General features: G+C 66.4%; 49 protein-coding genes (2 of these 49 cut by a window edge). 42 read left to right on the forward strand and 7 right to left on the reverse strand.

Annotated features, from left to right (window positions below):
• The 31 genes from BT264_RS10115 to BT264_RS39150 form a co-directional block, all read left to right on the forward strand.
• On the forward strand, nt 1-445 hold the 3' portion of the coding sequence (locus BT264_RS10115) for a thiol:disulfide interchange protein DsbA/DsbL (protein WP_072437338.1). The gene continues 194 nt to the left of window position 1, outside the view; 445 of the gene's 639 nt are visible here — the last part of the coding sequence; the start codon falls outside the window, past its left edge; it ends in the stop codon at nt 443-445.
• 19 nt (nt 446-464) lie between these two features.
• The gene (locus BT264_RS10120; RefSeq protein WP_072437339.1) at nt 465-1,238 is read left to right on the forward strand and encodes an SDR family oxidoreductase; all 774 of its coding nucleotides are present in this window, start codon (nt 465-467) and stop codon (nt 1,236-1,238) included.
• Nucleotides 1,239-1,595: 357 nt separating this feature from the next.
• Nucleotides 1,596-3,191, forward strand: coding sequence for an ABC transporter substrate-binding protein (locus BT264_RS10125; protein ID WP_072437341.1), 1,596 nt, complete (start codon nt 1,596-1,598; stop codon nt 3,189-3,191).
• 267 nt (nt 3,192-3,458) lie between these two features.
• The gene (locus BT264_RS10130) at nt 3,459-3,725 is read left to right on the forward strand and encodes a flagellar biosynthetic protein FliQ (protein WP_072437344.1); all 267 of its coding nucleotides are present in this window, start codon (nt 3,459-3,461) and stop codon (nt 3,723-3,725) included.
• Nucleotides 3,726-3,728: 3 nt separating this feature from the next.
• Nucleotides 3,729-4,487, forward strand: coding sequence for a flagellar biosynthetic protein FliR (locus BT264_RS10135; RefSeq protein WP_072437346.1), 759 nt, complete (start codon nt 3,729-3,731; stop codon nt 4,485-4,487).
• Nucleotides 4,487-5,551 carry an EscU/YscU/HrcU family type III secretion system export apparatus switch protein gene (locus BT264_RS10140; protein ID WP_072437349.1) on the forward strand — a complete coding sequence of 355 codons (1,065 nt, stop codon included), beginning with the start codon at nt 4,487-4,489 and terminating at the stop codon, nt 5,549-5,551. The genes BT264_RS10135 and BT264_RS10140 overlap by 1 nt, the downstream gene beginning before the upstream one ends.
• Nucleotides 5,548-7,650, forward strand: a complete 2,103-nt coding sequence (locus BT264_RS10145; protein ID WP_072437351.1) for a flagellar biosynthesis protein FlhA — start codon at nt 5,548-5,550, stop codon at nt 7,648-7,650. Before BT264_RS10140 ends, BT264_RS10145 begins: the two co-directional genes overlap by 4 nt.
• A gap of 27 nt (nt 7,651-7,677) precedes the next feature.
• The gene (locus BT264_RS10150; protein ID WP_072437353.1) at nt 7,678-8,382 is read left to right on the forward strand and encodes a flagellar hook-basal body protein; all 705 of its coding nucleotides are present in this window, start codon (nt 7,678-7,680) and stop codon (nt 8,380-8,382) included.
• 1 nt (nt 8,383) lies between these two features.
• The gene (locus BT264_RS10155; RefSeq protein WP_072437356.1) at nt 8,384-9,148 is read left to right on the forward strand and encodes a flagellar hook-basal body protein; all 765 of its coding nucleotides are present in this window, start codon (nt 8,384-8,386) and stop codon (nt 9,146-9,148) included.
• The gene (locus tag BT264_RS10160) at nt 9,145-9,777 is read left to right on the forward strand and encodes a flagellar basal body L-ring protein FlgH (RefSeq protein ID WP_072437358.1); all 633 of its coding nucleotides are present in this window, start codon (nt 9,145-9,147) and stop codon (nt 9,775-9,777) included. Before BT264_RS10155 ends, BT264_RS10160 begins: the two co-directional genes overlap by 4 nt.
• On the forward strand, nt 9,771-10,919 hold the full coding sequence (locus BT264_RS10165) for a flagellar basal body P-ring protein FlgI (protein ID WP_072437360.1): 1,149 nt from the start codon (nt 9,771-9,773) through the stop codon (nt 10,917-10,919). The genes BT264_RS10160 and BT264_RS10165 overlap by 7 nt, the downstream gene beginning before the upstream one ends.
• A gap of 14 nt (nt 10,920-10,933) precedes the next feature.
• Nucleotides 10,934-11,287 carry a flagellar basal body rod protein FlgB gene (locus BT264_RS10170; protein WP_072437362.1) on the forward strand — a complete coding sequence of 118 codons (354 nt, stop codon included), beginning with the start codon at nt 10,934-10,936 and terminating at the stop codon, nt 11,285-11,287.
• 2 nt (nt 11,288-11,289) lie between these two features.
• Complete coding sequence (locus tag BT264_RS10175; protein WP_072437364.1) at nt 11,290-11,739, forward strand: flagellar basal body rod protein FlgC; 450 nt, start codon at nt 11,290-11,292, stop codon at nt 11,737-11,739.
• Nucleotides 11,736-12,026 (forward strand): flagellar hook-basal body complex protein FliE, encoded by a 291-nt coding sequence (locus BT264_RS10180; RefSeq protein WP_072437366.1) that lies wholly within the window; start codon nt 11,736-11,738, stop codon nt 12,024-12,026. Before BT264_RS10175 ends, BT264_RS10180 begins: the two co-directional genes overlap by 4 nt.
• A 1-nt stretch (nt 12,027) precedes the next feature.
• A complete protein-coding gene (fliF, locus tag BT264_RS10185; protein ID WP_072437368.1) occupies nt 12,028-13,515 on the forward strand; it encodes a flagellar basal-body MS-ring/collar protein FliF in 1,488 nt (495 codons plus the stop codon).
• Nucleotides 13,502-14,014 (forward strand): hypothetical protein, encoded by a 513-nt coding sequence (locus BT264_RS10190; protein WP_072437370.1) that lies wholly within the window; start codon nt 13,502-13,504, stop codon nt 14,012-14,014. Before fliF ends, BT264_RS10190 begins: the two co-directional genes overlap by 14 nt.
• Nucleotides 14,011-14,706 carry a FliH/SctL family protein gene (locus tag BT264_RS10195; protein WP_072437372.1) on the forward strand — a complete coding sequence of 232 codons (696 nt, stop codon included), beginning with the start codon at nt 14,011-14,013 and terminating at the stop codon, nt 14,704-14,706. The genes BT264_RS10190 and BT264_RS10195 overlap by 4 nt, the downstream gene beginning before the upstream one ends.
• Nucleotides 14,684-16,015, forward strand: coding sequence for a FliI/YscN family ATPase (locus BT264_RS10200; RefSeq protein ID WP_072437374.1), 1,332 nt, complete (start codon nt 14,684-14,686; stop codon nt 16,013-16,015). The genes BT264_RS10195 and BT264_RS10200 overlap by 23 nt, the downstream gene beginning before the upstream one ends.
• Complete coding sequence (locus BT264_RS10205; RefSeq protein WP_143155691.1) at nt 16,012-16,461, forward strand: hypothetical protein; 450 nt, start codon at nt 16,012-16,014, stop codon at nt 16,459-16,461. The genes BT264_RS10200 and BT264_RS10205 overlap by 4 nt, the downstream gene beginning before the upstream one ends.
• A 539-nt stretch (nt 16,462-17,000) precedes the next feature.
• A complete protein-coding gene (locus tag BT264_RS39575; RefSeq protein WP_177318351.1) occupies nt 17,001-17,177 on the forward strand; it encodes a hypothetical protein in 177 nt (58 codons plus the stop codon).
• A complete protein-coding gene (locus BT264_RS10210) occupies nt 17,167-17,574 on the forward strand; it encodes a flagellar hook assembly protein FlgD (protein WP_072437378.1) in 408 nt (135 codons plus the stop codon). Before BT264_RS39575 ends, BT264_RS10210 begins: the two co-directional genes overlap by 11 nt.
• 10 nt (nt 17,575-17,584) lie before the next feature.
• Nucleotides 17,585-18,751 (forward strand): flagellar hook protein FlgE, encoded by a 1,167-nt coding sequence (locus BT264_RS10215; protein WP_072437381.1) that lies wholly within the window; start codon nt 17,585-17,587, stop codon nt 18,749-18,751.
• Nucleotides 18,748-19,566, forward strand: a complete 819-nt coding sequence (locus BT264_RS10220) for a FliM/FliN family flagellar motor switch protein (RefSeq protein WP_072437383.1) — start codon at nt 18,748-18,750, stop codon at nt 19,564-19,566. The genes BT264_RS10215 and BT264_RS10220 overlap by 4 nt, the downstream gene beginning before the upstream one ends.
• Nucleotides 19,563-19,901, forward strand: coding sequence for a flagellar motor switch protein FliN (gene fliN, locus BT264_RS10225; RefSeq protein ID WP_256260607.1), 339 nt, complete (start codon nt 19,563-19,565; stop codon nt 19,899-19,901). Before BT264_RS10220 ends, fliN begins: the two co-directional genes overlap by 4 nt.
• Before the next feature lie 36 nt (nt 19,902-19,937).
• Nucleotides 19,938-20,300 carry a flagellar biosynthetic protein FliO gene (locus BT264_RS10230; protein ID WP_256260608.1) on the forward strand — a complete coding sequence of 121 codons (363 nt, stop codon included), beginning with the start codon at nt 19,938-19,940 and terminating at the stop codon, nt 20,298-20,300.
• Entirely contained in the window at nt 20,297-21,079 is a 783-nt protein-coding gene (gene fliP, locus BT264_RS10235; protein WP_256260609.1) for a flagellar type III secretion system pore protein FliP, read from the forward strand. Before BT264_RS10230 ends, fliP begins: the two co-directional genes overlap by 4 nt.
• 77 nt (nt 21,080-21,156) lie before the next feature.
• Complete coding sequence (locus BT264_RS10240; protein WP_256260610.1) at nt 21,157-21,864, forward strand: sigma-70 family RNA polymerase sigma factor; 708 nt, start codon at nt 21,157-21,159, stop codon at nt 21,862-21,864.
• Entirely contained in the window at nt 21,861-22,445 is a 585-nt protein-coding gene (locus BT264_RS10245; RefSeq protein ID WP_256260611.1) for a tetratricopeptide repeat protein, read from the forward strand. The genes BT264_RS10240 and BT264_RS10245 overlap by 4 nt, the downstream gene beginning before the upstream one ends.
• A gap of 17 nt (nt 22,446-22,462) precedes the next feature.
• Nucleotides 22,463-22,855, forward strand: a complete 393-nt coding sequence (locus tag BT264_RS10250) for a hypothetical protein (RefSeq protein ID WP_072437387.1) — start codon at nt 22,463-22,465, stop codon at nt 22,853-22,855.
• A gap of 533 nt (nt 22,856-23,388) precedes the next feature.
• Nucleotides 23,389-24,426, forward strand: coding sequence for an IS481 family transposase (locus BT264_RS10260; protein ID WP_060968564.1), 1,038 nt, complete (start codon nt 23,389-23,391; stop codon nt 24,424-24,426).
• 145 nt (nt 24,427-24,571) lie between these two features.
• On the forward strand, nt 24,572-24,715 hold the full coding sequence (locus tag BT264_RS39150) for a hypothetical protein (RefSeq protein WP_177318353.1): 144 nt from the start codon (nt 24,572-24,574) through the stop codon (nt 24,713-24,715).
• A 59-nt stretch (nt 24,716-24,774) separates the two neighbouring features.
• Here the strand turns inward: BT264_RS39150 and BT264_RS38040 are convergent, their stop codons facing one another.
• Together BT264_RS38040 and BT264_RS10270 are read right to left on the reverse strand one after the other, a co-directional pair.
• Nucleotides 24,775-25,203, reverse strand: coding sequence for a hypothetical protein (locus tag BT264_RS38040; RefSeq protein ID WP_143155692.1), 429 nt, complete (start codon nt 25,201-25,203; stop codon nt 24,775-24,777).
• Entirely contained in the window at nt 25,193-39,469 is a 14,277-nt protein-coding gene (locus BT264_RS10270; protein WP_083533974.1) for a LysM peptidoglycan-binding domain-containing protein, read from the reverse strand. Before BT264_RS10270 ends, BT264_RS38040 begins: the two co-directional genes overlap by 11 nt.
• 454 nt (nt 39,470-39,923) lie before the next feature.
• Between BT264_RS10270 and BT264_RS10275 the strand changes: the two genes are divergently transcribed.
• Together BT264_RS10275 and BT264_RS10280 are read left to right on the forward strand one after the other, a co-directional pair.
• Nucleotides 39,924-41,072: a tetratricopeptide repeat protein gene (locus tag BT264_RS10275; protein ID WP_083533977.1), complete on the forward strand. Its 1,149-nt coding sequence runs from the start codon at nt 39,924-39,926 to the stop codon at nt 41,070-41,072.
• 206 nt (nt 41,073-41,278) lie between these two features.
• Entirely contained in the window at nt 41,279-43,021 is a 1,743-nt protein-coding gene (locus BT264_RS10280) for an ABC-F family ATP-binding cassette domain-containing protein (RefSeq protein WP_072467034.1), read from the forward strand.
• A gap of 12 nt (nt 43,022-43,033) precedes the next feature.
• Here the strand turns inward: BT264_RS10280 and BT264_RS10285 are convergent, their stop codons facing one another.
• The 3 genes from BT264_RS10285 to BT264_RS10295 form a co-directional block, all read right to left on the reverse strand.
• Nucleotides 43,034-43,279: a DUF6429 family protein gene (locus BT264_RS10285; RefSeq protein ID WP_072437397.1), complete on the reverse strand. Its 246-nt coding sequence runs from the start codon at nt 43,277-43,279 to the stop codon at nt 43,034-43,036.
• 32 nt (nt 43,280-43,311) lie between these two features.
• The gene (locus BT264_RS10290) at nt 43,312-45,105 is read right to left on the reverse strand and encodes an SWIM zinc finger family protein (protein WP_072437399.1); all 1,794 of its coding nucleotides are present in this window, start codon (nt 45,103-45,105) and stop codon (nt 43,312-43,314) included.
• 75 nt (nt 45,106-45,180) lie between these two features.
• The gene (locus BT264_RS10295) at nt 45,181-46,257 is read right to left on the reverse strand and encodes an MBL fold metallo-hydrolase (protein WP_072437401.1); all 1,077 of its coding nucleotides are present in this window, start codon (nt 46,255-46,257) and stop codon (nt 45,181-45,183) included.
• A gap of 303 nt (nt 46,258-46,560) precedes the next feature.
• Here BT264_RS10295 and aceK point away from each other — a divergent pair, with 303 nt between their 5' ends.
• The 9 genes from aceK to bioB all read left to right on the forward strand — a co-directional run bounded on the left by aceK (nt 46,561) and on the right by bioB (nt 56,630).
• Nucleotides 46,561-48,378, forward strand: coding sequence for a bifunctional isocitrate dehydrogenase kinase/phosphatase (gene aceK / locus BT264_RS10305; RefSeq protein WP_072437403.1), 1,818 nt, complete (start codon nt 46,561-46,563; stop codon nt 48,376-48,378).
• A 56-nt stretch (nt 48,379-48,434) separates the two neighbouring features.
• The gene (gene can, locus BT264_RS10310) at nt 48,435-49,202 is read left to right on the forward strand and encodes a carbonate dehydratase (protein WP_034179177.1); all 768 of its coding nucleotides are present in this window, start codon (nt 48,435-48,437) and stop codon (nt 49,200-49,202) included.
• A 90-nt stretch (nt 49,203-49,292) separates the two neighbouring features.
• The gene (locus BT264_RS10315) at nt 49,293-49,970 is read left to right on the forward strand and encodes an SDR family oxidoreductase (RefSeq protein WP_072437405.1); all 678 of its coding nucleotides are present in this window, start codon (nt 49,293-49,295) and stop codon (nt 49,968-49,970) included.
• 39 nt (nt 49,971-50,009) lie between these two features.
• Entirely contained in the window at nt 50,010-50,447 is a 438-nt protein-coding gene (locus BT264_RS10320; RefSeq protein WP_034179179.1) for a YchJ family protein, read from the forward strand.
• A gap of 107 nt (nt 50,448-50,554) precedes the next feature.
• Entirely contained in the window at nt 50,555-51,829 is a 1,275-nt protein-coding gene (locus BT264_RS10325; RefSeq protein WP_072437407.1) for a dienelactone hydrolase family protein, read from the forward strand.
• Nucleotides 51,830-52,319: 490 nt separating this feature from the next.
• On the forward strand, nt 52,320-53,663 hold the full coding sequence (gene bioA / locus BT264_RS10335; protein ID WP_072437411.1) for an adenosylmethionine--8-amino-7-oxononanoate transaminase: 1,344 nt from the start codon (nt 52,320-52,322) through the stop codon (nt 53,661-53,663).
• A complete protein-coding gene (gene bioF / locus BT264_RS10340; RefSeq protein ID WP_072437413.1) occupies nt 53,663-54,853 on the forward strand; it encodes an 8-amino-7-oxononanoate synthase in 1,191 nt (396 codons plus the stop codon). The genes bioA and bioF overlap by 1 nt, the downstream gene beginning before the upstream one ends.
• The gene (bioD, locus tag BT264_RS10345) at nt 54,850-55,569 is read left to right on the forward strand and encodes a dethiobiotin synthase (protein WP_072437415.1); all 720 of its coding nucleotides are present in this window, start codon (nt 54,850-54,852) and stop codon (nt 55,567-55,569) included. Before bioF ends, bioD begins: the two co-directional genes overlap by 4 nt.
• A gap of 41 nt (nt 55,570-55,610) precedes the next feature.
• Nucleotides 55,611-56,630: a biotin synthase BioB gene (gene bioB / locus BT264_RS10350; protein ID WP_034179184.1), complete on the forward strand. Its 1,020-nt coding sequence runs from the start codon at nt 55,611-55,613 to the stop codon at nt 56,628-56,630.
• A gap of 141 nt (nt 56,631-56,771) precedes the next feature.
• Here the strand turns inward: bioB and BT264_RS10355 are convergent, their stop codons facing one another.
• Nucleotides 56,772-57,497, reverse strand: coding sequence for a copper homeostasis protein CutC (locus BT264_RS10355; protein ID WP_072437417.1), 726 nt, complete (start codon nt 57,495-57,497; stop codon nt 56,772-56,774).
• A gap of 83 nt (nt 57,498-57,580) precedes the next feature.
• On the reverse strand, nt 57,581-57,671 hold the 3' end of the coding sequence (locus BT264_RS10360; RefSeq protein ID WP_072437419.1) for a hypothetical protein. It continues 314 nt past the right edge of the window; only the last 91 of its 405 coding nucleotides appear in the window; the start codon falls outside the window, past its right edge; the stop codon is at nt 57,581-57,583.

The raw sequence follows: 57,671 nt of genomic DNA on the forward strand, positions 1-57,671 counted from the left end.
GCCGACGATCGAGGCCTGGGTGAAGAAGCAGGGCAACAACATCGACTTCAAGCGCGTGCCGGTCGCATTCCGCGACGATTTCATCCCGCACTCGAAGCTGTTCTATGCGGTGTCCGCGCTCGGCATCTCCGAGAAGGTCACGCCGGCGATCTTCAACGCGATCCACAAGCAGAAGAACTACCTGCTGACGCCGCAGGCGCAGGCCGACTTCCTGGCCACGCAGGGCGTCGACAAGAAGCAGTTCATGGACGCGTACAACTCGTTCAGCGTGCAGGGCCAGGTGAAGCAGTCGGCCGAGCTGCTGAAGAACTATGCGATCGACGGCGTGCCGACGGTCGTCGTCCAGGGCAAGTACAAGACGGGCCCCGCTTACGCGAACAGCATCCCGGGTACCGCCCAGGTGCTCGACTTCCTCGTGAAGCAGGTTCAGGACAAGAAGCTCTGACCCCCGCCCGCGCGCCGGCATGACTACTCCGCTGAAGGTCTTCATCACCGGCGCGTCGAGCGGCCTCGGCCTCGCGATGGCCGAGGAATACGCCCGCCAGGGCGCCACGCTCGCGCTCGTCGCGCGACGCACCGAGGCGCTCGATGCGTTCGCGCGGCGTTTCCCCAAGCTGTCCATCTCCGTCTATTCCGCCGACGTGCGCGATGCCGACGCGCTCGCGACGGCCGCCGCGTCGTTCATCGCGACGCACGGCTGCCCGGACGTCGTGATCGCGAACGCGGGCATCAGCCAGGGCGCCGTCACGGGCCAGGGCGATCTCGCGACGTTCCGCAACGTGATGGACATCAACTACTACGGGATGGTCGCGACGTTCGAGCCGTTCGTCGGCCCGATGACGGCTGCGCGCCACGGCACGCTGGTTGGCGTCGCGAGCGTCGCCGGCGTGCGCGGCCTGCCCGGCTCCGGCGCGTACAGCGCGTCGAAATCGGCCGCGATCAAGTATCTCGAATCGCTGCGCGTCGAGCTGCGCCCGGCCGGTGTCGGCGTCGTGACGATCGCGCCCGGCTACATCCGCACGCCGATGACCGCGCACAACCCGTACCGGATGCCGTTCCTGATGGACGCCGACCGCTTCGCCGCGCGCGCGGCGAAAGCGATCGCACGGCAGCACGCGTTCCGCGTGATTCCGTGGCAGATGGGCGTCGTCGCGAAGGTGCTGCACGTGCTGCCGCGCTGGCTGTACGACCGCCTGTTCGAGAAGGCGCCGCGCAAGCCGAAGGCCGGCGCGCACTGACGAGTCGGCGGTCCGGCCCGCGCGACACGCGCCGGGCCGCATCGCCGCATCGAAGCTTCGATTTCGCGGCACTTCCCGCGGCGTCCGCACAGATCCGCCGCGTTCCCCGACGCGCCGATCTCCCCCTCTCCGCCGCCCGGCTCTCCCGCCGCCTCCGCAGCACCTTCCGCCGCATCAACACCCGTTCCGTCGCGAACGCAGCCGTTTTTCGGTCAATTCGCCGCGTTCCGGCGCCTTTTTTCACGCGCCGCGCGCTTTGCCGGTATGCTGTTCGCCAGCCGCGCCGGCCCCGCCCGCTTCCGGGCCGCGCCCGCATCCCGTCACCCAGCAAAAAACACAAGCCACGTGGGAGATCCTATGCACGTCAAGCTGTTCGCCGCGGCCGCGGTCGCCGCAGCACTCGCCGCCCCCGGCCTCGCCGCCGCCAAGCCGCTCACCGTCTGCACCGAATCGAGCCCGGACGGCTTCGACGTCGTGCAGTACAACTCGCTCGTCACGACCAACGCATCGGCCGACGTGATCTTCAACACGCTCGTGTCGTACGACGAAGCCGCGAAAAAGGTCGTGCCCGCGCTCGCCGACAAATGGGACGCGAGCGCCGACGGCCTCACCTACACGTTCCACCTGCGCCCGAACGTCGCGTTCCAGACCACCGACTATTTCAAGCCGGGCCGTGCGCTCGACGCGGACGACGTCGTGTTCACGTTCACGCGGATGCTCGACGATGCGAACCCGTGGCACAAGGTGGCCGGCGCGAGCGGCTTCCCGCACGCACAGTCGATGGGCCTCGTGAAGCTCGTGAAGTCGGTCACGAAGGTCGACGACAGCACCGTGAAATTCGTGCTGAACGAACCGAACGCGACGTTCGTGCCGATCCTGACGATGGGCTTCGCGTCGATCTATTCGGCCGAATACGCGGACCAGCTGCTGAAGGCCGGCAAGCAGGCCGACCTGAACGCGAAGCCGGTCGGCACGGGCCCGTTCGTGCTGAAGAGCTATACGAAGGACGCGCTGATCCGCTACGACGCGAACCCGACGTACTGGGGCGCGAAGCCGAAGGTCGACCGGCTGATCTACGCGATCACGCCCGACCCGTCGGTGCGCCTGCAGAAGGTGAAGGCCGGCGAATGCCAGATCGCGCTGTCGCCGAAGCCGCAGGACGTGCTCGCCGCGAAGGGCGAAAGCGCGCTGAAGGTCGTGCAGACGCCCGCGTTCATGACCGCGTTCGTCGCGCTGAACACGCAGAAGAAGCCACTCGACAACGACAAGGTGCGCGAGGCGCTGAACCTCGCGTTCGATCGCGCGACCTACCTGAAGGTCGTGTTCGACAACACCGCGACGGCCGCGAACAACCCGTATCCGCCGAACACGTGGAGCTACGCGAAGGACGTCGCGCCGTATGCGTACGATCCCGCGAAGGCGAAGCAGCTGCTCGCGCAGGCCGGCTTCCCGAACGGCTTCTCGACGACGATCTGGACGCGCCCGACCGGCAGCGTGCTGAACCCGAACCCGAAGGTCGGCGCGGAGCTGCTGCAGGCCGACCTCGCGAAGATCGGCGTGAAGGCCGACGTGAAGGTGATCGAATGGGGCGAGCTGATCAAGCAGGCGAAGCTCGGCCAGCATGACATGCTGTTCATGGGCTGGGCCGGCGACAACGGCGATCCGGACAACTACCTGTCGCCGTTGTTCAGCTGCAATGCAGTGAAGTCGGGCATTAACTTCGCGCGCTTCTGCGACGCGCAGCTCGACAAGCTGATCGTCGACGGCAAGTCGACCGCCGACCAGGCCAAGCGCGCGAAGCTGTATGAAGCCGCGCAGAAGATCATCCACGACCAGGCGCTGTGGATCCCGCTCGGCTACCCGACCGCTGCGGCGCTCACGCGCACGAACGTGAGCGGTTATCGTGTGAGTCCGTTCGGACGGCAGAACTTCGCGGCGGTGTCGGTGCAGTAATTCGGCGCGATCATCGCTTCCTCATTTTGAAATCGAGCCCGGCGTGTTAAACGCCGGGCTTTTTTTATCTTGCTCGACTCAATTCGGTTTAATCGAATTGATTCGAGTTACGTTTCCAGCGAGATTCAATAAAAAACTAGCAAAAATAGAGTCGATTTAGTAATCGTCATATATCAAGCTGGCCAGTCGGTCTATACACTCTGCTGCTTCGGAAACATCGCAACACTAACTAATAACCGAAGACTTATTCAGCAACGGAGACGGCCGATGTCAGAAAGCCAAGTATTGCAGCTACTCGAGCAGCTCGTCTGGAACAGCATCCTGATCGCCGGCCCCGTGCTCGCCGCGACGCTGATTGCAGGTCTGCTCGTCAGCATCTTTCAGGTCGTCACCCAATTGCAGGAGATGAGCCTGAGCTACGTGCCGAAGCTCATCGTCGCCGGCGTTGTGATCGTGACGCTCGCCCCATGGATGCTCGGTCGCCTGACAGGTTTCACCACCACATTGTTCACCGGCATCGCCGATCTCCGCTGAGCGATGACAGCCGAATCCTTCGTCGGCTGGTCGACGGCCGCACTACTACTGTCGCTGCGCATCGGGCCGTTGCTCGTGCTCGCGCCGCCGTTCTCCCGGCTTCGCATCCCGGCACGAATTCGTATCTGCCTCGCACTTGCGCTGGCCGGCGCATTCGCCACGCCGCTCCCCGCCGTTCTTCGCGACGATCATGCGGCGCTCGTCGAATGCGCCATCTCCGAACTCGCATTGGGATTCGCACTCGCATTTCCGTTTCAGGTGGCATTCGCCGCGCTATCGCTCGCCGGACGCGCGCTCGACGTGCAGGCGGGCTTCGGCCTCGCCATGGTCATCGATCCCGGTTCGCGCGAACGCGCGCCGCTGTTCGGCACGCTCCTCACGCTCGGCGCCGGCGCGATCTTCTTCGCGAGCGGCGCGCATCTCGAACTGCTGCGGCTCATCGCCGCCTCAATCGACCGGATGCCGCCCGGCACCGCGCGCTTCATCGCATCGCCGCACGCATTCATCGGCTATTTCGCCGCCGCGATGGGAATCGGCATCGGTGCCGTCGCTGCCGCCATGCTCGCGCTGTTCCTGATCGACCTGTCGATCGCGTTCCTGTCGCGCACCCTCCCGCAAATGAATGCGTTGATGCTGGGTCTGCAAGTAAAGGCGATCGCGGCGATCGCCGTCACGGCGCTGTCGATCGGCCTGCTGGCGCCCGTCGCGCTGCGGCTGCTGCGCGCGGCGCTCGAATTCGCTCTTGCCCTGGGGGGGAATTGATGGCCGACGAGGAACAGGAAAAATCCGAGCAGGCGACGCGCCACAAGCTCACGCGGGCTCGAAAGAAAGGACTCCTGCCGCGCAGCCAGGAGCTTGGCATCGTACTCGCCGTCGCGGGTTGCGCCGGCTATCTGTGGCTGTCCGGCGAACGCATGGCAGCCCGATTTGCCGCACTCGCTACGCGCATGTTGAACGACGCCCCCGGCATCGCGGCCGACGGACGCGCGATCGAGCACTGGTTCGGCGCATCGCTGCCGGAATGGGTGGCGATCGTCGCACCGCTGATCGCCGCCGCGGTAGGCGGCGCGCTCGTCGCCGCGCTCGCGCAGGCAGGCTTCCTGTTCGCGCCCGACGCACTGAAGGCCGACTTCTCGCGACTGAATCCGGCGGCCGGCATCAAGCGTCTGTTTTCGATGCACATCGTCATCGACGCCGCGAAAGCCTGCGTCAAGCTGGTCGTTTACTGCGCGCTCGCCTGGCGGTGCATCGCCGATGCGGTACGCGCCGCGACGCACGCCGGGCTGACCGTGCCCGGCCTGGCCCGCGCGCTCGGCTCGGCCGGGTCCGCGCTCGCCGTGCAATTGCTGATCGCTGCTGCGCTCTTCGCGGTTCTCGATCAGGCGATCGTTCGGCGACGGTTCGCGAAACAGATGCGGATGAGCCGGCACGAGGTCAGACAGGAGTTCAAGCAGCACGAAGGCGATCCGCGCATCAAGCAGCGCCGCAAGCAGTTGCAGCGCGAGTTGCTGCAACGCTCCCGCAGCCTGCGCGGCATGCGTGGCGCGGACGTGCTCGTAACCAACCCGACGCATTACGCAGTCGGCCTCCGCTACGCGCCGGCCGAGATGGCCGCACCGACAGTCGTGTCGAAAGGCGCGGGCGAATTCGCACTGCGCCTCAAAAAACTCGCGTTCGTCCATCGCGTACAGATCGTCGAGGCGCCGGCACTCGCGCGTCAGCTGTTTCGCCGCGGCGCGCTCGAACGCGAAATCCCGTCCCAGCTGTTCTCCGCGACGGCCGCCGTCTATCTGCGCGTCCATCGCATGCAGGAGCATGCCCAATGACCTGGCTCAGGCACCGGCTGCGTGGCCAGTCCGATCTCGCGCTCGTTTTCGCTGCGAGCGCGATCCTGCTGATTCTGTTCGCGCCGATTCCCGCCGCCGCGCTCGATCTGCTAATCATCATCAACTTCGCGTTCGCCTTCACGATTCTCCTGCTGACCTTCTACGTCACCCGCCCCGTCGAATTCTCGACGTTTCCGTCGCTGCTGCTGATCGCGACGCTGTTCCGCCTGTCGCTCAACGTCGCGGCGACGCGCCTCATCCTGTCCGGCGCCAATGCCGGCCAGGTGATCGGCGCAATCGGTGAATTCGCGGTGCAGGGCAACTACGTGATCGGCCTGATCGTGTTCTTCATCCTGGTCGTCGTCCAGTACGTGGTGGTCACCAATGGCGCGCAGCGCGTCTCCGAGGTCGCCGCCCGCTTCGTGCTCGATGCGATGCCCGGCCAGCAGATGAGCATCGACGCCGATCTCAACATGGGCCTCATCGACCAGAACGAAGCGAAGCGCCGCCGCAAGACGCTCGAGCGCGAAGCGGGCTTCTACGGCTCGATGGATGGCGCGAGCAAGTTCGTCAAGGGCGACGCGATCGCCGGCATCGTCATCCTATTGATCGACATTCTCGGCGGATGGGCGGTCGGCGTCGCCCAGATGGGCATGCCGTTCCCCGAGGCCGTCCGCACGTTTACGTTGCTTACGATCGGCGACGGTATCGTCACGCAGGTGCCCGCGCTGATCATCTCCGTCGCGACCGGAATCATCGTCACCCGTTCGTCCGCCGACAGCGCGCTAAGCCACGAGGCGCTGCGCCAGCTCGCGCGCTTCCCGAAGATCCAACTGCTCGTCGCGGCGGCGCTGACGGGGCTCGTTGCACTGCCGGGCATGCCGAAGTGGCCTGCAGCGCTACTCGCGCTCGCCGCGTTCGGCGTCTGGGCCGGCACGCGCGAGCGGCCCGCAGCGGCGGAAGAAGACGGCACGCCGCCCTCAACGCTCCCGCATGCCGACAGCCCGGCAGCGCTACCCGCCGTCGAGGTTGTGTTCGGCGCGGCGCTGACGGCTGCCTGGCAGCCGATGCAGGCAGAATTTGCCGAGCGCATCGCGACATTTCGCGACCAGTACGCGGACGACAGCGGCTTCGTCGCACCTGTCGTCGTGTTCCGCGATTCGGCACATCTGCCCCCCGACGAATATGAAGTGCGGCTGTTCGGCACCCGCTTCGGACAAGCCACGACGTATCCGGGTCGTACGCTCGCGATTCATCCCGTCGGCGCCACCGGCACGCTGCCCGGCACCCCCACGCGTGATCCTGCGTTCGGCCTGCCGGCCATCTGGATCGACGACGGGCTGCAGGAGCGCGCCAAAGCGCTCGGCCACACCTGCGTCGATCCCATCACCGCGCTCATGACGCACGTCACGGAGCTCGTCAAGGCTCACGCGGCGCGCCTGTTCGGGCGACCGGAAACGATCGCGCTGCTCGACGGCGTGCGCGAACGCCAGCCCGGCCTCGTCGACGAGATCGTGCCGAACGTGCTGGCCGTCGGCGACGTGCAGCAGGTGTTGCAGGGACTGCTCGCCGAACAGGTTCCGATCCGCGACATCGACCTGATCGTGCAGACGCTCGCCGACGTCGGGCGTCGCGAGAAAGACCCGGCGCTGCTCGTCGAAGCGGTGCGGCAGCGCCTCGGTCACGCAATCTGCCAGCGCGCGCAGGGCGATCGCGACGCGCTCGCGGTCCTGACGCTCGATCCGGCGCTTGAAGCCGAGATCGCGCGCAATCTTGCAGGCGCCGACGGTCACGGCGCGCATGTGCTCGATCCGCGGATCGCCGAGCCCTTCCTGGGCCGCCTGCTCGCGCAGGTGGAATCGATGATGCGCCAGGGGCACACGCCCGCGCTGCTGTGCCGGCCCGATATCCGACGCTCGCTCAAGACCTTCTCCCGTCGCGTCGCGCCGCGACTCGTCGTGCTGTCGGTCAACGAAGTTCCGGACATCATCGCGCTACGCGCGTTCGCGACCGTCGGCATCGATCCGCCGTCCGCTTCGCCACCTTCTTCGCCCGCCAGTTCGCCGCAGTCTTCGCCAACCCCGTCTCTTGCCATTTAAACGCAGCACCGCTCCCGAGGAATTCCCATGGATGACCTGATGACGTTGTCGACGCACCTGATCTCGCTCGAAACGCGGCGCCTGGAGACGACCATACGCAATCTAGCGAACGTGGCGACACCCGGCTACCGACGCGAAGTCGCCTTTCAGGACGTGCTGGCGAACGACGCGTCGAACGCCGTCGGCGCGCCGCCGCCCCGCCATGTCACCGACTTTTCGGCTGGCCGGCTCGTCCATACCGCCGACCCGTTCGACCTCGCGATTGCGGGCGACGGCTTCTTCGAGGTGGCGACTGACGCCGGCCTCGCTTACACGCGTGCCGGCACGTTCCGGCGTGCGCCAGATGGCCGCATGGTCACGCGCGCAGGCGGCTGGCCGCTGCAGGGCACGGATGGTGATGTCGTCGTAAGCGCGGACGGCTGGCGCGTCGATCCGGACGGCACCGTGATCGATCACGGCGTTTCGACCTCGACGATCCGCGTCGTGGCCTTCGATGAACCGTCTCGCCTGCGGCGTATCGCCGACGGCCTGTACGCGCCTGACAGCGCGCACGGCACACCGATCGCCACGGCGCGGCTCGCCCAGGGGTTCGTCGAAACCTCGAACGTCAATGCCGCCGACGACATGGTGCGGCTCGTCGAGGCGATGCGCCGCGTCGAGACCGGACAAAAGCTCGTGCATGCCTATGACGACCTGATGGGCACCGTATTGCAACGCCTCGGAGGCATGTGAAATGAATAATGTGTTCTACATCGGCGCGACAGGTCTCGTCGCCCAGCAAACCGCCGTCGACACAACGGCCAACAATATCGCCAACCTGAATACCCCCGCGTTCAAGCGCGGCGCGGTCGATTTCTCGACGCTGCTGGCCTCGAGCGGCCGGTTACCGTCCCGGCCGGGCGCCGACGGCGCAGACGGCGCGGGCGTGTCCGCGTCGATGCGTCCAGTGTTCTCGCCGGGCACGCTGCGGCAAACGGACGATGCCTGGGACGTCGCGATCCGCGGCAACGGCTTCATCGAACTCGACGCGGGCCAGGGCGACTCGGTGCTATGGCGCGGCGGCCGGCTGCGCGTCGGCGACGACGGCTATCTGCGCGCGTCGAACGGCGTCCCGCTGAAAGCAGCAATCTCGGTGCCACGAGACGCCGAGCGTCTGGAGATCACGCCGGACGGACAAGTGCTCGCCGTCATCCCGAACCAGGCCGCACCGCTCGAGATCGGCCGGGTCGAGCTCGTGCAGCCCGCCGATCCGCGCGCATTGCAGGCGCTCGGCGATGGAACCTACCGGCTCGCCGACAACGGCATGGCCGTCATCCGCGCACGTCCCGGCGAAGACAACACGGGCACGCTCGCGCAGCGTTTCAGCGAGGCATCGAACGTCGCGCTCGCGGACGAACTCGCCGGCTTGATGCTCTACCAGCGCGCGTACGCCGCGAGCGCAAAACTCGTGCAAGTCGGCGATGAACTGATGGCCATCGCAAACGGACTGAAGCGATGAGCCGGCTCACGAACGGCCGCCGCGCGCGCACGGCGGCGGCGCGTCCATACTGCCTCGCCGCGGCTGCGACGATCGCCTGCAGCACGTTGATGACGGCGCCGTCCGCCCGCGCCGACGCACTCTACCAACCGGACAACTTCCGGCCGCTGATCGCCGATCGCCGAGCGAGCGCAATCGGCGACATCGTCACAGTCCTCGTCTACGAGCAGTCGAGCGCGAGCCAGACGGCCGACACGTCGACGCGCGCAGGCTTCTCGCTCAACGGCAGCGTCTCGACGCTCTACGCCGGCAACAACCGCGCGCAGGTCGGCGCGGGCGACGACTACGGCGGACGCGGGCAAATCCAGCGCACCGGACGTCTGCTCGCACAGCTGAGCGCCACCGTCGTCGACGTGCTGCCGGGCGGCGACCTCGTCGTCGCGGGCGAGCAGCGCATCGACGTTAACGGCGAGAAAACCGGCATCCGTCTGAACGGACGCGTGCGCGCGATCGACATCGGCCCCGGCAACACCGTGCTGTCAACCCGGCTCGCCGATGCCCGTATCGATTACACCGGCGACGGTTTCATCACCGACCGCACGCGGCCCGGCCTCATTCCACGCTTTCTCGCATGGCTCGGCCTATGGTGACCCGCCTCTTCCTGTCGCTGCGCCACGCGAAGTTGCTCATCGCATTCGTGCTCGTCGTCGCCTGTGCGCCGCCGGCCACAGCCGGCACGAGTGCGGAGGTGCGACTCAAGGACATCGGCCGCTTCCTCGGCTGGCGCGACAACATGCTGGTCGGCTACGGCATCGTGACCGGCCTCGCCGGCTCCGGCGATTCGCCGCGCAACCAGGCAACCCGTCAGGCGCTTGCGAATCTGCTGTCGCAGTTCGACCTCGTCGTCGGCCACGAGCAGATCCAGAGCCGCAACGTCGCGATGGCGATGGTCACGGCCGCGCTGCCGCCCGCCGCCCACCCTGGCGACACAATCGACGTCAACGTCACGTCGATAGGGGATGCACGCAGCCTTGCGGGCGGCACGCTGATCATGACGCCGTTGCGCGGGCCAGACCGGCAGATCTATGCGCTTGCGCAAGGCCCCGTGTCGGTCGGCGGCTACCGGTACGACGCGAACGGCAACCTGAAGCTGAAGAACCACCCGACGGTCGGCATCGTGCCGCGCGGCGGCACGGTCGAAGTCGCCGTGCGCGCCGCGCTCGCCGCGCAGGACGGCACGCTGCGCTTCGTGCTCGGCGAGCCCGATCCCGTCACCGCGCAACGAATCGCACAGCGTGTCAACGGCACGCTCGGGACGCAGGTCGCGCGCGCGATCGGCGCGGACGCCGTCGAGATCGACGCGCCAGCCGATCCCGCAGCGCTCACCGCGTTCGTCGCCCGCATCGAAGCGCTGTCGGTTGCGCCGGACCAGCGCTCGCGGGTCGTCGTCAACGAGCGCACCGGCACGGTGGTCGCCGGCGGAGACACGCGAATCGCGCCCGTCACGATCTCGCACGGCGACATCCGGGTATCGGTCACGACCGAGTACTCGGCATCGCAGCCGAACTTCGTCGCGCTGACCGGACGCGACGTGCGCAGCCTCGTGATCGCCAATAGCGAACTGTCGGTCGACGAAGCGGGCCAGACCGTCGCCATATCGTTCCCGCGCGGCACCGTCGGCGACCTGGTCCACGCGCTTTCGAAAGCGCGCATCGGCACGCGCGATGTCATCGCGATCCTGCAGGCCGTCAAGGCGGCAGGCGCACTGTATGCGGAACTCGTCATTCAATAAAGGAGGAACAAGCGATGTCGATGGAATGGGTCGCCGCGATCGCCGGCAAGGCGATGGACGGCTTGTACGCGCGCTCGGCTGCGATCGCGCACAACGTCGCGAACGCGAATTCGGCCGGCTTTTCGCCGTTGCGGGTGACGTTCGAAGACGCGCTGTCGGCCGCCGCAGCCACGCGGCCGGGCGATACGGACACGGTGCGACGCGAGCGCGTCGAGGCCGTCCGGCCGCAAACGCTCGTGTCGCCGGACACGGTTCGGCTCGATCGCGAAATCGCCGACGCGTCGCAGACGTCGGCGCGCTACGCGCTGCTCGCGAACGTGGCCGCCCGCACGATGCAGCTCAGGCAGCTCGCGGTGCGTGGAGGCTGACCATGTCGGACACGATCTTCGCGATCGCGCGTTCGGGGCTCGACGTCGAACGTCAGCGTCTCGAACTCATCGCCCGGAATTTCGCCAACGCAGGCATCGCCCTCGACCCCGCGGCCGAGCCGTATCGGCCGTTGCGGCTCGTGTCGGCGTCGAACGTCGCGCCGGCCTTCCCCGATGCGCTGCGGCACGCATCCAACACCGTGCCTGCCGACCGGCTCGCCGGCACGCGCGCGCTCGGTGTCGAGACACTCGACATACCGCCGCGCGTGGTGCGCGACCCCGCGCATCCACACGCCGACGCGCAAGGCCTGGTTCGCTATCCGGGTCTCGATCATGCCGCCGAGATGGCGCTGCTGGTCCAGACCCTGCGCACCTACGAAGCGAACGTCGTGATGTTCAACGCCGCGCGCTCGATGTATCTGCGTGCGCTCGACATCGGAGGGCAGTCATGACGCCCGTCGACGCCATCGCCGAATACATGGCGGAGCCGCCGCTCGCAGGACCCTACCCGCTCGCAACGGACCGCTTCGAAACGCTGCTGATGGACGGGGTGCGGAACGTCGACCGCGCGCTGCGCACCGCCGAGGCGGCCGGTGCAGCGTTCGCGCTCGGCGACGATCGGCCGCCGCACCAAGTCATGCTCGCGCTCGAGGACGCGCGGCTCAAGCTGCAATTCGCGCTCAACGTGCGCGCGCGGCTCGTCGAGGGCTACCAGGAACTGATGCGGATGCAACTGTGACATGAATCGACCGATCTCGCGCCTCGGCGCCTATTTCGCGACCGGCTCGCGTACGTGTCAATTCGCGCTCGCCGGCACACTCACCACCGTGGTCGGTTGCGCCGGACTCGCCGCCTGGTTCGCGTTACGCCCGTCGTATCAGATCCTGGCGCGCGACCTGAAGCCGCAGGACGCCGCTGCAGTCGCCGCACAGCTCGACAAGGAAAAGATACCGTTTCGCTACGACGAGCAAACGGCCGCCATTCTCGTACCGGCTGGCGATGCGCGCGCGGCCCGCGTCAAGCTGACGGGCGCGGACCTGCGCCTGCAGGGCGTCGTCGGCTTCGAGCTCTTCAACCAGAGCGACTTCGGCCTGACGGAGTTCGCGCAGAAGGTGAATTACCAGCGCGCGCTGCAGGGCGAACTAGCACGCACGATCGCGACACTCGACGCGATCGAGCTCGCACGCGTGCACCTGAGCCTGCCGGAAGCTTCGCTGTTTCGCCGCGACCGCAACCGGCCCAAGGCATCGGTCGCGCTGTTCGTTCGCGACGGCCACGTACTCGAACCGGACGTCGTCAAGGGAATCCAGCGACTGGTCGCGGCGGCCGTGCCCGAAATGTCGGCCGCGGACGTCTCGGTGCTGGACCAGCGCGGCGCATCCGCCGATGCGCGCGGCGCCGACATCGACGATCCGAAGTTCGCGCTGAAAACCGCCGTCGAGCAGCGTTACGAGCGCAAAATTCTCGCGCAGATCGCCCCCATCGTCGGCGCGAACCGCGCGGCGGTCAGCGTCGACGCGACGCTCGATTTCGATCAGATCCGCACGACCCGCGAATCCGGCCTCACGCAGTCGTCTTCCGGCCCGGACGGCACGCCAGGCCTGCCGGTTCATCGCGTGCCCGCCGGGCCGCCGGCAACCAGCCTGCCGCCGCTGCCCACCACGCCGCCGGCACCGGAGACCGCCCGCTCAGAACGAAGCGTCGAGCAGATCGTCCGGAGCCCCGGTGCGATACGCAAACTGTCGGTCGGCATCGTGCTCGGCAGCGCGATGCCGGCCGAGGGCGTCGCCCGCCTGCGCGACGTCGTCGCCGCGTCGATCGGTCTCGATCCCGCACGCGGCGATACGCTGGCGACGTTCGTGCGCGAAGCCGCGGCGGGACCGGCAGACAAGCGCCCCGAGCCGATCGCGTCCCCGCCCCCACCCGCGTCCATATCGACTTCGCGCGATGAAAGCCGCCCGATCGTCGAACCCGCTAACGCGCAGCGACGCGCCGAACCGCTCTGGCGACATATCGTCGAGATCGGTAGCGCGCCGCCGGGCGCGCTGCTCGCAGCAGTAGCGGGAGTCTGCGTCGCGGCGGCCTGGGCAACTCGCCGCAGACTTCGTAGGCGGCACGCGCAACCACGACAGTTGAACGACGCACAGCGCGCCGAATACGCGACACGCCTGCGGCTATTGCTCGCCGAGGCTGGCGAAACGCCCGGAGATCCGCATGACGCCCGTTGACCAGGCGCGCCGGCTGCGTCGTACGGTGGCGGAACTCGCCCGCTGCAGGATCGAGGACGTCGAGTCGGTCTGGACCATGTTGTCCGTCGCTGAGCGCGAACGACTGCGGCCGCTGCTCGCCGAGGCATCGCGCGCGATCACGGGGCACGCTGTGCCGCTAGCAACCGCGCCTGACGATGCAGAGGCCCGGATGCGCGCGGACCGGCTCACGGATGCGCTCGCCGTACTGCCGGTCGAACTGTCGGCACGCATTGCGGCCGGGCTCGGCGATCTAGAACGAGACGGCGTGTTCATCCGATTGACCGAAGCGCGCCGGCAAGCGCTCGCCGGGCATGCCGCGAAACACGCCGGATTCCGTCTCTCGCCACGCGCGGCCGATGCGCTGCGCGACGCCGCACTGGCGGCCGCCGCGACCGATCGAGCCGCACCGTCGGCACCGGTCCCGGGACTGTCCCCCCTGCGCGTCCGGCTTCGAAATTGGCTGGGGAGACACCGATGAGCACCCTGCTGAAAGCGCATCGCGTGCGGCTCGAAAACGGGCACAAGCGGCTGGCTGCGGAAGCCGCGCATGCGCCACGACCGGCGTCGGACGCGCCGCTCGCCTCGCCGGACCCGCGCGCGGCCGAAATCGCCGAGCTGACCGCACGGGTCGCCGAACTCGAAGCGGCGTGCGCCGCGCTCGAAAGCGCACAGCAAGCGGCGTACCTGAAAGGTATCGACGAAGGCGGCCGCGCGGCTGATGCCCGTGCGAAGCGCGACGACGACGCGCGCATCGATGTGCTGTCGCGCGGCTTGCAGGATGCGCACTCCGAGTTACAGGTGCGGTTCGCATCGCTCGAAAGCCTTGCCCTCGACGTCGCCCGGGCCGCGCTGGAGCAAATGTTCGGTGCGATCGAATGCTATCCGACCCTGATCGCGCAAACGATCCGGCACCACGTCGCACACATGCGAGCGGGCACGGTATTGACTGTCGATGTGTCGCGCGCCGACTTTCCCGACGACGACGCATTGCTGCCGATCGCCACGGCAGCGCCCGATTCGGTCGTCACCGCGCATCCGCACCTGCCGGCCGGCGCGTGCCGGCTCGGCCTCACGCCCGGCCGCGCCGAGCTCGATCTCCCCCGCCAATGCGGCCGCCTGCTGGCCGCCCTCGACCCGTTACGCAGCGATGACGATCCGAACGCCGCCTGAACACGCGTACGTCGCGGCGATCCGCGCAACCGATCCCGTGCGACGCACCGGCGCCGTCACGCGCGTGATGCCGACGTTCGTCGAGGCAGACGGCCCGGACGCGCCGCTCGGCTCGCTGTGCGCGATAGGCGGCGAACGCGCGGAGCCGACGCTCGCCGAGATCGTCAACGTCGAACGCACGCGCGTCACGCTCGCGCCGTACTCGAGCGCCGCCGCGATCCGGATCGGCGACGAAGTCCATGCGCTGCAGACGGGCGCGACACTCCCAGTCGGCGACGCCTGGCTGGGCCGCGTCGTCGATCCGCTCGGACGCCCGCTCGACGGCGACGGGCCGCTCGGTCATTGCACGGAGTCCTGGCCGCTCGCCGGCGTCGCGACGCCACCGCTCGCGCGGCAGTCCCCCGAGCAGCCGCTCGAGACTGGCGTACGCGCGCTCGACGCGCTGTTGACACTCGGCGTCGGTCAGCGCGTCGGCCTGTTCGCGGGCAGCGGCGTCGGCAAGACGACGCTGCTCGGCTCACTCACGCGCGGCGTCCGCGCCGACGTCCGCGTGCTGTGCCTCGTCGGCGAACGCGGCCGCGAAGCCGAGGAATGCTGGAACCGGACGCTGTCCGCAGCCGAGCGCGCGCGCTCGACACTTGTCGTCGCGACGTCCGACCAGTCCGCCGCGCTGCGGGCGCGCAGCGTGCCGGCAGCGCTATCGATCGCCGAATATTTCCGGTCGCAAGGCGCGCACGTCCTGCTGATGATCGACTCCATTACCCGCTATGCGCTCGCGCTGCGCGAAACCGGCCTCGCCGCCGGCGAGCCGCCGACCATGCGCGCATACACGCCGGGCGTGTTCGCCGCGCTGCCAAAAATCGTCGAACGCTGCGGCGCGCTGAAGGACGGCGGCGCGATCACCGCGCTGATGACCGTGCTGACCGAAAGCGACGAGATCGACGATCCGATGGCGGAGACGATGCGCGCGCTGCTCGACGGCCATATCGTGCTCAGCCGCGAACTCGCGGAGCGGGGACATTTCCCGCCGATTCAAGTGCCGAAAAGCGTGAGCCGCGTCAGCCGGTACGTCGCGAGCGACGCGGAACGCGCGCTGGCCGCCGACGCGATCGCTCAGCTTGCGCTGTACGAAACGTCGAAGCCCCTCGTCGAATCCGGGCTCTACACGGTCGGCAGTCATCCCGCGCTCGATCGCACACTGCGTCTGCGCCCCGCGTTGCTCGCGTTCCTGCAGCAGGCCCCTGATCGCCCGACCGAACGGAAGCAAGCCATCGCGATGCTCGCATCCCTGTTGGAGACCGCCGCATGAAATCCACTGCCCCGTTGACCGCGGCGACACGAATCGCCCATCTCCGCGCGCTGCAATTGTCGCGCGAGCGCGCCGAGGCCAAGCGGCTTGCCCACGCGCGCGAGGCTGCGCAGGCACGCGAACGCGAAGCCGCGAACCTGATGGCGGCCATCGCGCGGGAGAGTCGATCCGGCCCCGCCAGCGCCGTCCTGCCGATTGATCTGTTGCGCAATCGCGCCGGCGCGATCGACACGGCGCACCGTACTTGGCTGACGGTCGCCGAACAAGCGCGCTCCGCCACATCGCAAGTCGATGCGCACCGTCCGACACTCGAGCGGCACCATCAATGCGCGGATGCAGCCGACCGGCTCGTCGCGCAGGCGCGCATCGCCGAGCGACGCGCGCGCGACAAGGCGGACGACGCGCGGCTCGATGACTGGCTGTCGACCTGTCGGAGGCGTCCGTGAGCGTTGCGCCGACCGCCACCGGACACTCGCACGACGACGTCCCGGCCGAGACCGCGGCAGCGCCGCGCCGGGACGGCGCGCCGTCGGCATTTGCGCAGACGTTACGCCGGCTCGAACGAGACATGTGGCGGGGGGCGGCAGCCGGCCCCGCGCCTCGGGCGCAGACGTCGCGCCCGCTCGCTCCGCTGTGCTGGTCATCGTCGGTGGCACCGTCGGTTGGTCATACCGCCGATTCTTCACCGGTAATTCGAGCGCCGTTCGAAACGACCGCCCCACAACCGGGTACCTGGCACCGTACACACGCGCAACTCGGCTCTGTGGTCTCCGATCGCCCGACACACACGCCGAGCCGCCCACTCCCGCCCGCAGGAGATGACTCGCCGCCCGACACCTTGGCGCGCCCGTTGTCCGCGACGTCGACAGCCGCCTTCTACCGGGCAAGGCCGGCTCCTGGTCCGCAGCCGGCGCACGTTGCAAACCAGCGTGCGCGCGCTTCGGAACATGGCGCAGCCGCACCGCCTTGCACGCTCAGCGTGCTGATGGGCGAGACCGGCATATCGGTCGCGATCCGCGCGGCAGGTATCGACGACGCGACGCTCGCACGCCGAACGTTCACCGAACTGCGCCGACTCGGCCTGCCTGACTTGCGGCTCTTCATCAACGGCAGGCTTTTCATCGCAACGAACCCACTCCCAGGAGGAACACATGGCGATTGACTCCCTCGGCCCCGTGCCCGGCGGCGGCACACAAACCGATCCAACCGGGCTCGACCTGCAGTCGTTGCTGCGGATCATCGTGACCCAGCTCACCTATCAGGATCCGCTCAAGCCGGTCGACAACTACGAATTCGTGTCGCAGCTCGCCCAGTTCACGTCGCTCGAGCAAAGCCGCCAGATTGCCTCGAAGATCGACGATCTGCTGTCCGTGCAATCAGCCACGCAGACGCTTGGCCTGCTCGGACGCAAGGTCGACGTGCGCGGCGACACGGGCACGATCTCCGGCATCGTCAAGGGCCTGTCGTTCAAGGACGGCGAATCGAAGCTGACGATCGAGTCCGAAGCGGGACAGTTTCTCGCCGACGCGACGGTTTCACAGATTCTGACGATCCGTTGAGGAGGCGCCGATGCTCGACAGTCTCTACATCGGCATGAGCGGTCTCACGGCCTACTCCAAGGGCCTGCAGACCGTCGGCAACAACGTCGCGAACCTGAACACGCCGGGCTTCAAGTCGTCGACGCCGTGTTTTCAGGATCTCTACGACGGCCGGGCGACCGCGCGAGAGGCGACGCGCTCCGGCAGCGGCGTCGCATACGCGCAGGCTGCGCTGAACTTTCGGCAGGGCGAACTGCGCAGCAGCACGGGACAGCTCGATCTTGCAATCGACGGCGACGGCCTGCTCGCGCTCCGCGACGGCGACACGATCCGCTACGCACGAACCGGTCGATTCCGGATCGACGACGACGGTCTCGTGACCGAGCGGTCGAACGGGTTGAAACTCACCACACTCGACCCTGCCGGCACGATCTCGCCCATCTCGCTCGCGGACCGGCTGCTCGACCCGCCGCGCGCGACGCAAGTCGTCCGGTTCACCGACAACCTGTCGCCCGGTTCGACCAACTTCGCCGTCTCCGGCGTCGATCTCTACGACGCGAACGGGGCGAAACACACGTTGAACGTGTCATTCGCGCCGGACACGACCGTGATGCAGGGGCGCTGGAAAGTCACCGTTACCGATAGCAACGGCACGCCGCTGCAGATCGGCACGCTGCAGTTCCACGGCGGCATTCCCGAACCGGGCCAGGACAAGATCGAAGTCACACTGCCGTCGTCGGGGCTCACGGTCAAGCTGGATTTTTCCACGGGGGTAACCGCGTTCTCGTCGGGTGCCACCTCGACGCTGCGCGTAGCGAAGCAGGACGGCTATGCAGCCGGCACGCTCGCATCGATGAGCATCGACGACGACGGGCAGCTCGCGCTGCGCTACTCGAACGGGCAGACCGCCACAGCCGGCGCAGTCGCACTTGCTCGGTTTGCCGACCCGCAGCGCCTCGTGCAGAAGAACGACGGCCTGTTCGACGCGACGCACCTGCCGCCGCCGCGCCATGCGAAGAGCGGCGATCCGCTTGTCGGCCGGCTGCGGGCCGGCGCGACCGAAGCGTCCAACGTCGACCTGTCCGGCGAGTTCGGCCAGCTCATCCTCATCCAGCGTGGTTTCCAGGCCGCGTCGCAAGTGGTGAGCACGTCGAACGAGATGATCATGCAGTTGTTCCAGATGCGGGGGCAGGGATGACGGATGCGATCTCGCGCTGGCGGCCGCTCGCCGAGCACGATCTCGCCGAGGCCCGGTCGCTGTCGGAACATGCCGTGGCACCCTGGCTGCGGGCATGGTGCGACGATGCGCTCCAAGTGGACAGCGTCGAGCGGATCGCCCCCATGCAGCCGCCGCCGTGGCCACCGGCCAGCCGTGTCTGGGCCTGCGGGCCGCATGTCCGATGGGCAGTTCAGCCACTCACACTCGATCGACTCGTACGCCGTGCGCTCGACCTGCCCGATGGGTTCGCCGCAACAGGATCCGATACCTGCGCCGACGTGCTGCGCGCGTTCGAACAATCGATGATCGATTCGATGGCCGACACGCTGCGTACCGTCGTTGGCGAAAGCGCCCCCGATACGCGACTTCTGTCGCCACTCGATACGACGGCGACAAGCGAACTGCGCTATGGCGGCATTCACGTCCGGCTCGCGCTCGGCCCCGCCGGCGCGTGGCTGTCGATCGTCTACGCCGCGCCGTTCTGGTGGGCCAGACAGGCGTCCGGCGCCATCCCAGCCACTCCGCCTGACGTGCTGACACCGCGTGCCGCAGCCCTCGAAGCGACCCGGACGCGCGTTCATGCACGAATCGGCTGTGCGGCGCTGCCCATCGCGCAATTGCTCGACCTCGCACCCGGCGACGTCATCGTCATCGCCGAACGACTCGATCCTTCGATCTCGCTCGAGGCGGGAGACGCCGGCGGGTCAGCGCTCGGCATTGGTCGCCTCGGCCGCGTCGGCGAACAACTTTCCGTTCAACTGCATTCGCTCGCAGAACCCAAGGAACATCCATGACATTTCACGCCACCTCAGCGCTTCCCGCCGTCATGCGCATCGAGCTTCCCGAACAGGAAGCGCCTGCCAAATCCGATACCGAGTGCCTGACCGTTCATCCCGGCCTCGACCTTGTCCACGATGTCACCGTCTCCCTCGACATTCATCTCGGCTCGTCGGATCTCTCCATCAAGGATCTGATGGCGTTGCAGCCGGGCTCCGTCGTCACGCTCGATCGACGGATCGACGACTGCGTCGAAGTTCGCCTCAACGGGCGGACCGTTGCGCGTGCCGAGATCGTCGCGGTCGACGACCAGTTCGGTATCCGGATCTCCGATGTCATCCGGGAGCGTTGAATGACGGGGTTCGCCTTGACAGCAGGATCGCTTCCGATGCCGACCGCTACCGCATCCGGTACCGCGGCCGCTACACCTTCGTCATCCACGATCGCGCTTGGACCAATGCTTGCCAACGGCATCGACCTGTATAGGATCGGCGGCGCGCTCCTCCTTTGCATCATGCTCGGCGTCGCCGCGATTTTACTGCTGCGTCGATACGGGTTCGGCCGAGCCGACGGGGTCGGAATGCCAACCGGCAGGAAATGTCTGACGATCGTCGACACGGTGCGGCTGGCGCCCCGCGTCACGCTTCACGTCGTCGAATACGACGAACGACACGTACTGCTCGCCCTCGATGCAAGCGGAATCACGTTGCTCGATGCGCACTCGCGCCCAGCGCCGGAGACGACGTCGTGACGCCGCGCCTCTCGTCCGGCGTAACTATTCTGCTCACGTTGTCACGAGGACTGCGTCTGCTGCTTGTCTGCGCACTGCTCTGCGGATTGACCGCGCATGCAGCCGAAGCGATTGCCGCGCCTTCCGGCACACCCTTCGTGCTCGATCGCGAGGGGACATCCGAGGCCGTACGTATCGCGGTATTGCTGACACTACTGAGCATCGGTCCGGCACTGGTCGTTTCGATGACCGCGTTCATCCGTATCGTCATTGTGCTGTCGATGATCCGGCATGCATTCGGAATGCCCGAAACGCCGCCGACGCCCGTGCTGATCAGCCTCGCGCTGTTCCTGACCGCGTTCGTGATGATGCCCACGTTCGAAACGCTCAACCACGACGCGCTGCAACCCTTCATGGCCGGCCGCCTCGACATCGACCGGGCGCTCGAAACCGGCGCGGCGCCGCTGCGCGATTTCATGCTGCGGCAGGTGCGCGACGACGAACTGCGGCTGATGTACGAGCTGTCGCGCAAGCCGCTGCCCGATACGGCCAGCGACGTCGGGCTGCTGCAGCTTACGCCTGCGTTCATCCTGAACGAACTGCGCGTCGCGTTCCAGATCGGCTTCGTCGTACTGCTGCCGTTCCTGCTGATCGATCTCGTGGTGTCGGCCGTGCTGCTCTCGCTCGGCATGCTGATGGTGCCGCCCGCGACCATCTCGCTGCCGCTCAAGATCCTGCTGTTCGTGCTGATCGATGGCTGGGGCCTCGTGCTGCGCGGGGTACTGGGAGGATTCCGATGACGCAGGCAAGCGCGAGCAACCAGGATCCGCGAACGGCCGACGGCGGCAATGAACGGCCCGAAGCGGAGCTGTGGCGCATGTGGGCCGCCGATCGTTGCGCCTGCAATCGCGAAGCCGTGTTTGCGCATTACTTGCCCTATGCGCGCGCCATCGCGGCGCGGCTGTACGCGGGACGGCATCGCGATGACGTCGAGTTCCGGGATTTCATCCAGCTCGCGTGCATCGGTCTGCTCGAATCGATCGACCGCTTCGATCCGGCGCGCGGCGTGGCATTCGAAACGTTCTGTACGACGCGCGTGAAGGGCGCGATCCTGACCGGGGTCGAGAAACTGACCGATGGCCAGGAGCAGATCTCGTTCTCGCGGCGTGTGCGACGGGAGCGGGTCGCATCGCTCCAGACCGACGACGAGCCGGCAGCGCGCGACACGTTCCAGGCACTCGGCGCGCTGGCGGCCGGGCTGGCGCTCGGCTTCATGCTCGACGGCACGGGGCTCGTCGCACCGCCAAACGACGCCGCGCACCCTGATGACCTGAGGCTGCCCGGGGCAGCCTATCGCGGCATTGCGTGGCGCCAGACGAAAGACCGGTTGGTCGACGCGGTCGGGCGTCTTCCAGAACGGACCAGAAAAATCATTCAGTACCACTATTTTCACGGCCTTGGATTTGAGCAGATCGCCGATATCCTTGGCCTCAGCAAGGGCAGGATTTCGCAGCTGCATCACGCCGCGCTCGCGGACCTGCGCAAACGGCTCGGCGAGCCGGAACACCTGCATGTGATCGGATGAAGGAGATCTCGATGAATCGCAACCATGATGACGTCACGCTGTGCGATGACGATACGATGGGCGACATTGCCCGTCTGATGAGCGGCCCCGACGACGAGGCGCTCGTGCAACTCGACGCCGCGCTGGTGCACTGGCCGGGGGACCATCGTCTATGGTTCCTCCGTGGATCGATCTATGCCGGACAGCAACGCCGCAACGAAGCGCGCGCCGACTTCTCGCAGACCATCGCGCTCGTGCCGGATTTCGACATCGCGCGCTTCATGCTCGGGATGATCGAATTGCTCGACGGGCAAGTTTCCGAGGCGACGGCCATCTGGGCGACGCTCGACGAAAGGCTGTCGCAACACGATGCGCTGTGGTTGTTCAAGACAGGACTGCTGGCGCTGTGCGACGACCGATTCGATGCCGCGCTGGACTGGTTGAAACGCGGGCTCACGGTAAACCATCGCTATGCGGGTATCGACGGATACATCGAGACGATCGTCGCGCACCTCGAGACGCTGATGCGAAAGGCCGACGACGAAGCGACGAGCGGGCACCTTCTGTTGTCCGGCTATCTCGCGTCACGGACACGTCATTGACGACCATCGGAGTGCTCATGGATCCTGTTTCGACAATCAACCAAGTTTTGTCGTTGCTGCGCCAGCAAATCGTCGACCGGACGCGGCGTCCGGCAAGTCGGCCGCCAGGCCCGAAAGGCGTACGAGACGGCAACCAAGTCGACGCACGCGCGGCGGGGGCGGACTTGCGTACGTTATTACAGAAGAGGATCAGTGCGCTGCACGCCGCCGGCATCGACGACGCCACGCGATTGTCGCGAGCGGTGATCGACGTCGCGCTGCGGTACGAATTCGGCCCGAGGCTCGCCAATGAGCCCGAGTTTCAGGAGATGGTGGAATGGGCGTGCAAGGGGGTCATGGAGGACAGGAGCGCGTCGGCACTGATGGGTGACGTGGTGCGCGAAATCGGGCGGGGGGCTGGAGAACGGTGAAGCCCACCTGCGTGTTTTCTAGCTGGTAGCGCCCGGCGCATTGCTCGGGGCCGAGCCACACACCGCGATCACCCCGCCAGGTCGTGTCCGGGACACGACGCGATTTGCGTGGATCGACATGCCGCGGCCGTCGCAGTGGTGCAGATAGGAAAAGACTCCGCCTCCGATGAAGTGCAATGTGTGGGACGTCGTTTCATGCACATGCGCGATCTCGTGTCGAAGGATCAGCGAGAGGTCGTCGATCTGTACCCGGCGGATTTCCGGAACGGTCGCGTTGATTTCGCCTGATTCGGAGACGAGGTATCTGTCGCCTTCGGGTCCCTCGATGAGGTGACTGCCGTCGGGAAAATCGGTGCGCGTGCTGCCGGGGATGTTGACGGACGAGCTGATCGGCGAGATGGCCGGTCGGGTGTCTTCAGGTGCGGTGGACTAGACTAAATCTGACAGTGGTTGGTTTTTCATGCTGGCGCGCATTGGCGCGGAGGGCGTAGCCCGTAGCGGCAATGCGCGCCGCGAACAGCAAGGAGTCCGCCATGACTCAGGAGCAGAAGGTAATTCGTGCCAAGGTCGGCATACTCGAGCTGGCCCGGCAACTCGGCAACGTCAGCCAGGCCTGTCGCGTGATGGGTTACTCGCGCGACAGCTTCTACCGATTTAAGGAACTGTACGATCGAGGCGGTGAAGCTGCGCTGCAGGAGATTTCCCACCACCGGCCGCTGCTCAAGAACCGCGTGGATCCGCAGGTCGAGGCCGCCGTTGTCGAACTGGCCCTCGAATTGCCAGCCTACGGTCAGGTGCGTATCGCCAACGAGGTCCTCAAACGGCATGCTCTTTCTGTCTCGCCCCAAGGCGTCCGTAGCATCTGGTTGCGCCACGATCTGGAGACCATGCCGAAGCGCTTGAAGGCCTTGGAAGCCAAGTCCGCCCAGGAGGGGTTGGTGCTGACCGAGGCGCAGCTTGTCGCGCTCGAACGCGCCAAGCACGAGAAGGAAGTGCACGGCGAATTCGAGTCCGAATGCCCGGGCTACTGCGGCGCGCAGGATACGTTCTACGTCGGCAGCCTCAAGGGCGTCGGCCGTGTCTACCAGCAAACTTTCGTCGATACCTACTCGAAGGTTGCTTTCGCCAAGCTCTATGATCGCAAGACACCTTTGCCGGCGGCGGACCTGCTCAACGATCGCGTTGTCCCGTTCTTCGACAGCTTCGGCATTCCGCTGCTACGCGTGCTGACAGACCGCGGCACCGAATACTGCGGCAACCCCGAACATCACGAATACGAGCTGTATCTGGCCTTGGAGGACATCGACCATACCCGAACCAAGGCCAAGTCGCCGCAAACCAACGGGATCGTCGAACGGCTGCACAAGACCATGCTCAACGAGTTCTATCGCATCGTCTTCCGAAAGAAGATCTACGACTCGATCGCTACGCTGCAGACGGACCTTGATGCGTGGCTCGACCAGTACAACAATGAACGAGAGCATCAGGGGCGCTGGTGTTATGGCAAGACGCCGATGCGTACTTTCCTCGATTCGCTCGAACTAGCCAAGGAGAAACTCATCCCCCATTGATGGCTCGTTCTTTGTAGGCCCGACTACCTGTCAGATCGAGTCCCGGCTAATACACTTCAGGCGGCGGTTTCTGGTTGTCGTCTTTCATAACCTTCGAGTCGGACAAATCCACGTTTCCCCTGCTGGGTCTCATTTGAAGTTTGCAATGCCGAGGCATGATCCGCCGCGACATTGCGCCCTGATTCTGGAATTCCGCCAACCTGACTGGCTGCGCCTCGCGATCGACGGAATCCGCGTCATGCACTTCGACGACGATGAGCGCCGGCGCGTCGCCAAACAGCTCTTCTGACGCATCAAACGCACAAACAACGACGCCCGCTTAAGCGGGCGTTTGTGCTACGAACTCGTCTAATGTTTCGCCGTTGGAAGACCGTCAAACTGACCGCTGAAGTCCACGAACGGCTGTTCGTTGATCGAAGAAGTGTACGTCAATGGGAACAGTGATTCGAATGTCTGGCCAGACTCACTCGACTGCACCTGGAGGAACGCATTCAGTTGCTTAGCCGAGAGATCAGGTAGATTCATGTTGACATGAAATACACGGTCTCCGCCAAACAAACCGAAGGAGAAGACCCGCTCAATACCCACAACATAGCCAGCGAACAATCGGCCGTCTGGCGTTCTGAAGTTCGCACGAATAGACAACGCTCGCTCCGATTCAGGAAGTTGGTCAGCGCTCGTTACCGGATGATAGAGATCATCTTCATCGTCGTAACGCCAAATCGGCCAAGCCGCGAAGTCTTGCGGAGCAAGAACCTCTTTTGCATCAGTACCCAAGCTGAACCCCCTTAATCAATCCCGAATCCCTAAGCAGCAGTTGAGCCGGTGTTCGCGCAGAACTCGGAGCAATAACGATATTCTTCCCGACTCCTCCAATCGGATCAAATCGATCGAAGAAACGTGCAGCCACGGCCGGGTTATCTAAAGTCACAATCTGGATCGGAACGTCCCTCACCCCTGCTAAGTTGAACGCAACAAGACGACGATTGTCGATTGAGAATGGAAGGCCCTCGTGCATCACAACCTGAAGCGGATTGCCGACTTGGTCTGCGGTAACCTTACCGGACCGAAGGTCTGAAACTAGGCTGTCAATAGTACCGCCCTTCGAGAAGAATGGACTGGCGTCCGACTGCGTAAACCGAATCTTCGCCGGATCTGCACGATAGAAACCGGGAGTAACATCGCCAAATGACAGATCAACCAAGCCAGCTCTGCCTGTCCCGGATGACCCTGTTTCTACGACATTCAGCTGCATGCCGCTACGCGTCATGTAGCGGCTCATCGCGCGGTTAATCGTCGGCCCGAAGGTCTCAACTGCCGCAGGCGCGGCCAAGCCGATCCCTCTCAGCGCTGCTCCGGCCATCGGTGCCGCTCCGGCCGCCATGCCCAACTCAGTCAGTGCGGCTCCACCGTAGCTACCATCCGACACCTGCTGCGCAAAGGCACTGCGCCAACCGCCCGTCGCCCCGCTCGCTGCGGAGTACACATCTCGATATTGATTGCCAAGTTCGATCAGCGGATCGGCGATGAACTCGCCCACCGCCCGTACGCCCGCTCCAATCTTTTCCGACAACGGAGCAGGCGTCTCGAACAGGTTGCGCGTCTCACCCGCAAGTCCACGCCAGAAGCCACCGTCAGTTTGCGCGAGCCTGATGCCAGCACCCGTTTCGCTCATCGCCGACCGAAACGCCGCATCGTTCAGATTCAACCGGGTATCGTCCGACCAAGCCGCAAACGCACCGTCGTAACCCGTTCCGTACAGTGCGCCGAGACCGCTTGTCGAACCCGATGCCGTCACATTTATTGCATCAAGTGGCAGTGCACCGGGCCCAGCAAACTGAGCCCCTGTATACGGATTCGGCGTATTGCTGTACGCCTCAATTGCACCGGTCAGCGCACCCAGGAATCGAGCGTCATCGGGGTGCATCGGCGTCGCGTTGCTTTTTCCAACCGATGCACCTTGGATCTGGTCCACCACCATATTGCCAATAGTAGACGCGATCGCATCCATCGTGATCGCCCCAACATTTTGCCCCAAGCTTCCACCACGCACCACCGTACTCACCGCCCCGGCCGCCATCCCGGTGCCCACTCCACGCACCGCCATGTTGAACTTGTCCGCCCGCAGCGCCGGCGGCGCAATCCCTTCCCACGTATCTCCGTATTGCAGTTGACCAATCGCCTGATTCGCCGCGTACCCCACTCCCGACGCAATCGCGCTCGCCGCCACGCCCTTCCAGTCGAAACGATCCTGCAACCCGGTCGCCAGACCAATGCCCTGCGTCGCCACCGAGCGCGCGGCACCCTGCGCTGCGGCCGTGCCGAACGACCCGGCCGGCATCGCGCTCGTCCCCCCTCCGGCAATCGCCCCACCCATCGCCCCCAGCGCCACGCCCTTCCAGTCCAACCCCTGCTGGGCCCCACCCGCGATCATCACGCCCTGGCTCGCCATCGAACCCGCCGTACCTGCCACCGCCCCCGCGCCCACCGCCGCGGCCGTCGACGCAGCACCGCCGGTCAATCCCACCGAGCCCGCCAGCGAAGCCATATATGGCGATGTCGTTCCATACGTCACCACCGATACGACCACCGCCACCACGATCGCGATCACCGGCAGGAACCCGCCGCACCCGCCTCCCCGACTCGGCGGTGGCGGTGGGTCCGGCAGCGTCGGCTGCGTATCCCCAATCGCCTGGCCCGGGTCGTACGGTTTGAACGTGCTCGCCGTGTTGTGCACGTTCGTCACCTTGTTCGGCACCGTCAGCGCCTGCCCTGCCTTCAGCTCGTCCGTGCTCTTCAACCCGTTCGCGTCCGCCAGCACGTACCACAGCGTCTCGTCCCCCCACAGCGCCGACGCGATCGACTTCAGCGTCTCCCCTTCGCGCACCGTCCACGTCCCGGGGCTCGCCCCCGGATACGTTCCGTCGATGCGCATGTAGTTCTCGTCGAAGTCCGCCACGCTCACCGGCGTCGTCACCCGGTACTGGCTCTCCTTGCCCTTGCCCAGCTTCCCCGCCAGTTCCTGCACGTAGTCGACCTTCTCGACTCCGTCATTGCCGACGTTCCCCACCCGGTGGCCATTCAGGTAGTAGTAGTTGTGCTTGCGGTCCCCTTGCGCACCCGTGATCGCCCCGTGCGGGGCAATCGACACCCCCACCAGTTCGTCACGCCGCTGCACCTGCCCGCGCAGATCCGTCCAGTAGCTGAACGCGCGCGCCTTGCCCCGTTGGCCGCCCCCGTCGTCGTACACCGACTTCAGGTTCCCGTTCACGTCGTAGTTGTAGTAGCTCGATGCCGGCTTCCACCCCGGCGCATTCGGGTTCGAGCCTTGCGACACCGCCGTCTTCTGCTTCGCCCCGTCCCACCACTCGTAGCTGTACGCCGTCGTCACGGTCGTGCCGTCGCCCTTGTCCGGACGCCGCTCCGTGCGCTCCAGCGTGCCGTCCGACATCCGCATATAGCGTGTCGTCGCCCCTTCCAGCACGTCCCGTTCGCTCGTCTGCAGCCCGTCCGCGTCATACTGCCGCGTGACCTGCTCCGTCCGCTTCGAGCGGTCCGCCGTGTATGCCGTGTAGCCCGTCACCCGGCCCAGCAGGTCGTTCTCCCGCTCGCGCACCACCACACCGTTGACCGACTGGTTCGTCAGGTACCCGTTCGCGTCGTACTCGTAGCGCTCAGTTCGGCCATCCGACGCGTACACCGCCAGCACACGCTCGCCCGCCGCGTTGTAGCCAAGTTGCACGCCGTCCCCGCCCTTCGCGCCCGCGACGATCCGACCGTCCGACAGCACGCCCATCGTCACCGTGAAGCGGTTCAATGCGTCGTATTCGTACCAGTAGTCCTGTGTCTTCTTGTGGTAGCCGACGAGGTCCGTGTAATCCGCCGTCATCCGCCGGCGGTTGCCCACCGCGTCGTATTCGTAGCGCACCTGGTACGCGTTGTCCCGAATCGCCGTGACTCGGTTCGCCGCGTCGTATTCGACGTACGATTGCGCAAACACGTACGCGCCGGAGATCGAGCGGAAGAATTCCGCCGTCCGGTTGCCGTCGCCGTCGTATTCGTACAGCGACTCGGTCTGCGTGCCCCGGTCACGGATCGCTCGCACCAGTCCGTGCGAGTAATACTCGTAGCTCACGTCCTGCCCGCTCGTGCCACGTTGGCGCGTCAGCAGCCCCGCCAGGTTGTACGTGTAGTCGAATACCCGTCCGCCGAGATCCGTGTGCTTCATCAGCCGACCGAACAGATCCGTCTCGTCGATCATCGTCCGGCCGTTCGCGTCGGTCGTCGTCTTCATCCAGCCGCCGCTCGTGCCGCCGCCCGCCGTGCCGATCGCCGACGCCCAGCGATAGTCGTACTGCATCGATCGGCCTGCAGCGCTTACCGTCCGGATGACCCTGCCTTCAGTGTCATAGTAGGTTCGCTCACGCCCGCTCAGTGCATCGATGTGCGCGATCCGATTGCCGGCTGCATCGTATTCGTAGCGATCGACACTGCGCCGCCCCGCGTTCGCACCGTTCGCCAGTACCGGGCGATCGATCCGGATCAGACGATCGCCCGCATCGTAGGTGAAATCTGTGCGGCGGTTCAGCTCGTCGTACTGGACACGCAGGTTGCCCTGCGCGTCGTACGCAAAGCGCTTGTCGTGGCCAAGCACATCCCACGACCGCGCGACCGCCGGCTGCGCCAATCCGTAATTCCATTGGTGCGTCGACAGATTGCCGTTCGCGTCCTTGATGCCGACGAGGTTGCCTGTCAGGTCATAATGGAACCGCGTTTCCGGCGCGACACGGACCTTCGAGCCATCCGCCAGCGTGACGCTGATCTCCGGTTCACGCTTCAGCGTCAGCCGGCCCATCGTGTTGTAGGACGAATAAGTCCAGTTGCCGCGCCCATCGCGCTCCGCTGACACCTCGCGGAACGCGTTGTGCGACTGCATCCGGTCGATCGTCATGTCCTTCGCGGTTTCTTCGATCACGCCGACGATATCGACGTTCGTAATCGGATTGTTGCGCGTACCGGTCAAAAAGTAGCTCTGTCGCTCGGTCAGAACATCACCGCTGGCGTCCTTCGCCAGGTAGCGATACTCGAATTCCGTACGCGTTGGCAGTGCCGACGCATCGAACAAGAAACGCCCCCGTGAATCTCGCGTGATCGTCAATTCAGTAAACGGACGATCGTATGCATGGTCCTTCTCGGTGGATTGACGGTAGTACAGCGTGATCGTGTTGGCGTTTGTCAATGGTTTGCCGTCCGTACCGACCGGCGTGAACTCGAAAATGGTCGGGCGCGCGCTGCCCGTCAACGTGACCTGTGAATTGCCCAACGTTCCAACGGTGATGTCGCCGGCCCCCATCGCCAGTGGCACGCCAGCCGCATCGTAGGCGGTGTATTTGATCGCGTAACCGTACGACTGGCCCGGCTGCGGCATCAAGCCGCCCGCCAGAACGTCCCAAGTGAACTCTCCGTTGCCCAATCGGGTGACGTGCGAATAGTGCGTCGCACCGTCCTGCACCCAGGACACCACGATGTAGTCGGTGTCGGCAGGCTGCGCATGGAACACAACCGTCGATTTCAGATCGGCGGCGTAGTTAGTGGAGAGCGACGGTGAGCCGTTACCGCCCTGCAAACCTATCGAACACAGCACTGCATCGAGTTTCTGGCCTGCTGCGTTGTACAGATCGAATACCACATCCCAGTTTCCTGGTGCGTATCTCGACAGATCGATCGCGAATGCGCCGGTAGCCGGATCGCGCAAGATCGTCCGCTCCTCGTTCCACGTCACGGCATCTTGCGGGCGCACTTTCACGACGACATGATCGGCCAGATGCAGCGCGGAATCGCGCGCCGAATACAGACTTAGGGTATGTGGCGAAGTCCAGATATAGCTTCCTGACGCATCCGCCAGGAAGCCCGCTCGGCTGCTTTCTCGATCGCCAGGGATCGGCATAGAAGCAACCGTGGAATTTCCGCCACGAGCGATGTGTGCGCTAAAACCGTCACGGCGCAGCAGCGTGTTTGGCTCACGTCCGTCGCTGCCGTCCGACACAGCCATAAAGATCATCTCGTAGTCGCCATCGGGCAAACCGCCGACGTCGATCGTATACGACCCGGGTTCGCTGTTGGAATCCTTGCCCAACATCCGAAACGCGTCGCTCGCCCCTGCAGGGCGGTAGTACAGCATGGCTCGGGCACCCAGCGGCAGACTGTGATTGGCCAGCGTCAACCGGTTAGATACCGATTGCAGTTCCAGCGAAGAGTCGAGAGCATCCTGTTTAGCCAATTTGGTATGGACGTTGCCATTGACAGTCCACGCCTCGAATAAAACTGCGCTCTTCTCCACTGTCCCGATCAGGCGACGCTCGGCAGCACCGCTTTGCGGCTTGACGTAGATCTCGATCGAGTAATCGAATTGCAATGGCTTCGCTGCAAAGTCACCGCTCGCGTTGGCGACCGCAGGGTAACTCTTGATCGGAATAGAGATACTGCCGGATTGGTTGACTTCCGTGTAAATCGTTTGAGTCTTCTGGACGTTATAAGGAAGGTGCTCCGTTCCCCATGTGTGGTGCGTTCCTAACTGCTCGCCTTGTCCGTGATAGCTCGCAACTATCTCGTATTGATACGCGCCGTACACCCCCTTCAGATCCGGAAGATCGATGTTGAGGCTATGTATCTGGACATAGACCGACGCGGTATCCCAAGTCACGCCGGCCTTGACCGTTGCACTGCCGGACGTAGTCAAGCTCAATTCGGCCGGTTCTGTATAGACTGGGCCAGGCACGGGCCGATTCTGCTTCTCGATCCATCCCCCAAGACTCAACTGCGTATTCGCAAACACCCCCCCATCGATCGGAATATCCACCGGACTGAAACTCACCCTTGGCGCCCCGCCCGACGTCTTCGGCTGCCGCACCTGGATCACCTGATTGCGCGCGTCATACCGCGTATATGTCTGCATCATGTCCGCGCGCTTGAGCAACCCGACGAGATCGTCGCCGGTCTCGATCGCATGGCGGCGCAAATCGGTCTCCATCGATTCAACCTTCAGCGTCGCGTTGCCGTTACGGTCGTGCAAGAACAGCCGCGACACGCCGTCGCCGAAGTTCGTGCGCACGACCCATCCGGCGTTGTTGTAGTCCGCGTACTCCTGCCACTCGCCTTTCGGCCCGCCGCCGCCCGTGCGGCGCCCGACGACTTCGCCAAACGCGTTGTAGCACTGTTCCCTCAGCACGCCGCCCGCCAACACGGTGCCACCGCCCGGATCGCGCGAACGCGTGATTCGCGATATCTCGCGATGCGCGGCGTCGTAGCCGATCGCAGTCTCATCCAGTTGCTTTCGCCCGTCCGCATCCGCACGCAGAAAGCTGACCAGCACCGTATTGCCGGCCGCATCGTAGCCGAATCGCGTTACTACCCCGAGCGCGTTGGTCTTCGACGCAAGCCGCCCGCCTGCGCCGTACACGTAGGTCGTCACCTGATCCGCGTCGCCGTGCTTCGTCTCCTTGACGACCTGGTTCAGACCGTCGTATTCGAACGAAATGCGGGAACGCACCTGACGGTTCAGATGATCGACGAACTGCGGCAGCAGCTGACCGGTCTGCCGGCCCAGCGCGTCGTAGGTGAAATCGAACTGGCTCCCGTTCGCGTCAGTCTTGCGCAGCAGGTGCCCTTCGGCGTCGTAGACGTAGCGCGTCGTCGCATCGGCATTCCGTTCCTCGAGCCGCCCGTTCGCGTCGACCGTCGCATACTGAACGCCCTGCCGCGTTTCGCTAACGAGCCGTCCGTTGCCGTCCCACACGTAGCGCGTGATCCGGTCGTCGGCGCTCGTCGGCCAGTTCGCCGCAAGCGTGTCGGCCAGCACCGGATTCGGCGTGATCGGATCGGGATAGCGCGCGGCGAAGCGAGTTTCCGTCAGCACGCGCCCCTCTGCGTCGCGCTCCCAGCGAGTCCCGTAGCCGGCGCCGTCGACCTCGAGCATCTTGTTGCCCATGCGGTCATAGAAGCTGAGCGTACGGTTGCCGGCCGGATCGGTCTGCTCGATCAGCCGGCCAGCACCGTCATGGCGATACCGCGTAACGAGCTCGCTGCCCGTCGTGATGAAGTATTCGCCACGCTGCGTTTCGCCCGCCGACGGATCGAAATACCCGGTGGCCACGTTGAGCACGCGCGATTCGATCAATCGGTTGTTCTCGTCGTAGCGGTAACGGGTCTCGCGAACGCGGTCCGCATGGATCGGGGCGGGCGGCTTGGCGCCGGCCGTCGGCACGACCGCATCGGCAAATACGCGCGACACGATCCGGTTGCCCGCCGCGTCATAGGTCCATTGCGTCAGCGTGCCTGTCGCGCTCACTTCGGCGGTCTGGCGATTCGCGGCATCGTAATACCAGGTGATCGTGTTGCCGTTCGCGTCGGTTTGCCGGATCAGGTTGCCGCGCGCATCGTATGCGCGAGTTTCGACCGGCTCGATCGTGCGCGTGTCGCCCAACGCCCCGCGCGCGGCCACCGCATCCCCCGTCTGGCGGATCAGACGGCCGAGTGCGTCGTATTCGAAACGCATGGTGCGCTGCTCGGGCAATTCCGCTGCCTCGATCGTCGCCGTGCGGCAACCGCCCGCATCGTACAGATGAAAGTTCTGCACGATGCGGCCGTTCGACGTGACCGGCAGCGTCTCCGAGATCAGCAGGCCGCGGTTGTCGTAGCCGTACTGGAACACCGCGCCGACCTTGTTCTGATAGACGATGCGCTCGCCAAACCCGTTGTACCCGAAAACCTCGCCCCCGCCTTCGGCGTCGGTCGATTTCACCAGCCGGTCGAGCTTGTCGTATTCGAGGTGCGTCACGGCCTCGGGCTGGCCTTGCAGCCGGGACAGCACCGCCGACGCATCGCCGCTCTCCGCAATTGCCGTCCAGTCGAGCGCACCTTTCGCAAAACGCGCCACGCGAACCGGCTGCCCTGACGCGCTGTATTCGGTCTGAATGACCGCACCGTCCGGATTCACCTGCGCGACGACGCGTCCACGCCCGTCGTAGAACAGCTTCGCGGCCACGCCTTTCGTCACGCGCTCGACCGCATCGCCAAATGCGTCGTACGTGGTTCGGTCCGCATGACCGAGCGGATCGGTTTCCTCCGTCAATCTGCCGGCCGCGTCGTAGCGGTAACGGGTCGCATACCGGCCGGCCAGTTCCTCTCGCTGCGCGGCCGTCAGTGCGGCGGCCGGCAGCGCGCGACCCTGCGCATCGACGTAGCCGAGCGCCTCGCGCTGCGCGAGCGCCCAGTCGCTGTCGGTTTCCGCCAGCTCGACGCCGCGCGGATCGACGCGTACGGCCAGATTGCCGAGCGCGTCATACCGATAGTCGACGGCCGCGGCGGCCGACGTGCCGGATGCCCGGACTTCCCGGATCATGCGCCCTGCCGCATCGAAGGTCGTGCGCGTCACCGTCTGCCGATCGGTGCCGTTTGCACGAATCGTTTCCACGACGCGGCCCAGTGCATCCAGTACGTAATGCGTCGCGACGCCTGCCGCATCGATCACGTCGGTCACCCGCCCCGCCCCGTCGTGCCGATACTCCGTGACTGCCGTCGCGGCAACCGCAGGCTTCGCGGGCAACAGCCTCTCGATCACGCCGACCGGCATGCCGCGCTTCCGATCGACTGCCTCGCCGTCGCGAATCGTTCTCCGCAGCAGCGCGCCGTCGTATTCGTGGCGCGTCCGGTAGCCTTCCGCGTCGATGCTCTCCGTCACCCGGCCGGCGTTGTCGTAACGCCAGTTCGTCGCGCGCGTGCTCACGAGCCCCAACTCGGCTTGCGCCCAGTCGAGCATGTTCTTTTCGCTTGGTTCGGTAAAGCCGACCATCACTATCCAGCCGCTACGCCAGAAACTAATGCGCTCGACCAGATTGCTGTTGGCGTCGAAACGATTCTGCGTGACGTAACCCAGCGGATCGATGACGAAGACGGCCCGGTTGGCCGCGTCGTAGACGGTGCGCGTCACACGACTCGTGTCACGGGCATGGTCGAAGCCGAGACGACGCAACTGAGCGGTGATCGATGCTTCAGTCAGCGGCTGTGCTGCGTCGAGGACCCTGCCGTGCTGCGCGGTGAACACAGCGTTGCCGTTCTCGTCGTAGCGGAATTCGGTCAACGCGCCGAGTGCGTCGAGCGTGTAACGCACCCGCCCGTTGACGTCGTAGATGTGACGAACTGTCCGGTCGCGCCCAGGCGACGCCGCGACGCGCGCCTCCAGGTCCGCGGGCGACAGCGTACCGCCCACGGCATCGAGCAAGCCGGCGTTCGGAATCGCATACGCGGTGCGCACGACCACGCGCCCTTCCGCGTCGAGGCGGCTCAGCACGATCGCCCCCGTCGGGCCGACCTCGCAGATCCGTCGGTTTTCCGCGTCGTAACCGTAGCGCGTCACGCCGCCCGCAGCATCGACCAGCCGCCTCACGTTGCCGTTGCCGTCGTAGTCATAGCAAGTCGAGAGCGCGAGGCCGTCCGGATCGACGACCGTGCAGACGAGGCGGCTCGCTGCGTCGTACTCGTGGCGCGTCGTGCGCGCACCCTGCGTGCCCGCGCCGTCCGTCGTCGTCAATACCTTGCCGGCCCCGTCGTATTCGAACGTGGTGCGCAGGTTGAGCCGCCCGTCGCCGGCATCCGTCACGATGGCGACCTTGCGGCCGTTCAGATCGTATTCGGTTACGACGACCGTTCCCGACGGTTCCGTGGTTCGAACCAATTGCCCCTTGGCGTCGTATTCGTAGCGCGTCGTCAAGTTCAGCCCGCCCGGATCGAGCGTGCGCATCAGCACGCGCCCGGCGGCATCGTATGCGTAGGCAGTACGCACGCCGCGGCCGTCCACGGTCTCAATCAACTGACCGGCACGATCGTGGCGCTGCCGGGTGACGCCCGTCGGCGTCGTCGTGTCGATCAGGCGACCGTCCGCGTCGTATGCATAGCGCGTCGTCTGCCCCCGCCCGTCGGTCAGCGCGATGGTCTGGCCGAATTCGTCATAGGTCGTCGTGGTCTCGATGCCGTCGGGCATCGAAACCGTCAGTTGGCGCTTCTCCGGCACATAGGCGTAGCGCGTCGTCGCGCCAGTACGGTCGGTATGCGTCAGCACGTTGCCGAACGCATCATAAGTCATCCGGCTCTGCCGACCGAGGCCATCGGTCAGGATGACCGTATTGCCGTTGCGGTCATACTCGCGGCGCCGCACGATGCCGTTTGCGTCGGTCGATTCGATCTCGCGGCCGAACGCGTCGTAGACCGCGCGCGCGACGAGATTCAGACCGCCCGGATCGACAGTCGTCCGTACCGCGCGACCGAGCCGGTCATAGTCGGTCGTGCGGGTCGAGCGCACGCCGGAGGACAGGTCCTGGCGCGTAGCGATCTCGTTCCCGAAGACGTCGTACGTTCGCCACGTGGCGAACGCCTGCGCGTCGACGCTTCGCACGACGCGGCCTGCCCGATCGTAGCCGAACGTCGCTCGCGACACCCGCTCGTCGCTGAGCGCCGCGACCGCCCGTCGCACGGCGTCGGTCATGACGCCACCGGACAGCTCACCGATCGCGTCGCGTCCCATGCGCTTCGCATAGGCAAGGGTCTGCGTCAGATTGCCGAGCGCATCGTAGCGCTGCTCGGCAACCTCGCCGAGCGCATTGACCCGATGCGTGACGCGTCCGGCCGCATCGTAGTAGTAGGTCGTGCGACTACCGTTCGCATCCGTCGACGATGTTTGCCGCCCCACCGCATCGTACGTGTAGTGCTCGCCCCAATTTCGCCAGACCGCGTCGACCTGCGCGGCAGTCGGCTTGCCGCCGAGCGCGGCAAGCGCCTCGTTGCCTTCTCCCGACAGCCGCGCGATCAGCCGGCCCTGAACGTCGTATCGGTAGCGCAACGTGCGGCCGCCGGTCGTTTCGCTCGTCAGGCGTCCTTCGCTGTCGTACGTATAGCGAGTCGCGGATGCGCCGCGCATCGCACTCGTCGTCCGTTCGAGCAGACGCCCCATCGCATCGTACCGGTACGTGGTCCGCTCCTGTTTCGTCGACGCGTCGAACCAGGCTTTCTCCGTCCCGGCGCCGTCAAGCACGTAGTTCTGGCTCTTCTGGAGCATGCCCGACGGCCGACCGTTCGGCCGCGATCCGGGCTGCGCGAACTGCCGCTCGCCGAACATCGCGTTCTGAACCGTCGCCTCATCCATGAACGAACCGAAAATGAACTCGATGCTATGATCGCTCGCAGGTACGAGATTCGCGATATCGATCGCGTAGCGCCGAGCGGTCGTCGACGTCACTTCCACCTTGCCAACTTCCTTGCCGTCGACCCGAACCGTGAGCACCGCGCCGGTCAGCTTCGGCCTGTCCAGCTTTGCCTCGAACGTGAGGCGCACGGTCTGCTGCGCACGAGCGGCGTTCGGGTCCGCCCGCTCGGTACGAACGCGCTGCGCGACGTTGCCGAACTCGTCGTACTCGTAGACGGTCGCGTGCCCCTCACCGTCGATTTCCGTGCGCAGCAGACCACGCGCGTCGTAGCTCGCCTGCTCGCGAATGTCGTTACCGTTCTCCGCGGGACGGAAATCGACGACCGATGTCGCCGCACGGCCGACATCGTTCACCGCAGTCGCATAGCGGATCGTCGTGACGCGCCGGCCCGCCATGTCGTACCGGTATTCGATCAGATAGCCTTCCGCGTCGAGTTGCCCACGCAACAGGCCGGCTCCGTCGTAGAAATAGCGTGTGCTGCGGTCGGCCACCGAAGCGGACGGCAGTGATTCCGACAACGGGTCGTTGCCGCTCACACTGATGCGGTTCGCATACTGGACGGTCTGCAGCAGCCGACCAGCATCGTCGTACCGGTACACGGTCAGCGCCCCGTCGCCGGTCACGCTGCGTGCAAGCCGGCCCGCGCCGTCGTAGATGCGCCATTCACTCTGGTCGGCCGCCTGGGCGGCCGGGCGCACGCGCTCGAGTGCGGCCGTGCCGTCGAGTCCACCGATATCCGCAAGGCTCGCCAGTTGCCCCGCCGCAAGCGGCGTCGCATGCCGAATCGTGCGCGCAACCTGTCCCCCGGGCGTGTACACGTATTCGGTCAGCCCGCCCGCGGCGTCGACCTGCGCGATCTTGCGGCCGGCCGGATCGTACAGATAATGCGTGCGGTGTCCGACGGCATCGGTTTCCGCGCGCAGCCGGCCGGCGGCGTCATAGGTATAGCCAACCTGCGACAGCAGCACGTCCGCTGCCGACTCGGCGATCGCCACCAATTCCCCGACGCCGTTGAAGGTCGACGTGCGAGTGAGCCCGTTACCGAACGTGACGATTGTCTGATGGTTAGCGTCGTCGTAGCGATAGAGCGTCGTCGTCCCGTCGAAGCGGCGCGCCGACAGCATCCGTCCCAGCCCATCGTACGCAAACTGCTCGACCTGCTGCTTGCCCGGCGCGCCGACGAAGCGCTGCAGCAGGCGGCCGGACGGATCGTAGACGTAGCGCGTCTGCGTCACGTCGCCCGCCCCCGCGCGAGCATCGCCAGTGCCGTCCTTCAGCAGCCGGCCGTAACGCGTGACGCTCGCGACGTTGCCACGAAAGTCGTATGCGGTGTCGGTGCGGGTGCCGTTGCTCTTGTCGGCCAGGCCCACGACCCAGCGAGCCAGGTCGGCTTCGCCCAAGCCCGCCCCAACGTAGCCGGCATCGGCATACGTCAGCACCGAAACCTGCTGACCGAACCCGTTGTACCGGTATTCGGTCACCCGCCGCTCCGCATCGACGACGAAACGGAGATGGCGTCGCGCATCGTAAACATAAGTCGTCGTGGCCGCTTCGCCGCCGCCGGGGCGGGTGACCTGCTCGAGCAGTTCGTCGTTTTCGCCGTAGCGCCACTCGACCACGCCCCCGACAGCGTCACGCTGCCAGACTCGGTTGCCGCGCACGTCGTAGCGATATTCGACGCCGCCGCCCGCCTCCTCGACTTTCACGACGTTGCCGGCCGCATCGTAATGAAACCGCTGCGTGCCGCCCGCGGGCGGCACGATCTCGACGAGTCGTCCTGCGTCGTCGTATGCGAGCACGGTGGCTGCGCCGAGCGGATCGGTGATCGTCGTCCGGCGCGCGTCGAGATCGTAGGCAAGGCGCGTGACGCGCGCGACACCGCTATCGGCCCGCTGTGCGATGCTCGTCACGCGGTATTCGCTGCCCAGCATTGCATAGCTGAATCCGACCTCGGCACCGTCCGATTGCGTGATCGACGCCACCCGCTCGCTATCGCCGTCGTAGCGATAGGTGGTCATGAACACCTTGCCGTCCGCGATGCTGTTGTCGTCCGGCGTCAGATCGACCGTCACCGTGCTGAGGCGGCCGGCCGCATCGTAGCCGTAGCGCACCGCAGTCGACGTGCGCTGCGCGCCGTTCGCGTCGATCCAGACCGTGCGCAATCGCGCAAGCCGCCCGGCCGTGTAGTCGAGATACGTCGATTCGCCGCTGGCCGTCGTCACGCGACTCAGCAGGCCCGCGCCGTCGTATGCATAGTCGACCTTGTTGCCGTCGCGGTCCGTCGCCGAGACCAGGCGACCGCCACGCGTCGCGTCATAAATTTCGGACAGTTGCCTACCGCCGTCCCACCAGGCCCATTGCCGCGTTCCTGCATCGTAGGCGAGCGTCGCCCGCGCACCGGCGCCGCTCGTCGCGACATAGAGCCGCCGCTGAGCGTCATAACCGTAGACGACCGTCGAGCCGTCCCAGTCGGTGCGCGTGACCGTGCTGCCCGCCTCGTTCGGCTTGCCGGACAGCGCGCCAACCGTGCGCGCGCCGCCCGGGCGCCAGCCGTCGGCCGCGAACGTTCCCTGGCTGTTGTAGGCACGATGGATCGCGCTGCCGGCACCGCGCCCGATCAGCATCAGGTCGCGATCCTGGACGATCAGGTTGCCGTTCGCCGCATTGACGTAGATCCGCTCGCCCGCCTGACCAGCCGATGCTTCGCCGAGCTGGCCGCGCGCGCCGAGACCCAATGCAGACGACGACTGCAAACCCAACCCGTTACCCGTGACGATCGCTACCATGTGCCCCTCGATTCCGTTCGTGATTTGAATGTCGCGCTGCCGGAAAACAGGCGCGCCGTGAACAGGTTGTCCGGGCAATTCGATAGTTGTTTAATGATTTTCGCGTCCGCGTGATTCCATCGGCGGCTTTATCGACTTCGCTTTCTTTATCGCAAAAATAGGACGTTTAACTAAATTTGGTTCTGCATTCAACGTCGCCTTTTTCTTTCCGTGCAATGACGATCCGCCCGCCTCAGAGGCACGAATAGTCACCCGTTCGTACGAATCCGAACCAATCTGAAATGTACGATTCGTGGATTATTCGCTTGATTTCGAGACAGGAACGGCGCGTCTACGCGACTTGGTCAATTCGTCGGCGCGCTGTTATGCTGAAGACGTCATCCGCTGCGCGTGCCGATCGCCGTACCCAGCGGCCGCCCTCATTCAATGCACCGATCGATCAGGAATCTTGACGATGCCGACCCGACCGCCAACCTCGACTGTTCCTCCCGCACCGGACGCACGCCGCGTCGAACGCTTGCTTTCGTTCCTCGAAACGGACCCAGACAATCTCAACCTGCTCGCCGATGCGGCCACAGCTGCATTCGACGCGCACCGCTTCACACTGTGCGACGAACTGCTCGATCGACACGCCGCCCGTGCGCCGCTGCCCGCTGCGCTTGCGAACCTGCGAGGCCTTGCGGCGCTGTCGCAGCATCGGTTCGACGCCGCTCTGCATGCACTCGAACCGCTCCTCACGACACACGACGATGCGTCTATCCGTTATAACGCGGCCTACGCGAATGCGATGCTCGGCCGCTTCGGCAAGGCTGTCGAACTGCTCGACGACGCGACGCTGAGCGGCGAGTCTCGCGCCATTCCGCTGAAGCTGCGCGTGCTGCATCATCTCGGGCAACTTGACGACGCAATTGCGCTCGGTCGGCGTCATGCCGACAGTCACGCCGCGAGCCCGGAACTGTACGGCGCACTCGCCACCGCGCTCTTCGACACGGCGGATCTCGACGGCGCGCGTCGCTACGCCGAACAGTCAGTGGATACGGTCGACGGCCTGACCGTTCGCGGTTTGCTCGCGCTCGATGCCGGCTCGATCGACAATGCGCGCGCCCTGTTCCGGCGCGCGCACGCCATCAATCCGGATGGTGCACGCGCCACGCTCGGCATCGGCCTCGTCGATCTCGCGGAGCAACGCTTCACGGACGCCACCGGTACACTCGACCGTGCGGCGAATCTACTGAAAATCCATGCCGGCGCATGGGCCGCCGCCGCGTGGGCTTATCTGTTCGATGGTAATCCGGACGCCGCGCGCATCCGCTTCGAACGTGCGGCGGAACTGGATCGCGGCTTCGCCGACGCGCATGGCGGCCTGGCGGTGCTTTGCGTACACGAGGGCCGCTTCGACGAAGCGCGGCGAAACATGGCCATTGCGCGACGGCTCGACGCTTCCTGTCTGTCTGCCGCGCTGACGGAGAGCCTGCTCGCGACACATGCCGGCGACACGCGGACGGCCGACGAGATCCGGTGCGCAGCGCTCGACCGGCCGCTCGGCCCGGATGGACGAACACTCGCCCAGGCGCTGGCGAGGTACAGCGTGCGCGACAAGTGACGTGCGCTAACGAGCCATCGCCCGTGGCGCGCAAGCGACGGCGTTCGCGCCGCTCGCTTGCGGCCCGCGCACCCCGCTTGCTACACTCCGCTCCCATTCCTCATACCGGACGCCAGCCAAAGTGGACATCTAAGCCTTCCCAAAATGTTTTCGCCGCCGTGCCCCGCACGCCGCGCGAAGGTCTTCACGCATTTTCGGAGGTGCTCATGGCTGCAGCCACGCCCACCGGCGCGCTCGTCGCGCTTCATCACGTTTCCTTCCGCTTCGACGACGGCTTCACGCTGTTCGATTCGCTCGACCTTTCCATCGATCGCACGCCGACGGGCATCGTCGGCCGCAACGGCATCGGCAAGAGCCAGCTCGCGCAGCTGATCGCGGGCCGCTGCGCGCCGAGTTCGGGGACGATCGACCGGCATGTGCCGGTTGTCTACGTCGCGCAACGGCACGACGACGACGCTGCGGCCGGCCCGCGAACCGTCGCGCAGATCACCACGCTCGATGCGCCGCTCGGCGCGCTTGCGCGTCTCGCGAACGGCCGCGCGGAACCGCACGACTTCGACCTGATCGGCGATCGCTGGGATCTCGCCGAGCGACTGCGTACGGCGCTCGACGCGGCCGGCCTGCACGACGTGCGACCCGACACGCCCGCGCACGCGCTGAGCGGCGGCCAGCTCGCGCGCGTCGCGCTGATCGGCGCATTGCTGTCCGGCGCCGGCCTGCTGGTGCTCGACGAACCGACCAATCATCTCGACGCGCCGGGCCGTGCGTGGCTGCGCGCGGCGCTCGACGGCTGGCGCGGCGGGCTCGTGATCGTGAGCCACGACCGTGCGCTGCTCGCCGGCGTGCAGCGCATCGTCGAGCTGACACCGCAACGCGTGCGCTCGTACGGCGGCAACTACGCGCTCTACCGCGCGCAACGCGACGCGGAACAGGATGCTGCGCAAGCAGCACTCGACCATGCGCGCACCGAACGCGGGCGCGTCAAGCGCAGGCTCGAACAGGAACACGACACGATCCAGCGTCACGCGGCGGGCTCGCTGCGCGATGCGAAGACGGCCAATCTGTCGTCGATGGCGAAACAAAGCCGCAAGGGTGCGGCGCGCAGCATCATGGGGCAAGTCCGGCGCCATCAGGACGAATTCAACGCGACGCTCGACGAACGCGTGCAGCAGGCAGCCGCGCGCGTCGAAGCCGATGCGCCCGTGCTCGTGTCGCTGCCGGGCACCGAGGTCAGCGCGCGTCGCCAGTTGTTCACGCTCGAACGTGCGCAACTGCCGTGGCGCGTGGCCGGCGATGCGGATTCGGATTCGGATTCGGATTCGGATTCGGATTCGGATTCGGATTCGGATTCGGATTCGGATTCGGATTCGGATTCGGATTCGGATTCGGATTCGGATTCGATCACATGGTCGGCGAGCGGCGCCGTGCGCATCGCGCTGACGGGCCCGAACGGCTGCGGCAAATCGACGTTGCTGCGGATGCTCGCGGGCGAGCTCGCGCCGCGTTCAGGCACATGCACGACGCACGTGAGCGCCGCGTATCTCGACCAGCGGCTCGCGCTGCTCGATCCCGGGCGCTCGATCGTCGAGCAGTTGGGGCTGCTCGATACGCCGCTCGCCGAAGGCGACCTGCGCAGTCGTCTCGCGCTGTTGCAGCTCGATGCGACGCGCGCGACGCAGCCTGCACGACAGCTGAGCGGCGGCGAACGGCTGAAGGCCGCGCTCGCGTGCGCGTTGTGGCGTGGCTCACCCGCGCAACTGTTGCTGCTCGACGAGCCGACCAATCACCTCGATCTCGAATCGGTGCGCGCGATCGAAACCGCGCTGGCCGGCTTCCCGGGCGCGATCGTGGTCGCATCGCACGACGCCGCGTTCCTCGCGGCGCTCGAACCGACGCACACGATGCAATGGCATCGCGACGGGTGGCGCTACGAACCCGTCGCGTGGTGAAGCGCAGGGGCATCACGGTTCGCCGCGACTGCCCGGGTCAACGAAAAGCCGTTCGAACAAGCGTCTGGATTCGCGCAAACCCTCGTCGGTCAGGACCACGGATTTCGCGTTGCTCACGGGGTTGCCGATCAAACCGCGCGCGTGCAGGCGATTCAACACGTTCCAATCGAGCCCCTTCCATGCGCGATTGTGGTCGTGCAGAGTCAACTGGAGCAGCGCAAGCACTGCGTCATCGATTGCTGCCGTATCGATTTCCATACGATTTCCGTCCCGATACTCGATCGAGCCGGTCACGCGCGCTGCACGTCGAGCGTCGCGAGCAACTTGATGAAGTTGCGCTTCGCGCGATACGTCTTCCGGACCGCATCGAGTTCCATGTCGAATTCCGCCTTCTGTCGCTGCGCCGCCCGCAGCGCACCGATCGCCTGCACGACGCGAAACGCCTCGTCGTAACGCGCACCACCGGCCCCGCGTTCGACGGCGATCGGCAACAACCGGTGATACAGCGCGATCGCATCGGCAGGATGCGTCTTCGCGCGTGCGGCCGCCATCGCCGGCCATATGCCGGTCTCGACCGGTCCGCCGCGAAACGCGTCCCACGCCGCTGCGTCGTCCTTTTCCGCAAGCAGCAGCTTGACGAGTTCGGTGCGTGCCGAAGGCTGCCAGCCCCGGCGCGCGTGGCCGGCCCGGGTCGGCGCTTCCTGGCTCCGCGCGAGAGACAGCAGATGCGAAACCGCGCGCTCCCGCACGGCATCGCGTCGCTTCGTCACCTTTGCGACCTTCATCAACGCCGAGAATGCTTCCGCCGTTGGATGATCGTCGAAACGCTGCCACGCGAGTTCATCGGCCCGATCGAATTCGCGGCGACGCAAGTATTCGTCGATACAGAAGCCCAGAAGACGCAAATCGCGACGATCGCCCGCTTCGCGCAACCCGCGCTCGGCCCATGCCAGCCCTTCGTCGAAGCGGCCATGCTCCGCGCACAATTCCGCGATCTGCGCGAATCGGTACGACGCCGACAGATCCTTCGACCAGATGCGAATCAGCGCGTCGACGTCGCCGTCGTGCCTCGCCAGCGATTCCATCGCATGCTCGAGATTCAAGCGTACCGAATCATACGAACGCCGATCGTCCCGCCCCGCCGGCAGCGGGGGCAGCGCGGCCCATTGATGCTCGGCCAGTTCCCGATAGCGGCTCAATCCTGCGTCGCCCAGCGGTTCCGCATAGGCTGGCAGCACGCCGCGGAACGTATCCCACTGCCCGTCGACCTGCAGGCGGAACAAGCGTTCGGCAAGCTGGACGGCGTCCGGACGTGTCCGCCGGCATGCATCGAGATGCAGTTCGGCCAACTCGTGGAACCCGGGCGCCACGCTGCCATCCGAGTCGTCGATCTGTTCGAGGCTCGCCTCCGCATCGGCGATCGCGAGTTCGGTCAGCTCGACCACGTGCACGGCATGCGGACCGTCGAGTTGCCGGCGCAACATGCCGGCCAACTCGAAAAGGTTTTCTCCGTAAAGGTGCGCTTCATCCCAGCCGAGCGGCCGTGCGACGCGCGCCAACTGGCGGACCGCAGCCTTCAGGCTCGAGATGTCGTCGGCATTCGCGGCGCGGGCCTCGAACAACAGCCTGTCGCGCAAGGACCTGTCGCGTTCGGCCGCGTCGAGCAACCAGTTCCGCAACGCATCCGCGTCCAGCGTCGCCAGATACTCATGAATCAGTTCCGCATAGGTCTTGCGCTTTCGTCTCGGGCGCACCGTCTCAGGTACGTCGCGATGAAAGACTTCCTCGCCGCTGTTTTCGAGCCACGACAACGCAACGGCCACCGCATGCTTGCAGAACACCTCGTCTTCGCCGACCGGGCAATTGCACGAATAATCCAGCGTGCCGTCGTCGTCCGCCGCCAGTTCGACGTGGTAGCGGTATGTGCCGCGCACGGTCGCCGATACCGAGCCGTCGCGCTCGGTCAGTCGCGAAACGACGCCATCGTGGTAATAAGCCTCGCCACGTGCGAAGGATTTCGGGTCGGCCAGCTCGCGGATTGACGCAAGCGTAATGACATCGGCAAGAGAAACGCTATGCGGCATGATTCATCGAGGGTATTCAGGTTGACGCCGACGATTCTACAAAAAGCGCCACGGACACTTTCATCGATACCCCGCTCAACGGCGCGCAAAACGCAGCACGCCGTCTCCGCCCTGCTCGCGCACGAGCTCCCCCGCGAGCCACAGCAGGTTCAAATGCGCGAGTGCCTCGCCGAGCGCGAACGTCATCTGGTGAATGTCGAGCTCGCGGCGGCGGAACATGATCGGCACGATGTCGGCCGCACTCATCGGCTTCTCCGCGCACGCGACGCGCACTTCGTCGAGCCGCGCGTCGTGGTGTTCGCGCAGTTGCACGATGCGCGTGCGCACGCCGCGGAACGGCTTGCCGTGCGACGGCAGCACGAGCGTGTCGGGCGACATCGTCTCGTAGCGGCCGAGCGACTGCAGGTACAGCGCGAGCGGGTTCGCTTCCGGCTCGAGGTCGAACACGGACACGTTCGTCGAGATGCGCGGCAGCACCATGTCGCCGGAGATCAGCACGCCGTCCGCTTCGCTGTGCAGCGCGCAATGTTCAGGCGAATGGCCGTAGCCGGTGACGACGCGCCACGTGCGCGCGCCGATCGTCACCGCATCGCCTTCGCGCAGGCGCCGGTAGCGCGGCGGCACGGCCGGCACGAGATCCGAGTAGTAGCTGCGGCGGTTGCGCAGCTTGTCGAGCGCGGCCGGATCGGTCAGCCCGTGGCGCGCGAAATGATCGGCGGCGGCCGCGCCGCCCGCGTTCGAGCCGTTGCCCGCCGCCATCAGGCAGCCGAACATGTATTCGCCGAGCGTCATCCACAACCGCACGTTCCAGCGGCCCTTGTCGCCGCCGTCGCACAGCCAGTTCGCGAGGCCGAAGTGATCGGGGTGGCAGTGCGTGACGAGCACGCGCAGCACGGGCAGTCCGTCGAGATGCGCGTCGAAGATCTGCTCCCAGTGCGTGCGGATCGCGTCCGACGAGATCCCGCAATCGACGATCGTCCAGCCGGCCTGCCCGTCGATCTCGTCGCGCAGCATCCACAGGTTGATGTGGTCGAGCGAGAACGGCAGCGGCATGCGCAGCCAGCGCACGCCGGGCGCGACCTCGAACGTGTCGCCCGCGGCGGGCAGCGTGTCAGCGAAGGGATAGTCGAGTTGGTGTTCCAGTGCGTTCATCGGTGGGGCGTCTCGTCGTTATCGGTGCGAATGCGCGCCGGCGGCAGGCCGCGGCGGGCGGTGCGTCGATTCTATCGCCGTCGCGCGAAACGCGTGCCCGGCGGCCGCCGGCCCGTCAAAAAAGTTCGTGCCAGAATCGGTTCCGTACCCGTATCTTTACGCGAAGATGCACCGAACGGCACCCAACGACGGATAACCCGCCGCTTGCCGGCCGGCCACGCGTCGCCGCAAAGTCTTTGATCCGCCCGCTTGGGCGCTAAAATGGCGAGTGCTTACAGCCCCTCCTGAACGAGCCTGCACGCAATGAATCACTTCCCCAAACTGCTGTCGTCGCAGATCGGTTTCGACGTCGCGCAGACGATGCTCGAAAACTTCGACCGCCACTACCGGATCTTCCGCGAAGCGGCCGTCGACGCGAAGACGCTGTACGAGCGCGCCGACTGGCACGGGCTGCAGCGGCTCGCGCGCGAACGGATCACGTCGTACGACGATCGCGTGCAGGAGTGCGTCGAGGTGCTGGAAGACGAATACGACGCGGAGAACATCGACGACGAAGTCTGGCAGCAGATCAAGCTGCACTATATCGGCCTGCTCACGTCGCACCGCCAGCCCGAGTGCGCGGAGACGTTCTTCAATTCGGTGTGCTGCAAGATCCTGCACCGCTCGTATTTCAACAACGATTTCATCTTCGTGCGCCCGGCGATCTCGACCGAGTATCTCGAGAACGACGAACCGGCCGCGAAACCGACCTACCGCGCGTACTACCCGGGCACCGACGGGCTCGCGGTCACGCTCGAGCGCATCGTCACGAATTTTCAGCTGGAGCCGCCGTTCGAGGATCTCGAGCGCGACACCGCGTGCGTGATGCAGGCGATCCACGACGAGTTCGGCCACTTCGACGCCGCGCCGAATTTCCAGATCCACGTGCTGTCGTCGCTGTTCTTCCGCAACAAGAGCGCATACATCGTCGGCCGCATCATCAATGCCGATCGCGTGCTGCCGTTCGCGGTGCCGATCCGCCACGTGCGCCCGGGCCTGCTCGCGCTCGACACCGTGCTGCTGCGCCGCGACCTGCTGCAGATCATCTTCAGCTTCTCGCACTCGTATTTCCTCGTCGACATGGGCGTGCCCTCCGCGTATGTCGACTTCCTGTGCACGATCATGCCCGGCAAGCCGAAGGCGGAAATCTACACGTCGGTCGGCCTGCAGAAGCAGGGCAAGAACCTGTTCTACCGCGACCTGCTGCACCACCTGTCGCACTCGAGCGACCGCTTCATCGTCGCGCCCGGGATCAAGGGCCTCGTGATGCTCGTGTTCACGCTGCCGTCGTTCCCGTACGTGTTCAAGATCATCAAGGATCACTTCCCGCCGCCGAAGGAAACGACGCGCGCGCAGATCATGGAGAAGTACCAGCTCGTGAAGCGCCACGACCGCCTCGGACGGATGGCCGACACGCTCGAGTATTCGAGCGTCGCACTGCCGCTCGCGCGGCTCGACCATGCGCTCGTGCGCGAGCTCGAGAAGGAAGTGCCGTCGCTGCTCGAATACGAGGACGACAATCTCGTGATCAAGCACCTGTACATCGAGCGCCGGATGACGCCGCTGAACCTGTACCTGCAGAACGGCACCGACGCGGACATCGAGCACGGCGTGAAGGAGTACGGCAACGCGGTGAAGGAGCTGATGAAGGCGAACATCTTCCCCGGCGACATGCTGTACAAGAACTTCGGCGTCACGCGCCACGGCCGCGTCGTGTTCTACGACTACGACGAGATCGAGTACCTGACCGACTGCAACGTGCGCCGCGTGCCGCCGCCGCGCAACGAGGAAGACGAGATGTCCGGCGAACCGTGGTATACCGTCGGCCCGCACGACATCTTTCCGGAAACCTACGGGCCGTTCCTGCTCGGCGACCCGCGCGTGCGGGACGTATTCATGAAGCATCACGCGGACTTTTTCGATCCCGTGCTGTGGCAGTCGAGCAAGGACAAGCTGCTGCAGGGCGAATTGCCCGATTTTCATCCGTACGACGTCGCGCTGCGCTTTTGCGTGCGCTACCCGGAGCGCTTCGGCGCGACGGACCAGAACGACGGCGAAGGCGACGCGCAGCGCGCCGCCTGACGCCGGTTACACCGAACCCGACATCGACCCGAGTTCCGAAAACGAAATCCACACCGATGAACACTCCAGTCAACCCGCTCTCGCACCTGTTCGACAACAACGACGCCTGGGTCAGGCGCAAGCTCGCCGACGATCCCGAGTTCTTCACGCGCCTCGCCGACCAGCAGGCGCCGGAATACCTGTGGATCGGCTGCTCCGATTCGCGCGTGCCCGCGAACCAGATCATCGGCCTGCCGCCGGGCGAAGTGTTCGTCCACCGCAACATCGCGAACGTCGTCGTGCACAGCGACCTGAACTGCCTGTCGGTGATCCAGTTCGCGGTCGACATCCTGCGCGTGAAGCACATCATGGTCGTCGGCCACTACGGCTGCTCGGGCGTGAACGCGGCGCTGCACAACCGCCGCGTCGGCCTCGCGGACAACTGGCTGCATCACGTGCAGGACGTGCGCGAGCGCCATGCGGCGCTGCTCGACGAATGGCCGGTGGGCGAGGCGCGCTATCGCCGCCTGATCGAGCTGAACGCGATCGAGCAGGTCGTCAACGTGTGCCGCACGACGATCGTCAACGACGCATGGGCACGCGGCCAGTCGCTCACCGTGCACGGGCTCGTGTACGGCGTGCACGACGGCCGGATGCGCAACCTCGGGATGGCCGTGTCGAACTTCGAAGCGCTCGACGAAACCTACAAGCGCTGCGTCGCCGCGCTGACCGCGGGCGGCCAGCATGCGCCCGACAACGACATGGTCGCCGCCGATGCCGCGCAAATGAACGAAGTCGCGCAGGCGGTGGTCGATACCCTGAAGCCTTGCACGGACGCGGAGTAAGCACGCGTTCCGTGTCGGCGGCGACACAACGGCAACCTGGATCGAACTGACCTGACGCCGTCACCACGGCACTGCAAAGGAGCGGCGAACATGAAAACCGTACTGATCGTCGGCGCATCGCGCGGCCTCGGCCGCGAATTCGTCCGGCAATACCGGCGTGACGGCTGGAACGTGATCGCCACCGCGCGCGACGAAGCGTCGCTCGCCGCGCTGCGCGCGCTCGGCGCGCAAGCGCATGCGCTCGACATCGCGCAGCCCGAGCAGATCGCGGCGCTCGGCTGGAAGCTCGACGGCGAACGGCTCGATGCGGCCGTGCTCGTGTCGGGCGTCTACGGGCCGCGCACCGAAGGCGTCGAGACGATCGCCGCCGAGGATTTCGACGCGGTGATGCATACGAACGTGCGCGGGCCGATGCAGTTGCTGCCGATCCTGCTGCCGCTCGTCGAGGATGCGCGCGGCGTGCTGGCCGTCGTGTCGAGCCGGATGGGCAGCATCGCCGAGGCGACCGGCACGACCGGCTGGCTGTACCGCGCGAGCAAGGCGGCGCTGAACGACGTGCTGCGCATCGCGTCGCTGCAGACGCGCCACGCCGCGTGCATCTCGCTGCATCCCGGCTGGGTGCGCACCGACATGGGCGGCGCGCAGGCCGCGATCGATCCGGAAACCAGCGTGACCGGCATGCGCCGCGTGATCGCCGAAGCCGGCGCCGACGTGTCGCAGGCAAACGGCCGTTTCTTCCAGTACGACGGCATCGAGCTGAACTGGTAAGCCGCGGTCACAACCGAGCGTCGTTAATTCCCGTTTCGCATGATTTTGAACCGACCTGACGCGTGCCCGTGCGGCGGCGCGTCCCCTGCTCCCGCCGGCAAAGCGCCGGCCCCGCGCTATGCGGCCTGCTGCGGCCGCTTCATCGACGGCGGCGAAGCCGCGCCGACCGCGCTCGAGTTGATGCGTTCGCGGTACAGCGCGTACGTGCTCGGCGCGACCGGCTACCTGCGCGCGACATGGGCCGCGCGCACCTGCCCGCCCGATCTCGACACCGACCCCGAGGCACCCGACGCGCCGCGCTGGCTCGGCCTCGCGGTAAAACGCCATGTGCCGCTCGACGAACGGCACGCGGAGGTCGAATTCGTGGCCCGCTACAAGGTTGGCGGACGCGCTTACCGGCTCCACGAGACGAGCCGTTTCGAGCGCGACGAGCACGGTTTCTGGCGCTATGTCGACGGCGAAGTAAGCGACCGCTGACAAATAGTTGCTGTGTCAGACGCCGGGTAATTCCCGCATTGCACAACCTGATTTTGTCAGGCTAGGATGGCCGTCAGATTGGTCATGTTGCATGGCAGGGCTTACGAATGGCGTTCAGCAAGGTATTGGTGGGATGGATGGCGGCCGGTGCGCTGTCGGCCGCTCAGGCCGGTACGCTGCCGAACGCAAATACGGGTGCCGGCACCGCAAGCGGGTCGCTCGCCCACGCCGAACGCTTCGATTACGGCGGCTCGAACCTGCCGCAGGTCGCGGCCGGCCTCAACGAACAGATCCTCCGCATTCCGGCCGATGCTTCGGGCTCCGTCACGCTCGAGGCGACGCTCTTCAAGCCGGACGGCCCCGGCCCGTTCCCGCTCGTCGTCTTCAACCACGGCAAGAACACCGGCGATCTCCATCTGCAGCCGCGCAGCCGGCCGCTTGCGTTCGCACGCGAATTCGTGCGCCGCGGCTATGCGGTGATCGCGCCGAACCGCCAAGGCTTCGCCGGTTCGGGCGGCACCTACCAGCAGGAAGGCTGCAACGTCGGCAAGAACGGGCTCGCGCAGGCCGCCGACGTCGACGCGACGGTGCGCTATATGTCGCGCCAGTCGTATGTCGATGCGTCGCGCATCGTCGTCGCCGGCACGTCGCACGGCGGCCTCGTGTCGGTTGCGTACGGCACCGAAGCCGCACCGGGCGTGCGCGGCATCATCAACTTCTCCGGCGGGCTGCGCCAGGATCTCTGCGACGGCTGGCAGCGCAACCTGGTCGATGCATTCGACCAGTACGGCGCACGCACGGCCGTGCGGTCGCTGTGGCTGTACGGCGACAACGATTCGGTGTGGACGCCCGGGCTCGTCGCGCAAATGCACGACGCGTACGTGTCGCACGGCACGCAGGCCCAGTTCATCGATTTCGGCCGCTACAAGGACGACGCGCACCGGCTGATCGTCGATCGCGACGGCGTGCCGGTCTGGTGGCCGGCCGTCAACGCGTTCCTCGAGAAGCTGAACCTGCCGACCTCGGTGCGCTACGCGGTCGCGAACCCGCACGAACCGAAGGCCACCGGCTATGCGGCCATCGACGCGGTCAACGCGGTGCCGTATGTCGACGAAGCCGGCCGCGAAGGCTATCGCCGCTTCCTGAACCAGCATCCCAGCCGGGCGTTCGCGGTGTCGTCGGAAGGCGCGTGGTCGTGGGCCGAAGGCGGCGACGACCCGATGGCGCTCGCGCTCGACAACTGCGCGAAACAGGGCGCGGGCGCGTGCCGGCTGTATGCGGTCAACGACCGCGTCGTGTGGAACGCGAACACGACGCAGACGGCCGACAACGGCGACGGCAGCACGCACGACACCGATACGCACGCGCTGGCTTCGCGCTGACGCGCGGCGGGCCGTACGCCGCGCCTTTTTCGCCTCCCTTCCACTTCCCGCCTCATTCTTCCGTGCGCGATCGCATCGCGCGCCGCCGTATTCGCGCGTTCGCGCCATCACGCCATCGCCCGCCGTTCCGGCAGCCTGATCCCCCGGATTCAGCAGACCATTCCGCCGCCGCGGTTCGCGCGTGGCATCGCCCCGTTTTGCCGGCCCCCTTCGATCCCCGATTTTTCGCGATCGCACCGCGCCCCGTCCCGCGATTTTCTCTGTCGGGGGGTGTCACTCGAACGTCGTTATCTGCGCTCATTTCAGGGCATCTGAACCGTACCGTTCCGAGTAGCCCCGATCTGCGCCGAACTCCCGCCCGGCAAGGCTTTGCGACGTTTGTAACCGCTAGTGCAACGTGTCGCGGAACACGCTAATCTCAGCGCGTTTTCGAATCTGCCGCGCGGCATCCCGTCGATGCCGCGCGGCCGTTTTACCCTTCGGAGTTGCCTTGAGTACGCCAGCCACCGACGACTGGGTCGCGCGCAGCCTGCGCGCGGTCTGGCATCCCTGCACCCAGATGAAGCACCACGAACGCCTGCCGCTGATCCCGGTCGCGCGCGGCGCGGGCGTGTGGCTGTACGACCGCGAAGGCCGTCGCTACTTCGACGCAATCAGCTCGTGGTGGGTCAACCTGTTCGGCCATGCGAACCCGGACATCAACGCGGCGCTGAAGGACCAGCTCGACACGCTCGAGCACGCGATGCTCGCCGGCTGCACGCACGAGCCCGCGATCGAGCTCGCCGAGCGGCTGCACGCGCTCACCGCGCGCACGCTCGGCCATGCGTTCTTCGCGTCGGACGGCGCGTCGGCGGTCGAGATCGCGCTGAAGATGAGCTTCCACGCGTGGCGCAACCGCGGCCGCGCGAACAAGCAGGAATTCGTCTGCGTCGCGAACAGCTATCACGGCGAGACGATCGGCGCGCTCGGCGTGACCGACGTCGCGCTGTTCAAGGACGCGTACGACCCGCTGATCCGCCATGCGCACGTCGTCGCGTCGCCCGATGCGCGCGGCGCGCTGCCGGGCGAGACGGCCGCCGACGTCGCGGGTCGCGCGCTCGCGGACGTGCGGCGCCTGTTCGTCGAACGCGGCGACCGGATCGCCGCGCTGATCGTCGAGCCGCTCGTGCAGTGCGCGGCCGGCATGGCGATGCACGATCCGTCGTACGTGCGCGGGCTGCGCGCGCTGTGCGACGAATTCGGCGTGCACCTGATCGCCGACGAGATCGCGGTCGGCTGCGGCCGCACGGGTACTTTCTTCGCATGCGAGCAGGCAGGCGTGTGGCCCGATTTCATGTGCCTGTCGAAAGGCATCAGCGGCGGCTACCTGCCGCTGTCGCTCGTGCTCACGCGCGACGACGTGTTCGCGGCGTTCTACGACGACGATACGACGCGCGGCTTCCTGCACTCGCATTCGTACACCGGCAACCCGCTTGCGTGCCGCGCCGCGGTCGCAACGCTCGACCTGTTCGCGCGCGACGACGTGCTCGCGCAAAACGCACGCAAGTCGGCCGCGATGCGCGCCGCGCTCGCGCCGCTCGACGCGCACCCGCAGGTGCGCCACCTGCGCGAACGCGGCACGCTGTTCGCATTCGACGTCGCGCTCGACGGCGACGCGGCGCGCGGTTTCTCGCGGCGCTTCTTCGAACGCGCGCTCGAACGCGAACTGCTGCTGCGCCCGATCGGCACGACCGTGTACCTGATGCCGCCGTACGTGATGAGCGACGACGACATCGCGTGGCTCGCGCAGCGCACGCGCGACACGCTCGACGCAACGCTCGCGGAGATCTCGTGATGACGACATCCCTGCTCGACACGCTGCAGCGCGGCCTCGCCGATCTCGACGCGCAAGGGCTGCGCCGCGTGCGCCGCATCGCCGACACCGCGTGCGACGCGCGCATGACCGTCGACGGCCGCGAGATCGTCGGCTTCGCGAGCAACGACTACCTCGGCCTCGCCGCGCACCCGGTGCTCGTCGCCGCGTTCGCCGAAGGCGCGCAGCGCTACGGTTCCGGCAGCGGCGGCTCGCACCTGCTCGGCGGCCATTCGCGCGCGCACGCAAAGCTCGAGGACGAACTCGCGGGCTTCGCGGGCGGCTTCTCCGACGCACCGCGCGCGCTGTACTTCAGTACCGGCTACATGGCGAACCTCGCCGCGTTGACTGCGCTCACCGGCAAAGGCGCGACGATCTTCTCCGACGCGCTGAACCACGCATCGCTGATCGACGGCATGCGGCTGTCGCGCGCGAACGTGCAGGTCTACCCGCACGCGGACACGGCCGCGCTCGCCGCGCTGCTCGAAGCATCGGATGCCGAAACGAAACTGATCGTCAGCGACACCGTGTTCAGCATGGACGGCGACATTGCGCCGGTCGCCGAACTCGTCGCGCTGGCCGAACGCCACCGCGCATGGCTCGTCGTCGACGACGCGCACGGCTTCGGCGTGCTCGGCCCGCAGGGCCGCGGCGCGCTTGCGGCCGCCGCGCTGCGTTCGACGAATCTCGTCTACGTCGGCACGCTCGGCAAGGCGGCCGGCGTCGCGGGCGCATTCGTCATCGCGCACGAAACCGTGATCGAATGGCTGATCCAGCGCGCGCGCAGCTACATCTTCACGACGGCCGCGCCGCCGGCCGTCGCGCATGCGGTATCGGCCAGCCTGAAGCTGATCGCGGGCGACGAAGGCGACGCGCGCCGCGCGCATCTCGCCGCGCTGATCGAGCGCACGCGCGCGCTGCTGCGCAACACGCGCTGGCAGCCGGTCGATTCGCACACGGCCGTGCAGCCGCTCGTGATCGGCAGCAACGACGCGACGCTCGCGGCGATGCGCGCGCTCGACGCGCACGGTCTGTGGGTGCCCGCGATCCGGCCGCCTACGGTGCCCGCCGGCACGTCGCGGCTGCGCGTGTCGCTGTCGGCCGCGCACTCGTTCGACGATCTCGCGCGGCTCGAAACCGCGTTGATCGAAGCCAGCGAGGCAGCAGCATGACGGCGCCGCTCTCGCTCTTCGTCACCGGCACCGACACTGAAATCGGCAAGACCTTCGTGTCGGCCGCGATGCTGCACGGCTTCGCGCGGCACGGCCTGCGTACGGCTGCACTGAAGCCGGTCGCGGCCGGCGCGTACGAACGGGACGGCGTCTGGCACAACGAGGATGCCGACCAGCTCGACGCGGCCGCGAACGTCGTGCTGCCGCCCGAACTGCGCACGCCGTTCCTGCTGAAAGCACCGGCCGCGCCGCATATCGTCGCCGCGCAGGAAGGCGTGACGCTCGACCTCGACACGATCGTCGCGTGCCACCGCGAAGCGCTGACGCGTGCGGACATCGTCGTCGTCGAAGGCGTCGGCGGCTTTCGCGTGCCGCTGAACGACACGCAGGACACGGCCGATCTCGCGGTCGCGCTCGGCCTGCCGGTCGTGCTGGTGGTCGGCGTGCGGCTCGGCTGCATCAGCCACGCGCTGCTGACGGCCGACGCGATTCGCCAACGCGGCCTCACGCTCGCGGGCTGGGTCGCGAACCATGTCGACCCGGCGATGTCGTTCGCCGACGAGAACGTCGCAACGATCCGCGACTGGCTCGCGCGCGAGCATCGCGCGCCGCTGCTCGGCCGCATCGCGCACCTGAGCCCGGCCGCTCCCGAATCCGCCGCGGCGATGCTCGACATCGCCGCGCTCGTCGAGTCGCTGCGCGCCGCGCAGCATTGACCCAACCGATCCCTCAATCCCGCCCAGGACAGGAAAACGAAATGACCCAAGCCCAGACCGCCGCCGTGCAACCCGACGCGATTCCCGTGGCCGCACCGGCCCCGCAGCGCTGGCGCGTCGCCGACGTCGTCGCGCTGTTCGCACTGCCGTTCAACGACCTGATCTTCCGCGCGCAGCAGGTGCATCGCGAGCACTTCGATGCCAACGCGGTGCAGTTGTCGACGCTGCTGTCGATCAAGACGGGCGGCTGCGAGGAAGATTGCGGCTACTGCTCGCAGTCGTCGCATCACGATACGGGCCTGAAGGCCGAGAAGCTGATGGACGTCGACACGGTGCTCGACGCCGCGCGCGCGGCGAAGGCGAACGGCGCGAGCCGCTTCTGCATGGGCGCCGCGTGGCGCAACCCGAAAGAGCGCCACATGCCGGCGCTGACCGAGATGGTGCGCGGCGTGAAGGAGCTCGGCCTCGAAACCTGCATGACGCTCGGCATGCTCGAGGACGAACAGGCGCAGCAGCTCGCCGACGCGGGCCTCGACTACTACAACCACAACCTCGACACGTCGCCGGAGTTCTACGGCCAGGTGATCTCGACGCGCACGTACCAGGACCGCCTCGACACGCTCGACCGCGTACGTGACGCGGGCATCAACGTGTGCTGCGGCGGCATCATCGGGATGGGCGAATCGCGCCGCGAGCGCGCGGGCCTGATCTCGCAGCTCGCGAACCTGAACCCGTATCCGGAATCGGTGCCGATCAACAACCTCGTCGCGATCGAAGGCACGCCGCTCGAAGGCACCGCGCCGCTCGACCCGTTCGAATTCGTGCGCACGATCGCGGTCGCGCGCATCACGATGCCGAAGGCCGTCGTGCGCCTGTCGGCCGGTCGCGAGCAGCTCGACGACGCGATGCAGGCGATGTGCTTCCTCGCCGGCGCGAACTCGATGTTCTACGGCGACCAGTTGCTGACGACCAGCAACCCGCAGACGCAGCGCGACCGCGCGCTGTTCGAGCGCCTCGGCATCCGCGCGAGCCAGGCCGACGCGCTGTCGGACAACGCGTAAGCGAAACGGCCGTCGGGCCGGACCTGCGAACGAAAAAGCCGGGGCACGCCCCGGCTTTTTTTCACCCGATCGTCTGCACCGCGTTGCTATTCGCGGCTCGGATCACGGTCTTCTCGACGCGCCTGCGCACGCCGTCGAGCGTCACACGTGTGCCGCCGCGCCGTCGAGCGCCGCGCGCACCCGCTCGACGAGCTGTGCGTCGACGGGTGCCAGCACCTCGCCGCGCGGCCGCACGCCCGAGCCGAAATGCACCGCGCGCACGCCGGTGGCCCGGACGAAATCGCCGACCGCATCGACGGTGAGCCCCGAACCGGCCAGCACCGTGCACGTTGCCCCTTCGGCCTGCCGCACCATCCGCGTGATCGTCGCGGCCGCGTCGAGCACCGACGGATGGCCGCCCGACGTCAGCACCGACGTGACGGCCGGCACGCGCAGCAGCGCGTCGAACGCGGCGTTGAGGTCGCGCGACACGTCGAACGCGCGGTGGAACGTCAGCGCGCGGCCATCCGCGGCGGCGGCGATGCGGGCCAGTGCGCCGAGATCGACGTCGCCGCGCGCGTCGAGCGCGCCGAACACGACACCGTTCGCGCCGGCCGCAACGGCTGCGCGCACGTCGCGTTCGATCACGCGCAGGTCGTCGGCGTCGTAGACGAACGACCGGCTGTGCGGGCGCACGATCACGTTGACGGGAATCGGCACGGCGGCCACGACGGCCTCGATCAGGCCGACGCTCGGCGTCAGCCCGCCTTCGGTGATCGCGGTCACGAGTTCGAGGCGATCGGCGCCCGCGCGGGCGGCGGCCTTCGCATCGCCGACGGTCGTGGCGATCACTTCGAGGAGGACGGAGGAAGCGGCGTTTCGGTTCATCGGCGGCTCGCGATTCGTCAGGACAATTCGCGCATCCTAGCCGAGCGGCGCGACGGGCGCCAGCGTGCCGGCCGCCGCGCGTATCAGCCGCGCCGCACGAGCCAGACGCCGGCCAGCGCGGACAACGCCGTCGCCACGGCACCGGGCGCGAACCGGAACATCCGCGCGTTCACG

Origin of the sequence: Burkholderia sp. NFPP32, assembly GCF_900119325.1 — a bacterium.
GTDB lineage: Bacteria > Pseudomonadota > Gammaproteobacteria > Burkholderiales > Burkholderiaceae > Burkholderia > Burkholderia pyrrocinia_C.

Excerpts from the sequence above, each read along its gene's own strand:
- BT264_RS10120 (WP_072437339.1), top strand. The coding sequence starts at position 465 with ATGACTACTCCGCTGAAGGTCTTCATCACCGGCGCGTCGAGCGGCCTC.
- BT264_RS10125 (WP_072437341.1), top strand. The coding sequence starts at position 1,596 with ATGCACGTCAAGCTGTTCGCCGCGGCCGCGGTCGCCGCAGCACTCGCC.
- BT264_RS10130 (WP_072437344.1), top strand. The coding sequence starts at position 3,459 with ATGTCAGAAAGCCAAGTATTGCAGCTACTCGAGCAGCTCGTCTGGAAC.
- BT264_RS10135 (WP_072437346.1), top strand. The coding sequence starts at position 3,729 with ATGACAGCCGAATCCTTCGTCGGCTGGTCGACGGCCGCACTACTACTG.
- BT264_RS10140 (WP_072437349.1), top strand. The coding sequence starts at position 4,487 with ATGGCCGACGAGGAACAGGAAAAATCCGAGCAGGCGACGCGCCACAAG.
- BT264_RS10145 (WP_072437351.1), top strand. The coding sequence starts at position 5,548 with ATGACCTGGCTCAGGCACCGGCTGCGTGGCCAGTCCGATCTCGCGCTC.
- BT264_RS10150 (WP_072437353.1), top strand. The coding sequence starts at position 7,678 with ATGGATGACCTGATGACGTTGTCGACGCACCTGATCTCGCTCGAAACG.
- BT264_RS10155 (WP_072437356.1), top strand. The coding sequence starts at position 8,384 with ATGAATAATGTGTTCTACATCGGCGCGACAGGTCTCGTCGCCCAGCAA.
- BT264_RS10160 (WP_072437358.1), top strand. The coding sequence starts at position 9,145 with ATGAGCCGGCTCACGAACGGCCGCCGCGCGCGCACGGCGGCGGCGCGT.
- BT264_RS10165 (WP_072437360.1), top strand. The coding sequence starts at position 9,771 with ATGGTGACCCGCCTCTTCCTGTCGCTGCGCCACGCGAAGTTGCTCATC.
- BT264_RS10170 (WP_072437362.1), top strand. The coding sequence starts at position 10,934 with ATGTCGATGGAATGGGTCGCCGCGATCGCCGGCAAGGCGATGGACGGC.
- BT264_RS10175 (WP_072437364.1), top strand. The coding sequence starts at position 11,290 with ATGTCGGACACGATCTTCGCGATCGCGCGTTCGGGGCTCGACGTCGAA.
- BT264_RS10180 (WP_072437366.1), top strand. The coding sequence starts at position 11,736 with ATGACGCCCGTCGACGCCATCGCCGAATACATGGCGGAGCCGCCGCTC.
- fliF (WP_072437368.1), top strand. The coding sequence starts at position 12,028 with ATGAATCGACCGATCTCGCGCCTCGGCGCCTATTTCGCGACCGGCTCG.
- BT264_RS10190 (WP_072437370.1), top strand. The coding sequence starts at position 13,502 with ATGACGCCCGTTGACCAGGCGCGCCGGCTGCGTCGTACGGTGGCGGAA.
- BT264_RS10195 (WP_072437372.1), top strand. The coding sequence starts at position 14,011 with ATGAGCACCCTGCTGAAAGCGCATCGCGTGCGGCTCGAAAACGGGCAC.
- BT264_RS10200 (WP_072437374.1), top strand. The coding sequence starts at position 14,684 with ATGACGATCCGAACGCCGCCTGAACACGCGTACGTCGCGGCGATCCGC.
- BT264_RS10205 (WP_143155691.1), top strand. The coding sequence starts at position 16,012 with ATGAAATCCACTGCCCCGTTGACCGCGGCGACACGAATCGCCCATCTC.
- BT264_RS39575 (WP_177318351.1), top strand. The coding sequence starts at position 17,001 with ATGGGCGAGACCGGCATATCGGTCGCGATCCGCGCGGCAGGTATCGAC.
- BT264_RS10210 (WP_072437378.1), top strand. The coding sequence starts at position 17,167 with ATGGCGATTGACTCCCTCGGCCCCGTGCCCGGCGGCGGCACACAAACC.
- BT264_RS10215 (WP_072437381.1), top strand. The coding sequence starts at position 17,585 with ATGCTCGACAGTCTCTACATCGGCATGAGCGGTCTCACGGCCTACTCC.
- BT264_RS10220 (WP_072437383.1), top strand. The coding sequence starts at position 18,748 with ATGACGGATGCGATCTCGCGCTGGCGGCCGCTCGCCGAGCACGATCTC.
- fliN (WP_256260607.1), top strand. The coding sequence starts at position 19,563 with ATGACATTTCACGCCACCTCAGCGCTTCCCGCCGTCATGCGCATCGAG.
- BT264_RS10230 (WP_256260608.1), top strand. The coding sequence starts at position 19,938 with ATGCCGACCGCTACCGCATCCGGTACCGCGGCCGCTACACCTTCGTCA.
- BT264_RS10240 (WP_256260610.1), top strand. The coding sequence starts at position 21,157 with ATGTGGGCCGCCGATCGTTGCGCCTGCAATCGCGAAGCCGTGTTTGCG.
- BT264_RS10245 (WP_256260611.1), top strand. The coding sequence starts at position 21,861 with ATGAAGGAGATCTCGATGAATCGCAACCATGATGACGTCACGCTGTGC.
- BT264_RS10250 (WP_072437387.1), top strand. The coding sequence starts at position 22,463 with ATGGATCCTGTTTCGACAATCAACCAAGTTTTGTCGTTGCTGCGCCAG.
- BT264_RS10260 (WP_060968564.1), top strand. The coding sequence starts at position 23,389 with ATGACTCAGGAGCAGAAGGTAATTCGTGCCAAGGTCGGCATACTCGAG.
- BT264_RS39150 (WP_177318353.1), top strand. The coding sequence starts at position 24,572 with ATGCCGAGGCATGATCCGCCGCGACATTGCGCCCTGATTCTGGAATTC.
- BT264_RS10270 (WP_083533974.1), bottom strand. The coding sequence starts at position 39,469 with ATGGTAGCGATCGTCACGGGTAACGGGTTGGGTTTGCAGTCGTCGTCT.
- BT264_RS10275 (WP_083533977.1), top strand. The coding sequence starts at position 39,924 with ATGCCGACCCGACCGCCAACCTCGACTGTTCCTCCCGCACCGGACGCA.
- BT264_RS10280 (WP_072467034.1), top strand. The coding sequence starts at position 41,279 with ATGGCTGCAGCCACGCCCACCGGCGCGCTCGTCGCGCTTCATCACGTT.
- BT264_RS10285 (WP_072437397.1), bottom strand. The coding sequence starts at position 43,279 with ATGGAAATCGATACGGCAGCAATCGATGACGCAGTGCTTGCGCTGCTC.
- BT264_RS10290 (WP_072437399.1), bottom strand. The coding sequence starts at position 45,105 with ATGCCGCATAGCGTTTCTCTTGCCGATGTCATTACGCTTGCGTCAATC.
- BT264_RS10295 (WP_072437401.1), bottom strand. The coding sequence starts at position 46,257 with ATGAACGCACTGGAACACCAACTCGACTATCCCTTCGCTGACACGCTG.
- aceK (WP_072437403.1), top strand. The coding sequence starts at position 46,561 with ATGAATCACTTCCCCAAACTGCTGTCGTCGCAGATCGGTTTCGACGTC.
- can (WP_034179177.1), top strand. The coding sequence starts at position 48,435 with ATGAACACTCCAGTCAACCCGCTCTCGCACCTGTTCGACAACAACGAC.
- BT264_RS10315 (WP_072437405.1), top strand. The coding sequence starts at position 49,293 with ATGAAAACCGTACTGATCGTCGGCGCATCGCGCGGCCTCGGCCGCGAA.
- BT264_RS10320 (WP_034179179.1), top strand. The coding sequence starts at position 50,010 with ATGATTTTGAACCGACCTGACGCGTGCCCGTGCGGCGGCGCGTCCCCT.
- BT264_RS10325 (WP_072437407.1), top strand. The coding sequence starts at position 50,555 with ATGGCGTTCAGCAAGGTATTGGTGGGATGGATGGCGGCCGGTGCGCTG.
- bioF (WP_072437413.1), top strand. The coding sequence starts at position 53,663 with ATGACGACATCCCTGCTCGACACGCTGCAGCGCGGCCTCGCCGATCTC.
- bioD (WP_072437415.1), top strand. The coding sequence starts at position 54,850 with ATGACGGCGCCGCTCTCGCTCTTCGTCACCGGCACCGACACTGAAATC.
- bioB (WP_034179184.1), top strand. The coding sequence starts at position 55,611 with ATGACCCAAGCCCAGACCGCCGCCGTGCAACCCGACGCGATTCCCGTG.
- BT264_RS10355 (WP_072437417.1), bottom strand. The coding sequence starts at position 57,497 with ATGAACCGAAACGCCGCTTCCTCCGTCCTCCTCGAAGTGATCGCCACG.